The following is a 57,347-nucleotide window of genomic DNA, read 5'->3' as shown; positions in this document are numbered from 1 at the left end:
TTGAAAGTAAGTTTCTGATCGCCCATGGTCAGGGTCATATCAGACGGAAAAGGGTCCTGCTGCAGGGTTTTGTACATGTCTTTAAGGTTACTCATTGTAATTCTCCGATAAGAGGTTTGCTGGTAAGGTTGCCCGCTCATAGCACAGGCTTTTCCGACGGGCAATTTTGAATTGCGGTACCCGCAACCTTTTTGCTAGGATCACTCCGCCGGAATGGTTAGAAAATTTTTTGTTCTTAACTGTTCCCTGTTAGCATCACGCCAGGAGAAAATATGTCAGAAGGTTATATGGAAAAGGCCCTGTTGAAACTTGCTAAGCAGCTCAACGCCTATGACGAGGCCTCGCTTGTAGAGCTCTGGAACAAATACGAAGCCGAGGTTTCCGATTTCCAACCCACCCGTAAATGGGAGGAAGCCGCAGTTGTTTTCGGAATGATACAGGCTGTGCGGCTCAAAAACCAGCTTTTTAACTATCACTGGGCTGAATCGTGCGGTCCTGAAGCAATGTCCCCGCGTCCTGATTTTGTTCCGATCAAAGGAGGCAACTCCGGTTCCGGCAAGGAATCATCCGGAGACAAGCGGAGCAAGGTAATTCCTCTCCTCCCCCGGAAGGACTGATAATCCTTTCAGAATATAGTAGTAGTAGCGGACGCTGTCCACGTAATCGACTGCTTCATATCCCCGAGTATATCCGTGGCGTGTTTTGGAATGGTATTTTCTGCGCGTAAGCAGGGGAAAGACCTGTTTCAGAGATCGCCACGTGCCGGGGTGCTTGTTTATATAACTGGCGATGTCCATGGCATCGTATACATGCCCCAACCCCTGATTGTAGGCCGCAAGGGTAAACAACCAGCGGTTCCAGCCTGTAACATTGCGGTACTCCATTTTTTCCCAGAGAAATTTCAGATAGCGCGCTCCACCGTTGATTGACTGCTGCGGATCGAGACGGCTGGTCAACCCGAGCAGGTCGGCGGTGTCTCTGGTCAGCTGCATGAGTCCGCGCACTCCTGTGCGGCTCTGGGCAAGGGGGTCGAAGCGGGATTCCTGATACATCACGGCAGCGAGCAGAAAGGGATCTATTTCATATCTTTTCGCAGCCTTAGTGATATATTTGCTGTAAAGCGGCAGTTTTTCGCGTACATCCTTGCGCAATGTATAGAGATCGTAAAAATCGGTTTCCTCGGGAATGAATCCGAAATACATTTCTCGTTTGTCGGCCAGTGTCCCATTGGTACGCACATGGTTCCAGTAGTCGTCAACAGCCTGTTTCAGGCCGTGGATATCGTTTCTCAGGTACCACCGGTATTCAAGTTCCTCTCCGAAATTTTCGGTTACTCGCAGACGGTGCAGAAAAGGTTTGATGGGCTTGAAGGCTCCGGCCTCAACCAATTGGAAGCGGACACTCTTGTCGTTGTTTAGCTGCAGCAGCGGCTTCAGATGGGCAGCGCTGTCTGTGCTCATCAATACAGGCGTACAGTCCAGGTGCTCTTTAAGGTTTTCAAATGTCTGAATCAGATCGGCATTTCCGGGAACGAACACTTCCAGCCCGCACAGCTCGTAAGGTGTGCGCAGTTCGAATCTTCCTATGTTGTGCAGCATTTCCGGCTGTTCTTTTTCATAAACCGGTCCCCTGGCCAGAGGAATTGATGTCGGAAGTGTGCCGGGATTGTACCCGCTGGCGAGCATGATGTCCGCTTTGCCGGAAGTCAAAGCCTCGAAAGCCTCAGCATGGGTGGGGTAGGGGGTAACGGTCATGCTTGCATTACAGAACTTCCCGAATTCATTGAGCAGCTCCCTGTCGAATCCCGGTCCCCAGGGAGAAAGTCTGGGAAAAACTCTTTCGGTATTGACCGCAGCGACGCGCAGTTTTTTGGGCAGGGGAATTTCGTGCCGGACAAGGTATAACTGTGTTAAAAAAATAAAAAAAGATAAGTACACAACAATATTAAATAAATGTTGTGAAAAAAGTATCAGAATACCTGTTGTCGGGCGATTTAATTCACTTTGATGTATTGACATTTCCCCTAAAGATTTTTTACGCATAAAAACCCGTCTGCCGTGCTTTATGCTAGCATACCCCGGGTAAGTGGGGTAACAAAATGACCGGCCAAAGGGAAAGTATTTTTAGCGATGATTTCTGTGCGGGTTATACGTCAGACGCTGCACCTCTAGCAAGTAATCAAATTTAGCAAAAGAATCCCGGCCTTGGCTAAGGCTTGTGGAAATACTGTATAAGGAGCGCATTAGCTATGTCTAATACCGTTATTGTTGGAACCCAGTGGGGGGACGAAGGCAAGGGTAAGGTCGTGGATATGCTCGCTGAAAAAGCGGGTGCGATTGTACGTTTTCAGGGCGGAAACAACGCAGGGCATACCCTTGTTGTAAAAGGTGAGCAGTGTATCCTGCATCTCATTCCTTCCGGAGTGCTCCATCCCGGTAAAAAGTGTCTCATCGGCAACGGTGTTGTGCTTGATCCGGAAGTATTTCTCAAGGAAATTGACGGTCTTGCCGCCAAAGGGGTGGATGTTTCTCCGGAAAGGCTGATGATCAGCAAGAAAACCCAGATCATCATGCCCTACCACAAAATGATGGATAACTGCCGCGAGACCATGAAGTCCGCGGACAACAAGATAGGTACCACCGGTCGTGGAATCGGTCCCTGCTACGAAGATAAAATGGGCCGTATCGGCGTCCGTGCCGCGGACCTCGCCGATCCGGAACTGCTTCGTTCCAAGATCGTTGCCGCTCTTGTTGAAAAGAATGTGCTTTTCGAAAAACTTTTCAAGGTTGAACCGCTTGACGCGGAAAAGGTTTATCAGGACATGCTGCCCATTGCAGAGCGCGTAGCTCCGTATCTCGGCGACGTCTCCTCCGTGATTCAGGATGTGAACAAGGGCGGCGGCACGGTTCTTTTTGAAGGAGCCCAGGGCGTGCACCTTGATATCGATCACGGAACATATCCTTTTGTCACCTCTTCCAATGTTGTTGCAGGTAACGCCGCCGCCGGTGCAGGATGCGGTCCCCGTCAGTTCGAGCATATCATCGGTATCTGCAAGGCCTACACCACCAGAGTCGGAGCCGGTCCTTTCCCTACTGAACTTTTTGATGAGGTCGGCAATGCTCTTCAGAGCGTAGGCCACGAATTCGGAGCCACCACCGGGCGTAAACGTCGTTGCGGCTGGCTGGATATGGTTGTTCTGCGTGAAACCGCGCGTTTGTGCGACCTCACTGAGTTTGCGCTTACCAAGCTTGATGTTCTTTCCGGACTGGATGAAATCAAAATCTGCGTAGCCTACGAGTATCGCGGAACCAAGGTTGATTATCCTCCGCAGGAACAGAACGCCATGGCTTACGTGGAACCTGTTTACGAAACACTGCCCGGCTGGAAGGAAGATATCACCAAGGCCGGTGCATACGAAGATCTGCCTGAAGCGGCCCGTAACTACATTTCCCGTATTGAGGAACTGTCCGGCGTCAAGGTAGGTATCGTTTCTGTCGGTCCCGATCGCGACCAGACAATCGTCCGCTAGGCAAGTAACCCGGTAAGGATCATGTTTTCAGGCATAAGGGAGACCGCAGCACGGCAGGCACTTGTTCTGCCCCGGCTGGCAAAACTTGCCTCCAGGCCTCCGCAGTGTCTGTTGATCGAAGGCGGCAGCGCTCAGGAAAGGCTTGATATGGCCCGTTACTGGGCCTGCGTGCTCAATTGCGAGAACGGTCATGATCCATGCGGGAGTTGTCAGTCCTGCCTGCAGATTGCAGATAACGCATTTAATGATTTCCTGCTCATAGACCGCGAAGAAGACGAAAAGAGCGGTAAGAAGAAGCAGGACATCTCCATTGAATCAATTCGCGAATTACTCCCGGTCTGGGGCCAGCCGCCCCATGGCCGGGGGACTCGCGTTACCGTTGTGGTGGAAGCACAGCATCTGAACGGAAACTCCGCCAACGCCCTGCTGAAAACACTTGAAGAACCCCGTCCCGGCAATGTCTTTGTTTTGACCGCTCCTCAACGGGAACGACTGCTTGAAACCCTTGTTTCCCGCAGTTGGGTTATTACACTGTCCTGGCCGACGCAACTTTCCAATTCCCCCGAAGTCTCCGGGTGGGTCGATTCCATGTTGTCCTTCTGGCGTTCCGGGCAGGGCTGGTTTGAAAAATCCTCCGCCAAGGGTGCTCTGGACAAGGAACTGGCTTTCATGATCGTAAACGGATGCCAGCGTGAACTGATAAACGCGCTGCGTGATCCGCAGTCTTCCAGACCAGCCGATGCCATGGCCGGCCTTTTTGATGCCAAGGGCCTCCGCCGCCTTGATCTGGTGCTGTCAAAGGCCCAGGAATCCCTTAACTACAACGTTAACCCGGCACTGGTCCTTGATTGGGTCTGTACTGCCGCCATGCCTCGACGCCGCTAGTTTTTCTAACGCGGTTATTTATCCCACTTTTTTTCAAGCTTTCCCGTTACACATTCAAGAAGTTGTGTTTATTTAAGACTCTTTCACTAAGGATTCATTGCTGTTGTGCGAGATCTGATCTTTGAGCTGCTTTGCAAGCGGGGTATAGCAAACTTTCCGAACGGAAAAAAGAAACCCCGGTCGGGACAAGAGCGTCCTGACCGGGGGCTTTGGAGATTTGTTTAAAGTTTACTCAGTTACGCGTTTCAACCAAAGTTGGCGGTTATTTCCAAATTGCCTTTGTACTTGCGCGTTTCAACCATGATTAGCGGTTGTTATCAGGTTAGTTATCTACGCGCCCTAACCGTCTTTAGTGGTTTGTTGCAAGATGAACTGAATACACATTTTTACCGTTTATGAGGGGTTCCGTCTTACGCATTTGCCGGAATAACCGGCCTTTTCCGATCTCTCCGTGGGCCCTTAGGAGGTCTCAACAGAACTCTCGCGGTAGGTTCCCCTCAAGTTGAGCCTCTGCATCAGGCTCTGTGCTGGAAAGTGATATCAAGGTTGATTTCACTCCCGTTGAGGGTTGATGAAGAGTTGGTTCTAAAGAATCTATTCTAAAGAGCAACTACCTCAGCCTTTGATTCAAAACTAACTCCGCTTCCAGTGTTCGTCAATACAAAAAAGATAAAATAGTCATGTTCGGAATAAATATTTTTCTAAGCGGAAATCCTTGTCAGTTTATTAGTGTAATTCATTGATTTTTAATACAAAACATATCATGCCGTGTTTGCATGATATTGTCTGTCTTGTCGAACTCTATTTCTTGGAATTGGTACACGATCTCGATATCCAAGTTGAATCTCTCATGCCGATTCTAATCAAGGAATTCTGCTGGGCTTGCACACATCTGCCCGAACAAGTCGTAAAACCCGGCCAGATGCTGCCCATCGGCCAGACTGTGGAGCAGTTCGATGGAAACGGGCAGCATTTTTTTTCCTGAATCGTTTTCGTGAATCTGCCCGAAGAGTATGCGGGGCACTGAATCACATGAACAATCCCCCCACGGATTGCTGGCGGAAGTAAATGGAACTCCGGCAACTATGCTGAAATAAATAAGATTCTGCCTGTCTCCGCCTCTGGGTGTAAGGGTCGGGGAAATGTCTGATTCGTGTCGGGCATTATCAAAGTTTGCGGCCTGTTCGCGGAAGTCCGGGGAATAGCGGCAGAGCACATTTGCATGCAGTTTCCGGTCCTTTGGAATATAGGTGAAGGCTGGATGTATGATGTCGTAGATAACCGGATTTCCGTCCACTACACGGGTGCGCAGTTCGGGAATGCTGTTAACTGCCTTCATGGCGAAAAAGTAGATGATGTCCGAGAGACGCAGTTCCCGTCCCGAATCTTTTGCCTGCCTGCGGTATGCGCAGAGGGCGGTTACATCCTGTTGTACAGTTGTATCGTAGTTGCACTTCTTCATGGACTGAAAAAAGTTGAAATGTTCAGTCCTTTCCCAGGTCTGAAGATCAATTTTCTCCATTATACTTTCTGTGTTCTGCATGGAATTGCCTTGGTGATATTAAATATGTTTATGCTGATTTCGGAGTCTATTCTGTCTGTGTGGATTAACCGGTCAATATTTCGGGATACTTCTTTTACGGGAGCAAGCTTGTGCTGATCTGCTTACCCCGTACTGAGGCAGGCTTACTATATTCTCTTGTAAAAGGGGAGCCCCGCAAGTGGGCGCGGCCATATGTACTTCCCATATCCCTAACCAGACGCTTTCGCGCGGATGTTTTGAAAAAATATATAAATGCCATTGTCACATCATGGCGGAATGTCATACATATTCTGTATGCGGAAACGAACTTATATTGTTGAACCCGTTATGGACGGGGATGTCGTGGCGGACCTGCGGGTTATTGTCGACGGCAGGAAGTGGCACCTTTGGGGCCGTGCGGGAGCGGAACGGGAGCTTTCCCTTGCCGGATTGGCGGACAAGGGGCGGTTGCCTGTGCTTATAGGTGCCGGGCTTGGAATTTGCCTGCAGAGTCTGGCCGAAAGGGGGCCTGTGGCCGTACTGGATATTGATCCAGATATGGCCGGGGTTTCCGGTGCGGACCGGTTCCGGGACCATCCGCAGGTGTGCTGGATAGACGGGACACCGGTTGAGGCTCTGGAAAAAGTCCGCCAGTGGCGCACAGAAAACGGCGGCGGACCTTTGGAAATAATTCGGATTCCACTTTATCTCCGGCTGGATCGGGACTGGTATGCTGCTCTGGCGGCAACGCTTGAATCGGAGAAGGACACATCTTCGGCTGATTTCTGGTCCGAGGTGGATTATCCGAAATTCAGAAACGCCCAGCCCCGGATACTTTTTTTCAACCGCCCGTATTTTCTGAACAATGAGATCAGGTCTGCAATGGAACGGCTGGGGCTGAGCTATTGCAGCATTGATATCGGCACCGGGGATACCGTTCGCGAGGGCTTTGTTGAGGACCTGCTGAAGGCGGTTGTAGATTTCAAGCCGGATTTTGCCCTTACAGTGAATCATTTCGGAGTGGACAGGCAGGGCAGACTGACCGATCTGCTGCTTAAACTTAAGCTGCCGCTGGCATCATGGTTTGTGGATAATCCGCATTTGATTCTTTATCGATACTCTGATGTATCTCCGGAGTTGACCAGCATATTCACCTACGATGCGGGAAATCTGGACATTATGCGTGAAAAGGGATTCCGCAATGTTTTCTATCTCCCGCTGGCAACCGACCCACACCGCTTTGTTCCGGGACTCAAGGGCCGTAAGGAATGGCGTTCCGAAGTTTCATTCGTGGGTAATTCCATGGTCGATGCGGTTCGCAAGACTCTGCACGAATCGGGAATTTCGGGGGAATTGAAAAAAAAGTATCCCGGTGTCGCGGCTGAATTCGGAACTGCGGAAGAACTTTCCGTGGAAAAATTTCTTGCCGGGGCATATCCTGAAATTCTGAAAGCCATGGAACGGTTCAAGTCGGATGAACAGCGGCTTTCTTTCGAGGCTTTGCTGACCTGGGAGGCCACAAGACAGTACCGCCTTTCCTGTTTGAAGGGCACCATCGGATTCAACCCGCTTGTGGTCGGAGATGCCGGATGGAAAAATCTGTTGGGCGTGTCCGGATGGCGATATCTGCCTTCGCTTGATTATTATGACGATCTGCCTGCATTTTACCCCATGTCAAAGGTCAGCTTCAACTGCACCAGCCGTCAGATGAAGGGAGCCGTCAACCAGCGTATCTTTGATGTTCCGGCCTGCGGAGGGTTTGTACTGACGGATTACCGGGAACAGATGGAAAATCTTTTTGAACCCGGAAGCGAGATAATAGCCTACAGGAATGTGGATGAAATCCCGCAGCTTCTGGAAAAATGGCTTGCGGATGCTGAGGGGCGCAGCAGGATCAGCGCTGCTGCACGCAGGAGGATTTTTGCCTTCCATACGTATGAACACCGCATGCAGGATATCATATCCAAAATGAGGATAACTTTCTGATAGGGAGAACAAATGACCGGTTCATTCTGGACACTTCTGGATACAGCTTCGCGTTACAGGCTTTTAGTTTCCGGGCACGGCAAACCGCATCTGATGGAAACGGCCAACCGGATAATCAACAGTGCCGAAGGAAGCAGTGATAAAGGCGCGCTTATCGATGTCGGTGTGGATATGTTTCTGGCCGCCTGGGAATCCAGCCCGCTGGACGGACAACTGGCCTCAAATCTTCTGGCTATTGATCGGCAACTGGGTTTTCTGCCCGAAAAATTGACGGTGGTTCTTTCTCAGGTTGCCGCAAGTTGCTCTGTCCCGGAGAATCTAGGCTACCTGCAACGGCTGGCCGCTCGCAACGACAAGGAAAAGCTGCTGGATTATCTTTCCGGCCAGACGAGAAGACAGCCGGAGAATCTTTTCTGGCTCGGCCATTTGCTTGATCTGGCTTTTTTTCTTGGCCGTCATGATGTTGCCCGTTCCGCTCTTGAGCGTGACTGGCCTTCGGCCATGAACCCTGTTCTGAATAAGTATGCAGGTGATCTGGCCTTTTGTTCGGGAGATTATGAACGTGCCGAAGCCGCTTATTCCGATACTTCCGGTGGATCGATTATCCTGGGCGGAAGTCTGCTGCGGCTGGGCGAGGCTGTAGACCGGATGGGTCGCCGGGAGGAAGCAATGATACTCTGGCGTGACCGGATGACCGCCCGGCCCTGGCAGGTCAATACCTGGCTGACGGTCTATGAAAAGCTGATGGGCGGCGCCGGATCAAGGCTGGCCGGAAAGGTCGCTGTATGCCTGTACACTTACGGCAAGGGTGATGAATTTGACGAGACCATGTCTCATCTGGCCGGATCGCCGCTCGATAATGTGCACATATTCGCTCTTGATAACGGCAGCAGCGACAGTACGCCGCAGGTGATGAATAACTGGAAGGATAAGTTGGGTGATAAATTCACTGCTGTCCGTCTTCCGGTAAACATCGGCGCTCCGGCTGCCAGAAACTGGCTCAAGAATATGCCGGAAACTCAGGCGTTTGATTATGTCGCCTATCTGGATGATGATGCCATCCTTCCTTGGGACTGGCAGGCACGTATCTCTGCGGCGGTGGAGCAGTATCCCGATGCCGGCGTCTGGGGTTGCAAGGTGGTCAATCGAGGGCAGGAAGAGGTCATACAGCACGCGGACCTGCATCTTCGTGAGACTCCCGGTGATTTTGATGACCCGTTACGCTGTTTTGAATTTTCCTACATCGATCCTTATAATCAGGACCTTGACTACGGGCAGTACGATTTCAGCCGTCCGTGCCTGTCGGTGACCGGCTGTTTTCATCTGTTCCGCCGGTCTGTTCTTGATGAAGTTGGTGATTTCGATCTGCGGTTCGCTCCTACGCAGTATGACGATGTGGATCATGATTTTATGCTTGCTTCCGCCGGACGCACCGCTGTGTATCAGGGGAATCTGAAGGTGCTGCACAAACGCAAGTCCGGTTTGGAAAGCACTGCCGACAGGGCTGCGCGCGGCAGCGGGGCCGGTAATGTGCTCAAGCTGGAGTCCAAATATTCGGCCGAAGATGTCCGTGGAATAATTGAGCGCGATATTAAACGGCTGGAGGATGATTTCTGCGAGAAATCTCTCAAGTTGGGATCGATAATGAAGGATATTCAGTAATTGTTATAACACCTGTACTTTGCTATGGTTTGAACAAACCAGAAAAGGAGTTTGATATGAAAAGACTTTTTTTTGTTGCAGTACTTTGTTGCCTGCTGTTTGTTTTTGCCGGATGCGGAAGCAAGCATTACACCGTGACCAAAGCGGACGGGTCGACTGTTGTGAGTGTTGGAGAGCCGGAATTTTCCAAGGATTCCAATACGTATAAACTGGAAAATCTCGACGGACAGGAAGTCGTAATCAAACGTGAAGACGTAAAGGAAATCGTTCGCAACAACGAGTAGTTTTTTATTTAATTTTTTCCAGCGTGATTGGACTCGTTTTCGGGTTTGATTCTGCAGGAATGAATCAGAGTTTTTTACGTTTTCAGCATCTGAAAGCGTGACGGCCGCAATATCAACTGATATTGCGGCCTTGATTTTTGGGAATATTGGTTTGGTTCTGGTTCTCCGGACCGGATTTGTCTCTACAAGTGGCGTTCTGAATTTTTAATGTTTCGCTAAATTTGTTGCAAGTTTCTGCATGGCTGTATTTACTAAATAAGCATAAAATGATTTATTTAAGCTTGCGTGGCTGTTCAAGAAAGTATATAAATCCTTCTCCTCAGGTTCGGAAGCGTCAGCTCCGCCTGATTTTATGCGGAAAGGTAGCGAAGTCCGGCCGTAACGCGCTCGACTCGAAATCGAGTTACGGGTTAATAGCCCGTACGTGGGTTCGAATCCCACCCTTTCCGCCACGCCAATAATCCAGCAAGCCCCATAAGGTTCCAACTGCCTTGTGGGGCTTCTGTTTTGTAGGGATTTTTTTAACGCAACAATATTAGAAATAAATAGTCTACGGCCACAAGAAAATATGTTCGGAGGACGAACCTACATATGGAGTTTGCTTTGCGTGCATATTTGCCGGTTTAAGAAAAAATATTCGTGTATGGCCTCCAGGCTAAAAAATAGGACAAGCCGGGTTCAGTTTTTTAGCTTGTTCGAAAATCTCCTTTTTATAACTGGACATAATAAATATTGGGAGAGGTTCCATCTCTTGTAAGTGGCAGGGATTAAGCACTGGAATGCCGTCTAAAAGGAGTTTTTCATCTTTTTTAATACTGTTGTCAAAAGCGCAAATAATTTCAACATTTTTGAGTAGATGTTTTCTTTTCTGATAAACTCCTCCGGTTCCCCAGATATATATTTTTTTCCCGTTTAAATAATTAATAGCATAATCAAGAAAACTTTTGGGCGGATTGTTTAGCGAATTGCCCTTAAGGGTCTCTTCTCCCAATACTTGCCCTTTTAGAATCAGATTTAAAAGAATCTTATATGTCTCCATACGTAATTCATCATAGGAAAGGGACTTTATTCTGAAGAATTGCTCATCGTTAAGTAATAATCTTAAATAAACCAGAACGCCCTGGCGGAGCCATTTGTCAACATCTCTTGTTTGGAACACTTCCTTTCCAAAATTATCAAGCATTGGTGATTTTGGAAATACTGCTAAATAAAAATACCAAATAGTATCTTTAAATACATCGAAAGGAAGTTTCTTTATAAGTTGTAGCGATTCTTCAAAGTCTTCATCGGTTTCAAGTGGGTTTGCGCCTATAAAGTGGTATTTAAGACTGACACCGGCAGACGATAATGCATTGGCAAGAGCCATTATGGTTTCAGCAGAATATTTCCTATTATATACATTTTTGGAAAAGTTTTTTGATCCGCTTTGTATTCCCACGGTGCTGTGATGGAGTCCTGCTTCAACCATTAAATTAAATATATCCGGATGATTTTTTACAATATGAGGATGAACGTATGCAGAAAAAGGTAATCCGATTTTTTCCTTATATTTAGTGAAAAAATCGTGCAGTAAATGTTCGGGGGCAATTAGAAATTCATCAATCAACCCCATAAGTTTAAAGCCTGCGTTCTTTGCTTTTAGGAATTCTTCCATGACATCGTCAATGTCTCGCAATCGTCTGACAGGCATAGTCTTACCGTTTTCTTTATAAAAAGTACGCCAATATCCTCCGGAACAATAGCTGCATGTGCCAACGCACCCTCTGCCCCACAAAAGATTATATCTGGTTGTGTAAGATGAAAATTCTGAGGCTTCAAAAGTTTCAACTTTAAATTTTGTACCTGACATGTGTAAAATTTTTGGTGTTCCGAACATGGGGTGTGGGTATTTGGATAGCTGTAGTTCAGGTGCTTTCATAGGGTTGCAAACGGCAGAACCGTTTTCCATGTAGGCGAGGTTACCAATGTCTTTCCATGATGTTCCAGCGTCCAGAGCATCTGCAATTTCAAGAGATGCTTCTTCTCCTTCTCCGCGCACAACAACATCTACGGTTTCAAGGTATTTTTCATAGGATAATGTTGGACCAAAACCTCCGGCCATTATCAGGACATCGGGCAGTCGTTTTTTGATTTTAGCCGCAAAAGCAATACAAAAATCATCTAGATAACTACGGGTACTTATTCCTACGGAGTCAGGAGAAAATTTTTCTATTTGGTCCAGAATGGCTTGCTGTTCGTCTTCAGAAATTGGGTTAAAGTCAATTTCACTGCCGTAAAAGGTTCCATTGATCATAGTTTGGTAGCCGATTGGGTGTTCAAGCGGATAGAGATCAATTTCTTTTTTTTCAGATTCATGAAGTAAAAGCATACAATCATGACCATGCTCTTCAAGATACGAGGCAATTATCCGAATTCCTACACAATAAAAGTCATGAAAAGTAATAAATAATATTTTTGCCATAACATTGGGTCCTTGTTAAGCTGGTCTAATTCAAGGATTTATATTACTAATCCTATTCAGTCCTTACAGCAATGTATTCATCAAAATGTGCATATTGGCGATTTTATGCCTCAGTCGCTATGTTTTGGGGAAGGGGTATAGCTTTGGTTAAAAACTTAACCCCGCCAAGATCAGCCCAGAGCCAGCGCAATCCGTTCTCCGACTTTGACGGTTGTTTCATAGCCGGAAATCGTATTCCTGATTATGTCCTCGTCAACTCGGATTTTGTCTTTTTCAAACAGCAGGATGACCGTTGAGCCGCCGAATTTGAACCAACCCTTCAGCTGCCCTTTGCCTGTTATGGTGTCCGGTATATATTTCTGCACGATGGACCCGACCATGGTGGCCCCGACTTCACACATGAGGATGTCTCCGGCTGTTTCTGTGCGGAGTTCGCTGTATTCCCGCTTGTTTTCCCAATATATTCTCATCCTGTCCTTCACCGCATACGGTGAGACAGAACAGTAATCCCCGTCAATCTGTCTGGTGAGTGTGGTTCTGCCTTCAGCCGGGAAGTGGAAGCGGTGATAATCTGCAGGAGCCAGCCTGATGATCATCATTGCTCCACCTGCGTACTTTTTACTCAGCATCCGGTCCTGCAGAAATGAATCAAGAGAGAATTCCTGCCCTTTCACGAAAAAAGTGTGCAGGGCGTCCATGTCTGCGAAAGCCGTTATCTTGCCATCGGCTGGTGAAACAATTGATTCACTATTGAGGTCGACAGAGCGGCAGCCCGGTTTCAATTCCCGCGTAAAAAAGTCATTGAAGCTGCTGAATTGGTCAAGCGGCTTGAGTATTTCATTCATGTCTATATCAAGGTCGCGGACAAATTCGGTGATGCGGTTCCTGGATGAAGGGGTATCCATCAGCCAGCCATACCAGCGGGAAATGAATTTTCTTTTTACCAGCATATCCAGAGCCAGCTTACCGGCGGGATTGTGATAAAGCCATTTAAGCCATCCTGCACCGGGAACTTTTTCTTTTAACACATTTCCGGTTTTGCGATCCATGTATTTAATTTCTTTCATTATTTACCGTTCCAGTTTGGTTGGTAGTAAGGTCTGTAAAAATTCCGGTATTCAGCAGTCCAGTCGCGGTATTCCGGAATTACGTTAAATAATACCGTGCAATGGTCCGCCAGGGCCGGCCAGTGCGTCAACCCGTTTTTCCACTTCCGGATCATCTTCCAATGCCGGGGCATGGTGAGGCTTGATCCTTGCGTCGATGATGACGGCCTTGTCAGCCCCCCAGTGCTTGGCATTATTCCTGAGTCCGACTCCGTATATGTCTTTTGCCGGGTCTGAACGGGTGAATGTCACCCACAGGAAGTTTTCCCATGTTCTTGCCGTAAAGTTGGCGTCATCCGCAACCACGATCAAGGGAAATCCCTCGATTCCCGGAACATGGTGCAGGTATTCGCCAAGTTTTTCCAGTCTGCTGTCCTGTTCCAGACGTCCGGAACTGTTTTGGGGACCGCGTATGACCATTATCCCTGCAGCGGGAATACGTATGTCGCCGAAACCGTCAGGTAGATTCAGTCCGGAAGGTGGACGCCCGGACAGCGTCCTTTTCGGTCTTCCGGCTGCGGCCAGTATCAGCTTTGAACCTTCATTCAGGTTGTTGCCGGAGTAATCCAGTGTGTCGATGGTTGTTCTGGTTATGAAATGGAGATCTCTGGTCAGGTCGACACGTTCAAGTAAGTGATTGAAGAATGCCGGTACGTTATGGCAGTTTACGGAATCGGGAAGGTCTTCCTGTGCCCCTATCAGCACGTATTTGGCCAGAGCAGTCTGGGTGTTCCCAAGCAGGGCCATGGCGTTGGTCAGGAGTTCCTGCGGCTGCCTTTCTTCTGCATACGGCACGTAGCGTTCGCTGCCCACAGCAAGCAGAAGGGGGTGTACACCCGCAGCATCGACTGCATGGACTTCCCGTACCCCCGTGAATACCGACGGCACCAGTTCGGCGGTCAGTTCATGGATAAAATCACCGAACATCGTATCCTCCTGCGGAGGACGGCCGACAGTGGTAAACGGCCAGACGGCATCGTTACGATGATAGACCGCGTCCACCTTCATTACCGGAAAATCGTGGGCCAGACTGTAGTATCCGATATGATCCCCGAAAGGTCCCTCTTTTTTCTGCTCGCCGCCGATGGTTCCGCAGATGCAGAAATCGGCCTCAGCAGGTATCGGCAGGCCGTTAGGGGCTGTGACAACAGGAATGCGATGCCCGCCTAGTGCTCCGGCGAAAAATATTTCGGCAAGTCCTTCCGGCAGGGGCATTACAGCCGCTACAGACATGGAAGGGGGGCCGCCGACGAAAATATTAACCTTGAGTTCCTGCCCGTTTTTCATGGCAAGAGCATGGTGTGCTCCTATGCCGCGATGAATCTGATAGTGCAGCCCGATTTCTTTATTCTGAGTGTAATCGTTCCCTGATATCTGCACACGGTACATACCCATATTCGATCCGGCAAAGCCCGGCTGTTCCGGATTTTCCGAATACACCTGCGGCAGAGTGATAAAAGCCCCGCCGTCATTGGGCCAGGAGATTACCTGCGGAAGCTCCGAAATAGTAGTGTTGTTTTCCATGACCGGTCCGGAACCGGTTTTCCGGGGCATGGTGTGGTAGGCGGTAACGGGAGCTTTTATGTATTTCCATGGCCGTTTCAATGCTTCCATGGGGCTCAGTTTTAATTTCATGAGCCGTTCCACGGTCTCTACGGTATCGCGGAACAGGAAGTGCAATCTGTCCTTTGTTCCGAACAGGTTGGCAAGCATCGGGAATCGGCAGCCCTTGATATTGGTGAACAGAAGGGCAGGGCCGCCGGCCTGGAAAACTCTGCGCTGGATTGCTCCAGCTTCCAGGTACGGGTCTATTTCCTGATTGATGCGGAGCAGCTCTCCGCGGCTTTCCAGTGCGGCAATGCACTCCTGCGTATTTTTGTATCCCATGTATTATCCCTTTGAATTTCTGGTATGCGCAGGCAGTTTAGGTGCAGAGGACGATTGAATCAAGGGTTTAGGGTACAAAAAAGCCTGTCGAGACGGACAGGCGGCTGGAATTATGCGGTTCTTGTCCGGTCCGGACAGAATTGCCGGACCGGACGAGCCGTACTGAATGAAATTTATTTAAACATCTTGTTTGCAAGCAGCTTCTGTATGCCTACAACATCGGTCCCTTTCTTGAGTTCTTTCTTGAGCGGTTCATGCCGTCCGGAAATCCAGAGGGTCAGTTCCGAGTCCATGTCGAAATGACCTGCGGTTTCAACTGAAAATGTAGTAATCGATTTGTATGGAATAGAAAGGTATTCGACTTTCTTTCCGGTGAGTCCCTGCTTGTCTATGAGTATCAGTCTTGCGCCGGTGAATACGAACATGTCGCGAATGACTTTGAAAGCTCTTTCTACCTGTTCGCTGTCGCCGAGAATGGGAGCGAGTTCTTCCTGAACTTCTCCGACTTCCACTTCGCTGGCGTTGCCCATCAGGCCGTTCAAAATTCCCATATTGAACTCCATCTTGTTTAAGGTGTACGGCATCTTGCCGATATTACGGCAGGATACATGATCAGGATGGTGGTGTCGAGATAGATAGAAGTTTTGTTGCAGGAAAAATAGTTTTGCGAAGTTGGCTGGCGATGTGCCGGAAGGCGCAGATTCGCCACTGCGGTTTTATTCTTTCAATCGGTTTCAATGAGTGGTAAAAAAACCGCTGTTTGACACAGTGGAATCAAAATATCCCGATTTTGCAGGGTAATTGGTAACCCCTTAATGCCGAAGGTGAAAGCGTTGTCTCAGCCTACAGAAAAGAGCCTGGCTCTTATAACCAACTATGTTAAGAAGAATTGTGCCCGTACCGGGCTTCAACTCCACCCCATGGAAGATGTTTCCGAAGCAGTCATAACCGGCCTCGCCATGCATCTTGATCAGCTTAAAAGGCCGCTTTGTCCTTGCCGTTTTTATCCGGACAAGCAGGTTGCGGTGGATGAACGTGAATGGCTCTGCCCCTGTGCGGACATGAAGCATTACAAGTATTGCCACTGTATGCTTTTTGTTACCGAGAGCGGAATGCCGGTTACGGAACACCTTCCCGAGGATCACGAAGGAAGGCTTACTTACGGGCTGATCGCAGACCCTGCCCCTGATAAGTGGCGCAGGATCAAAAAAGAATCCGAATAGCAAAACAGCCCTGAACTTTCAGAGTAAGGCGCGGCCGCATAAGGTCTGCGCCTTTTCTTATGTCATTTAAGGTGATGGCTGCGCAGGGAGTTAGTGCCTATGTATCTTCACCGGAATCAATAATTGTTGTTTACCCTGTTGCAAGGCTTAGTGGAATCGTTAAGTGAATTGCCTGTGCTCATTTATTTTCGGGACAGCTTGTTTGATGGTTCGGAACTGCAAAGAGGCCCCGCTGTGAACAGCGGGGCCTCTTTTATGTCGGTGGTATATCAATGATGTACCGTATTATTTGATGAAGAGCATTTCAGAGTAGCTGGGCAGGCACCAGAGGTCGTCTGCAACAACTTCTTCAAGCTGATCAGCGTATTTGCGAACTTCAAGCATGGCAGGAAGGGTGATGTCGCAGAGGTATTTTGCTTCTTCAGCAACTTCGCCTTCGGGTTTTTCTGCCATGATTTTGTCGAGAGCGATGGTGGCTGCCTGCAGGCCGCGGAGTTTAGCGGTAACATCTTCAAGAGTACCGGTGGTGAATTCCACGCCGATTGCTTTCATTGCAGCGCAGGTTTCAGCCAGTTCTTTCTGGTAGCGAACTGCACCGGGAAGAATATGGGTTTTGGAGAGTTTGCTGACCAGAGCTGCTTCGGTAACGATAGCCTGGTTGTACTGTTCCAGATAGATTTCTTCGCGGCTTTCGAGTTCTTCCTTGGTGAAGACGCTGTACTTGGTGAACAGGTCAACAACTTCGGAGGAAGAAATTACGGGCAGAGCGTCAACGGAGGTACGCAGGTTGGGAAGACCACGTTCTTCAACTGCTTCCTTGTGCCATGCGTCAGAGTATCCGTCGCCATTGAAGATGACTGGGGAGTGAGCATCCATGATGTCTTTGATGACTTTGTTGACAGCATCGTTGAGCTTGGATTCGTCTCCGCCCATGAATGCTTCGAGTTCATCAGCGATGTAGTCGAGAGATTCCGCAAGCATGGTGTTCAGGGCAACCTGAGGACCTGCGATAGAGAGGTGGGAACCTACTGCACGGAATTCAAAGCGGTTGCCGGTGAAGGCGAACGGGCTGGTGCGGTTACGGTCGCCGGCATCTCTGGGCAGCGGGGGCAGGGTGTCGACACCTGCTTTGAGGAAGCCGCTGGAGGTGGGGGTGGGGGAGCCGCCTTCCTGGATTTTGTTCATGATTTCGGAAAGCTGGTCGCCCAGATATACGGACATGATAGCCGGAGGAGCTTCGTTTGCACCGAGGCGGTGATCGTTGGAAGCGGTGGCTACAACTGCACGCAGGAGCTTGCTGTACTTGTGTACGGAGCGGATAACTGCGGCGCAGAAGATGAGGAACTGTGCGTTTTCATGCGGATTGTCGCCCGGATCGAAGAGGGAACCGTGGCCGGAGCAGCTCAGGGAGTAGTTGAGGTGCTTACCGGATCCGTTGATGCCTGCGAAGGGTTTTTCATGCAGCAGGCAGGCCATGCCGTGCCTTTTGGCCACGCTTTTGAGAGTGGTCATGACCATCTGGTTGTGGTCGGTGGCAATGTTGGACTGTTCGTAAACCGGTGCGATTTCGAACTGGCCGGGGGCAACTTCGTTGTGACGGGTTTTTACCGGAACACCGAGTTTGTAGAGTTCGTGTTCAACGTCCATCATGAAGGAAAGAACGCGGCGGGGAACTGCACCGAAGTAGTGGTCGTCAAGTTCCTGTCCTTTTGCTGGCTTGGCGCCGAAAAGGGTTCTGCCGGACATCATGAGGTCGGGACGTGCGAAGAAAAAGTTTCTGTCAACGAGGAAGTATTCCTGTTCGGGACCGGCGTTGGAAACTACGCGGTTGCCGGATTTGTCACCGAAGATTTTCAGGATGCGCTGAGCGGAGGTGTTTACGGCCTGACCTGCTCTGAGCAGAGGGGTCTTCTTGTCGAGTGCTTCACCTTTCCAGGAAATGAAGGCGGTGGGAATGCACAGGAAAGTTCCGTTGGGGTTTTCAAGGATATAAGCAGGGCTGGTAACGTCCCATGCAGTGTAGCCGCGAGCTTCAAAGGTGGCACGCAGGCCGCCGTTGGGGAAGCTGGAAGCATCGGGTTCACCCTGGATGAGCAGTTTACCTTCGAATTCGGCGATAGCGTTGCCTTTACCGTCGGGGGAAAGGAAGCTGTCGTGTTTTTCAGCGGTGAGACCGGTCAGGGGATAGAAAACATGAGTATAATGGGTTGCACCTTTTTCCATGGCCCATTCTTTCATTGCGGTGGCAACGGTGTCGGCGATGGAAGGGTCGATTGCAGCACCCTTTTCAATGGTCTTTTTCAGGGACTTGTAGACACTCTTGGGAAGTCTGTCCTTCATCACTTTGTCGTTGAAGACGTTGCAGCCGAAGAGTTCGGTGGGTTTGGTGTCGGCAAAGCTGAAGGAAGCTTCAGGTGCAGCATATTGGGTTACTGCGGAGATTGCGCCCTGACGGGAGAGGTTTGAACTCATGTGAAAAAACTCCTTGGATCTATTTAATGGTGGCCTCCGCTACCGGCGGAGAGTAATGGGCTCAACAAAACTGCAAAGATCTTTAGCAGTCGATGTGCCAAAAAATAAATATATTGTAATTTAAATTACTTGTTTAGGTGTAAGCAGGTGCTTGTTTGTTAGTAGGTTACAAAAATGTAGAATGATTGTTCGTCGGCTTTGCCGGGTATTACAATTTTGTGATCACGCAGGTAGATGTGTTCTCGGCTCTTTATTTGGTTACAAATTTGTGTGCAGAGTTGTTTATCTCTGCGTTGTTGAACTGTTACGTGTTTACTAAATTGTAAAAAACGGATTTTAATCTGTTGCCCGCGTAAAAATATGCCTGCCTTATTACATGATAACGGGCTGCTTGTCATGGATAAAAATTTCTGAAGCTGAAATTTTTATCCGAAAGTTCCGATTCTGCCTTTTTCCGCGTTCCTGTTTTAGTCTTTGATACAAACTTGAAAATTTATAACATTTTTTGAAGGAGTTTTTGGCAAGATAGTAATTTTTCAGGCGTTATTGTGCAGAGAGTTAAATCGGTGATAAAGGTACTCGGATGTAAGTGCTGGATTTGAAAAAAGTGCGTTTGTAAAAAGCGCGTATATTGAAATTTGGTGAAAAAAATGCTAATTTTATCTGCTTTTGTAAATAATATGACGGTTTTTTGCCGGTTTGGCAGCCAATCTTCATGTCTGTGTTTTGAAGATTAACATTATTAATGATGACAGTCTTGGAGGACTCATGAAAAAATTGCTGATACTTGTTGTCGCCGCACTTCTCTCTGCGGTTATGGTCGGATCTGCTTTTGCCGGTAAACTTACCGTTGCCTGCGACACCAGCTTCCCTCCCTTTGAGTTCAAGGACCCTGCAACTGGTAAACATACCGGGTTTGATGTTGAACTGTGGCAGGCTATCGCCGGTAAAATAGGTCTTGAGTACGACCTGCAGCCCATGGATTTCAACGGAATCATCCCCGGCCTGCAGTCGAATCAGGTTGATGTGGGTATCGCCGGTATCACCATCAAACCCGAACGTGCAAAAGTTGTTGATTTTTCCGATGGCTACTACAATTCCGGTCTGCTCATTCTGGTCAAATCCGATAACGATTCCGTTAATGGTATCGAGGATCTGAAGGGCAAGGTTATTGCCACCAAGCTGAATACCACTTCCGCTGAATTCGCCAAGAAGGCCGGTGCAAGTGATGTAAAGCTCTATCCCAACAGCGATGCCATGTTCATGGAACTGATGACCGGCGGTGCCGATGCCGTTATCTTTGATTCTCCGGTAATCGGTGATTTCATGCGTAAGGCAGGTAAAGGACAGGTCAAGGTTGTAGGTCCTCTCTACAACGGTCAGCAGTACGGCATTGCCTTCCCCAAAGGCAGCCAGCTTGTTTCCAAGGTTAACAAGGCACTCAAGGAATTGCGTGACGAAGGCAAATATCGCGAACTCTACATCAAGTGGTTTGGTAGCGAACCTAAATAGCTTTTATTAAAGAAGTTGATCTAAGTTGACAACAGGGCGGCCTCAAGGTCGCCCTGACTATTTTTCAAAACAGGGGTCGTGATGGCTTTTGAATTCGACTACACGGTTTTCTGGGATACTTTTCCCATGCTCATGCGTGGGCTTAAGCTTACCATAGAAATTACAATCGGCGGATTGTTTCTGGGGTTTCTGCTCGGCAGTGCTGCGGGGTTGATGAAGCTTGCCCGTTCTTTTCTGATCCGCAAGGTTGCAGGCGTATATGTGGAAGCCATCAGGGGGACTCCCATGCTGGTTCAGGCCATGTTTTTATATTACGGGGTACCCATGGCCATAGGTATGCGCATCCCGCCGATAACGGCCGGTATCATTATCATAGCCGTGAATTCAGGTGCCTACATTGCGGAGATTGTCCGTGGGGCTGTGCAGTCGATTAATCCGGGGCAGGTTGAGGCCGGAAGGTCCATCGGACTGACCAGAATGCAGACCATGCGATACATTATCTGGCCTCAGGCGCTCAAGCGGATGATACCGCCTCTCGGCAACCAGTTTATCATCAGCCTCAAGGATACTTCACTTCTCATGGTCATAGGGGTCGGGGAACTCATGCGTACGGGGCAGGAAATCACCTCTGTCAATTTTCGTGCATTTGAAGTCTATCTGTCCGTGGCCTGTGTTTACCTTGTTATGACCCTTTCCATTTCCTACGCCATGCGCTTGATCGAAAACAGGCTTAATACCGGACGGAGATAATCAGATGATACATATTAAAGATCTGCATAAAAGTTTCGGAGACCTTGAAGTCATCAAAGGTATTGACCTGCACGTAAAGCCCGGAGAGGTCGTCTGTATCATCGGTCCTTCCGGTTCGGGAAAATCCACTGTTCTGCGTTGTATCAACAAGCTTGAAGTTCCTACTTCCGGCACCATTGTCGTGGACGGAAAGGACATAATGGCTTCCGGTACCGACATTAACAGTGTGCGTGCCGAGGCCGGGATGGTTTTCCAGCAGTTCAACCTGTTTCCGCACATGACCATTCTTGAAAATGTGACCCTGGGGCCGGTCAAGGTCCGCAAGATGTCCAAAAATGATGCCGATGAACTCGGGCTTTCCCTTCTGGACAAAGTCGACCTCAAGAGCAAGGCCAGGAATTATCCCGACCAGCTTTCCGGTGGACAGAAGCAGCGCGTGGCTATCGCCCGTTCTTTGGCGCTGCAGCCCAAAGTGATTCTTTTCGATGAACCTACTTCCGCTCTTGACCCTGAACTGGTTGGAGAAGTTCTTGAAGTTATGCAGCAACTCGCCCGCGAAGGCATGACGATGGTTGTGGTCACTCACGAGATGGGTTTCGCGAAGGAAGTTGCAGACCGGTTGATCTTTATCGACCAGGGGATCATTCAGGAAGAGGGCGATCCGACTGCTGTTTTTGCCAATCCGAAGAATCCTCGTCTGAAGGATTTTCTGAGCAAAGTGGTCTCTCACATCTGATAATTAATGGTAGATAATTCCTGTGCTGAGGGGGACTATACTGAGTTTAAACACTTGTTTGATTACGGAATGATTAGTGCATGGTTTTCTCTAACGGAAGTAAATATGACTTCCCGCAGGAGTGACCATGAAAGAACATTCCAGAGACAAGCCCCTTACCAATTGTAATTTAAGTGCAATCGGGCAAAACATTCGTGATGGGGACAGGATTGAAAAAAAGAAGGGCGTGGCCGGTGACAATAAATTGTCAATTTTACGTGATCAGGTAATGGTCCGCCCGGTATCTATCAGGAAGAAAACGCAGCATCCGCCGCCGGAAATCCATCGTAAAGTCCTTAACCGTCCTCCCGTTATATGCGATAGGGATATGCTGAGTATTGTTGAGGTTCTGCGCAAGACCGGTAATCTCTTCGAGAAGAGTCCCGGTGTATTCAATCTTCATAGTGCCGAAGAACTGCGGAACATCGTCACATCCAATCTGAATGTTAATTTTGCCGGAAAAGGGTCGGAAGAACTTTTTCATAACAGGGGTAAGAGCAGATTTTATCTGGAAACCGAGGGTAAGGATGTTTTTGTTGGCAAGTGCGCTGTATGGAAGTGCCCGGAAGGAATAGGTTATATGGTCGATTCGATGTTGCGCTCCGCCTCCTGCCCGGAATGCAAGGCCGTACTGATTGTTTTCAACAAGACTGAAAGCTGTTTCCGCAGTGTTGTTGTTCAGACCAGAAAAGCTTTGATGCTGCACCCCAACCTGAAGAGTATGGATGAAGCCCCGGATGAATGTGAATGGCGTATGACCATGCACAGACCGGATGATAATGAGCGCCGTATAAGCTTTCATGCCATGGTGTACAATCTGTATAAGACCGCGCCCCGGCCTTGTCCGTGCCTCAGTGAGCTTGAACGTGAATTTTTTTCTCTCGGCAGTTGATGTAAAATCTGCATTTTGACACCCGAAAGGCTGCATGTGTCATTTTTATGTCAGAAATGACCTATTAGAATTGGTTGATGTTCATTATTTTGATCTGACCTGTTTCTCATTCCCGTGTTCGTGACGCGTTTTTTTCTTTGGTTCCCCCTTTGGAGGTTGACGCGGCCTCATATTTACCCAATAAAATAGTAATATCTTAAATCTGCAACCTTATGGAGTGTATGGAATGAAAAAAGGATTCAGCTGCATCCTGGCTTTTATTGTACTCATGATGATGAGTTCGGCCGTTTTTGCCGCGGATTATCCCGAAATTCGCGGTTCCTGGGTCGGTACAGTGAAGATGATGAAGAAAGACGGAACAACAATAACATCCAAGGCGCTATTTGTAATAAATAAACAGGATGGGTCTCTTTTTGCCGGCTACAAGGCCTGGTTCGGCGCTAAATCCGATTATGCGATAACTGAAGGTTTTTCCGGTGTGATCGGGGCGGATAAAGTCAGTCTTTATCTGGCCGAACATGAGGATGGATATACTCAGGGAACCCTGACTTCACCCCAGACCATGAGTCTTTATTATCTGGAAAACGGACGGAAGGCCAAGGCCATATATTACCAGATGGAAAGAATTCGTTTTTCCCGTGCATTTGTGGACATAGACAAAGACGGAAGCAAGACGATCATCCGCTCGGAAATTGTCAACGTTTACCCCCTCAACGCCGAGCGGATTATGCGTGAAGCTGATGTGAACAAGGATGGAAAGCTCAGCAAGGAAGAATGGGACAACTGGAAAAAAGACAAATAGTTTGTCTGCCCGAACTAACCGGCATGGCCTTGCCTGTTAAAATTTCGGTCCAGCAGGCCCATTAATTGCTCTGACCACATTTTTTCTAGGTCAGCAGAAGTGGAAAATTTATCAGGCGCGTTCCGCACGGAGCGCGCTTTTTTGTTCTGTTTAGTGGATGGCAGATTGGAAAATATACCGGAAGAAGGATGAGGGGAGGGAGTGTACTGACTGTTTCGTAAAAATTTAATGGAAAAGTTTTGGTGGAAGGGAAGCCCCGGAATGACCGTTAGCGGGCCTCCCTTCCTGAGGAAGGAAATCTAGTTGGTCTGCATTTTGTTCATAAGCTGGTCCAGTTCCGTGGCCAGGGAGGCCAACTCTGTTATGGATGTGGCTACCATACTCATGGAACCGGAAGTGTGCGTGGCAATTTCGTTTACCGCGTCTATGGCTCCGGTTATCTCTTCACTTGCTGCGGACTGTTCTTCAGCGGCAGCGGCGATGCCTTCAACCTGAGCGGCGGTCTGCTGTGAAATGTTAAGTATCTGCTGCAGGGCTTCTCCTGCCTCGCTACACATTTCCGTGGCGTTTTGTATGCTTTGCAGGGTGTCTTCGGTTGCGCTTGTGCTTTTCTTGGAGCTTGTCTGGATGGCCTGTATGTATTCGCTGACTTCTTTGGTCGCGTGCATTGTCTTTTCGGCCAGTTTGCGTATTTCATCGGCAACCACGGAAAATCCGCGTCCGGCTTCTCCCGCGCGGGCCGCTTCAATGGCCGCATTGAGTGCCAGCAGGTTGGTCTGGTCCGCGATATCGGAAATGACCTGCATAATGGTGGTGATGCCGTTGCTCTGGTTTTCCAGGGTTCCCATTTCGTCCTTGAGATTACCTGCCTTCATATTCACTTCCGTCATCATGCCGATAACGTTTTCCACCAGCCCGGAACCGCTTTTAGCGGTATTCTGGGTTTCGCGTGCCATTTGGGCCGCATCGCTGGAACTTCTTGAAACTTCAAGTATGGTGGAGTTCATCTGTTCCATGGCCGTGGCCACTTCTTCTGTTCTGGTTCTCTGTTCCTGTATTCCGGAACTGGAGTTTTTCACTTCGGAATTGATTTCTTCCGATGTTTCGGCCAATTGTTCGGAAATTTTGCTGGCCTCATTGACTCCCTTGGCTATCCGCTGGTTCTGCGCGGTTATGAGGTCTTCTTTTGTCTTTATGTTTGTGAAATCCATTATGGTGGTAAAAGCGCCGAGCATGTTGCCACGGAAATCAAAAATCGGCGAGGCTGCGGCGGAAATATACTTGGTATTTCCCTTGCGGCCGTCAAACTGTGTTTTCACAAACTTTTTTTTCTTTTCCTTCAGGCAGGTCTCCGAAACCGTTTCCATCTTTTCTCCATAAAAGAATATGGAAAAATCCATGCCTATGAACTTATCCGGCTCTCCTTCCTCTTCAACCAGCCGGATAACGCTTTCATTCAACCATTTAATTGTTCCGTCAGGGTTTACGACAATCATGGGGGTCATAATGTTCGAGATCATCGATTCGCTCATTCCGACCCGGCTGTTGAGGATGTTGTTGAGATCCTCGATTTTGGAGGCGAGTATGCCTTGTTCGGACATGAAATTGTGATGCGGAATGGGGCTGTAGTCTCCGTCGGCAATGCGCTGAACCTCTTTTGTCAGCACGTTTACCGGAGTGATCAGTTTACGTTGAACAGTTACGCCAAGCGCGATTAATGCGATGATCGAAACAGATACAATGGCAAGGGCAGCCGGATCGTGGATGAAACAGAGACTGGCACCGAGCAGAACAGCAATTGCGGCGATGCTGGCGTAAAGACGATTTGTCATAACATAACCCCCTCTCGGTTAACATAATAACAGGTTGAACAGGTATCGAGCATTATTGGTGCCAGATATGTTTGGTCCATTAATTCAATGTGTTAGTAACGGCGAGTCGGGCCTCAGTCTTTAAGAAATGTGCCAAATGGACACATCTTTTGAATCAAAAATGTATTATTTAAAAAAAATACTATTATATTATACTGTTACAAGTGCGTCAAAACGATACGTGTTAATTTGATGGGCAGGGATTTTTTGCATCCCCGCTGTTCAATTATTGTTCGTTGGCATATTTTTCAAAATACGGCCGAACAGCTTTGACGTCCTCTTCCGGCGCTTTCATCATTGTGTTGACAGTGCTCATTGCGGATTGGAGGTGATGCTTCATGGCGGCTTTCTGCTCAGCAGACATGTTGGGGTCAGCCTCGATCTGAGCAAGAGCCTCTTTCATTTCTTCCATCCCGGATTCTCCTTCCGACTGCATTGCCAGATAGGCCATGGCCTTCATCACGCGTCCGGCAGTTTCAGGCCAGGTTTTGTATGTGAATCCATGATCTTCGATTATTTTTCTGGTTTCGGTGTTATAGCCGAACATGAGAGAGCATTCGCGGCTGAACATTTCCGGATCGAAGGGGTCCGCATCCATTTCACCGGACTGTTCCCGTTCCTGATCCATCTGGTCCGTATATGTTTCGAGAGCTTCAAACGCAGAAAAAACTCTCTCCACCTGGTCTGAAGTAAGCGGTGACTCGGCATATGCGGAAACGGCAAGAGCAATTACCAGACACAGTGCCATAAGTGTTTTTTTAAACATGACAATCTCCCTTGTGATAAATTTTTTGTGGCTTTCATGGTGCATACATTGAAAAAAAATAATTTGTCACGTGAAAATTATAACCGCCTTTAAATCTGTCCGATTTTATGTGACAGCGGACGTTGATTTATGCCGTTTGCGGAGAAGGTCCGTACCGCAGTCTCCGTATCAGTCCTTCCTGCGCTTCTGAAGAAAGAAACTCTGCAGTATTTCCTTGCATTCCTGGCCGGACACACCTCCGATAGCCCAAAACCTGTGGTTGGCGAACGGAAGTTCCGTTCCGTCCATATTGGACACAACAGCCCCGGCTTTGGGGTCCGGAGCGCCGAATATCACTCCTCCGACACGGGCATGGATGATAGCTCCAAGGCACATTATGCATGGTTCAAGGGTGACTGCGAGGATCGTGTCCGGCGGAAGTCGGTAATTGCCCGTTTTGCGGCAGGCCGCCCGAATACAGTTCATTTCAGCATGTCCGCTGGGATCGTTGGTGGTCAGGGGATTGTTGCTGCCGCACGCCAGCAGGTTACCGTCAGCATCGAACAGGGCTGCTCCGATCGGCACCTCGTCATCCCGGCGGGCCTTGAATGCCTCACGGATTGCCACGTCCATCATCGAACGCCAGCTCTGACCGGCAGGCGGTTTTGACGGGGCATTGCCTTTGATAATGATATTGGTCATTTATTCTCTTTTTATCCGGCTTTCCGGTTTCGGAATAAGCATAAGTCTTCGTCCTGCTATGACATCCGCAGGGCGATCTACTCCTGCCATAATAGCATCAAAAACAAAAAAAGGGGAGAGTCTGAACTCTCCCCTCGGAATTAATCACTTACGGTCCGATAAAACAGGGCTTACCGCCTCAGAGCACTACAGGGATTTGATGTAGTTTACGCCACCTTCGAGCAGAGACAGCCCCAGAGTGGGGAGGTTTCCGCGGGTCCATTTGGGGTGGTTGGTGGGGTGGTTATATGCTTCCGGGTGCGGCATGAGGCCGAGAATGCGACCGCTCGGGTCGGTCAGTCCCGCTATGCCGAGCGGAGAGCCGTTGGGGTTGGCTGGGTATTCCATGGTTACTTCCCCGGTTTCCGGATCGATGTACTGCAGGGCATGAAGGTTGTTTTCAACAATTTTTTCAAGCATTGCATCGTCTGCGGGAATAATCTTGCCTTCACCGTGACGGACGGGAACGTTGAGGGTATCAATCTTTTTGGTGAATACACAGGGTGAATCCGGGTTCGCCTTGAGGTGAATCCAGCGGTCTTCGTATTTTGCTGAATCGTTGTAGCTCAGCGAAACCTGACGGGTGAAGTATTCTCCGCCGACCGCAGGAAGAAGACCGAGCTTGACCAGAAGCTGGAATCCGTTGCAGATACCGAGAATAACTCCGCCGTCTTCGAAGAATTTTTTGATCTGGTCAACCAGAGGGCTGCCGTCTTCTGTCTGGGCGTGTTTCCAGCGCAGGGCTGCAGCCTGGGCTGCTCCAAGGTCGTCTCCGTCCAGAAATCCTCCCGGGAAAATGAGAAAATTATATCCTTCAAGAGTTGTCTTGCCTGCCGCGAGGTCGGAAAAATAAGCTATATCCACTTCGTCTGCGCCGGCCTTGCGGGCGGCGTGTGCCGATTCCTGTTCACAGTTGGTTCCGTAACCGGTAATGACCAAAACTTTTACGCGGGCCATATATTTTTGTCCTCCAGATGTTGACAATAGAAATGCTCAAAGACTATCTAGTCCATGTTTAGAAGAGAGGAACATAATTGCGGGTCAGCTTCCCGTCAACAATCTAAATTCCTCAGGACGTACCGCTAACACATTTTTTTGTAGTCGGATACGCCTGAATTAAGATTGTTCGGGGAGACGGTCCTTTTTTGTGTTTTTTCCCTGATGCGACTTTATTCGCTGTCCTTTTTGTTTTATGAAACAGCGAGAATTCAAAATAAATTGTCCGCTCGGGACGGGAGCATTCATGAAAACCAAATTCATATTCATCACAGGGGGCGTGCTGTCCTCGCTGGGTAAAGGTCTTGCCGCAGCATCTATCGGAGCACTTCTGAAAGCCAGAGGGCTTACCGCAACCATCCAAAAACTGGATCCTTATATTAATGTTGATCCCGGCACCATGAATCCTTTTCAGCATGGTGAAGTCTATGTGACCGATGACGGCGCGGAAACTGACCTTGATCTCGGACACTATGAGCGTTATCTGGACGTCCCGCTCAGCCAGAACAACAACTTTACTTCCGGCCGTATCTACCACACCGTAATTTCCAAGGAACGCCGCGGCGATTACCTCGGCGGAACCGTGCAGGTTATTCCGCATATCACCGATGAGATCAAGAATGCTGTTCTCGGCGTGGCCAAGAATGAAGACGTAGCCCTTGTCGAAATCGGCGGGACCGTAGGTGACATCGAAGGTCTTCCGTTCCTTGAAGCCATTCGCCAGTTGCGTTCCGAGCTCGGCAGCGAAAATGTACTTTATATCCATCTGACCCTGGTTCCGTACCTTGCTGCGGCCGGAGAGGTCAAAACCAAGCCCACTCAGCATTCCGTTAAGGAACTGCGCGGAATCGGTATTCATCCCGATATCATACTCTGCCGCAGTGAAGTTGATCTTGACGATGATATCAAAAGGAAGATTTCCCTTTTCTGCGATGTTGATCTCGATGCTGTTTTCACAGCAGTTGATGTCAAGTCCATTTATGAAGTTCCGCTCAAGTTCTATCAGGAAGGTCTGGACCAGAAGATCGCTATTCTGCTCAAACTTCCGGCCAAAAATTGCAACCTCGAACCCTGGAAGCAGTTGAACTACAAGCTCAAGCATCCGCAGGGTCAGACCACAATCGCTATTGTCGGCAAATACGTGGATCTCAAGGAAGCCTACAAATCTCTGCATGAAGCATTGATTCACGGCGGGGTGGCAAATGACGTGGAAGTCAAGCTGCGTTACGTCAACTCCGAGGAGATTACCCGCGACAACGTGAAGGAAAAGCTGGCCGGATGCGACGGCGTGCTTGTACCCGGAGGTTTCGGTACCCGTGGTGTTGAAGGCAAGATTACCGCCATCGAATACGCCCGTGTCAACAAGGTGCCTTTCTTCGGAATCTGCCTTGGTATGCAGTGTGCGGTGATTGAATTCGCCCGTAACGTTCTGGGTATCGAAGACGCCAACTCCGAGGAATTCGACAAGGACGGCAAGAACAACGTCATCTACCTGATGACCGAATGGTTTGATTACCGTACCAGAAAGACTGAAAACCGTTGCGAGGAAAGCGACAAGGGCGGAACCATGCGTCTTGGCTCGTATCCCTGCAAGGTTGTTGAAGGCACCAAGGCCATGGAAGCCTATGGACAGGTCGAAATTCAGGAACGTCACCGCCATCGTTATGAATTCAACAAGGAAAAATTCGCTGACAGACTGGTGGAAGCCGGGCTTGTCCTGAGCGGACTTTCCCCGGATGAAACTCTGGTGGAAATGGTTGAAGTTCCCGACCACCCCTGGTTTCTGGGATGCCAGTTCCACCCCGAATTCAAGTCGAATCCCATGCATGCACATCCCCTGTTCAGGGAATTTATCAAGGCTGCATGCAAAAACAGGTAGGCGGGACTCTTTAAGCTAATTAAAGTCCGGCCGAAAGCGGGCGTGTCCGCTTTCGGCCGGATTCATATATGGAGGGCGGACCTTTTGACTCCCGATGAATTATATCAGAAAAGTCTGGAAGGACCTTTTATTCTGGCCGGACCATGTGCGCTTGAGACGCTGGATGTGGCATTGCGTGCTGCGGAAGAACTGGCCGGTATCGCTGAACGTCTGGGTATGACCGTTGTTTTCAAGAGTTCTTTCGATAAGGCCAACCGTACTTCCATCACATCTTTTCGTGGTCCGGGAATGGACGAGGGGCTCAAGTGGCTGCAGCGTGTCAAGGATGAAATCGGTCTCCCTGTAGTTACTGATATCCATACCCCGGATCAGGCCGCACCTGTCGGCGAAGTTGCCGATGTGGTTCAGATTCCGGCTTTTCTGTGTCGCCAGACCGATCTGCTGGTCGCCGCCGCCGATACCGGGCGGGTTGTAAACGTGAAAAAAGGCCAGTTTCTGGCTCCCAATGATATGCGTCATGTTGTAGGTAAGCTGAAAGAGGCCGGAAACAGCCGCATCTGGCTGACCGAGCGCGGTTCATCGTTCGGTTACAACAATCTTGTAGTGGATATGCGTTCCATTCTTCTGATGCGGCAACTGGGTTGCCCGGTCGTATTCGATGCCACTCATTCCGTGCAGCTTCCCGGAGGACTGGACGGAAAATCCGGAGGACAGCGGGAGTTTGTTCCCGTGCTGTCGAGGGCTGCCGTTGCAGCCGGTGCGTCCGGTGTGTTCATGGAAGTTCACCCCGATCCTGACTGTGCCCTTTGCGACGGACCCAACAGCTGGCCGCTTGACCGGACCGAGGATCTTATCCGCGATCTGATGGCCGGATGGAGCGTTGATTATGTCTGCTAAGGACCGTGCTTCAAAAATTCGGCTGCTTATACTGGATGTGGATGGCGTGCTCACAGACGGCGGTCTTTATTATGACCACGAAGGTAACGTCATGAAGCGTTTCAACGTGCAGGACGGCCTTGGAATAAAATTCGCACAGCAGGCTGGAATAGAGGTTGCCGTTATAACCGGTCTTGATCACGGTGCGGTAAAGGAGCGGGTTTCCGAACTGGGTATAACCGATTATTATCCCGGCCAGAGGGAAAAGCTGCCTTTCTATGAAAAGCTGTTGCGTGAAAAAGGTCTTACTGATGAAGAAGTCGCCTACGTTGGTGATGACTGGATAGACGTTCCGGTAATGCTCCGGGTCGGGCTGCCCATGGCCGTCAAGAACGCTCAGCCTGAGATTTTCGGTCTTGCCCGGTGGATATCTTCAAGGAGCGGAGGACACGGGGCCGTGCGCGAGGCTATCTCCTTCATTCTTGACGCACAGGGAAAACTCGGTTCCATCTGGCAGGAGTGGGCAGGCTAAATGGGCCGAAGCCGTTACGTATTTTTTTTAGTCCTGGCCCTGCTGCTGGGGGTTATTTCCGGGACCTTGCTGGGTAAAAAGTACGGATCGTATCCTCACATGGTCCGTTCGGCCGTTAAACGTCCGGTCTTGGCTGACCAGAACAAGTCTGATGTTTCTGCCGAGGAAATTGAATTGATTCAGGGGACCGGTGGGGATGTGGAGTGGATTCTGCGGGCAGGCAGCGCTGATTATGACCAGGAAAAGGGGCTTGTTATAGCGGATAAGCCTCGGGTTACATATTATCTGGGAAGAGACCGCAAGGAAGTTTTTGTTCGTGCTCAGCACGGAGAGGTCAGCCAGAAAGGCGAGGGGTTGAGGCTCTGGGATAACGTTGAAGGGCATTACGGCGATATGAAACTCAAGTCCGAGCGGCTGAATTTCGTGCCCAAGGAAAATGTCCTTTTTCTGGAAGGAAATGTAAGGGTGTTCAGCCCTGCAACTTTTATCAGCGCCAAGAAAGTTAAAGTTGACCTTGTCACCCGCGAAATAATGATTGAAGACGGTATGGAAGCCCTGATATCACCTGCTATGGTGGTTATGCCCGAATAATGGGGACCAATTTCAGAAGCGAGCATGCATTTGACTAGCAATTTTAAAAATTTATGTTTTAAAGGGAGTAGCCCGGCAAACTGTTTTCCGGCCTTGCTCTGTCTTTTGTTCCTGTTGAGCCTTGCTTTCAGCTTTCCTGCACACGCTGCAGCTCCTGAAGGGCTCAGGGTTGCGAAATCAATTGCCAACGTCCGGTCTGAACCGGGATTGAAGGCTCCGGTTGTCTGGATTCTTTCTCCCGATCAGAGTTTCAGGGTAGGGGCCTTGGATGGCGGTTGGTATCCTGTTTTTCCCGCATCGGCCGGGAAGAACGAATTGCCTGTGGGCTATGTTTCTTCCAAGGTTGTTGTTGCCGCCGCCCCTCAAAGTCCGCAGGCGGACTGGGGGGATGTCCGTTATCTGGGCAGGGACATCAAGTACCATCTCGAAAGAACCGTCAAATCTTCAACCGGTGGAGTTTTCAAGACCGGAGACTGCATCAAGGTAGGCTTTTTGCGTGACGGCTGGTACGCCGCATTCAAGGGTGACACCGCAGTTGTCTCGGAATCCGAGGCCTTGGGGTTTGTAAAAAAGGAAGATGTGGATATTGATGTTGCCGACGCCCGTATCCGTTACGCAGTAAGACGTATAAATGTTATTGAAAAACCGGTGGCCGGATCAGCCGAGGTAGGGATTCTTAGTCCGGGGCACAGAGCTCAGGTCGGAGCAGAGAAAGGCGGAATGTATGCCCTTTACCGCATTGATACTATTGTGAACAAGGATACTCCCGTATGGGGGTATGCCTGGGGCCTTTCCTGGCTGCCTATCCGAAAAATCTCGAAAAAGTTCAGATGGCCGGTATCGATGCCCGCAAGGCTGAAATTGCTTCTGAAAAAAAGAAGAAAGAACAGGCCGCAGTAAAACGTCAGAACAATCTTGACGCTATGGAGCAGGCCATGCAGGAGATTCTGGAAACTCCTGTGTCCACAAAGACCATGTACTCCTCGGCCGTGTTGAATGTGCGTTCCGAACCAGATCCCAAGTCGCTTATCGTGGGTAAACTTGAAGTCGGGGAATCCGTTACTGTCGGTGCGATTGAGAATAAATGGTATCCTGTTTTCCGCCTTGCCGAAGGCAAGGAGGCCGAGAAGATCGGTTATGTCTACGGCACTTATCTTCAGGCCGATCCTCCTGCCGAGAAAAAGGCAGAGAAGCCTGCACAGAAAAGAAAATCCGGCACTGCCGATGAAGTTCCCATCAAGATCACTTCCGAGAAGATGACCTTCAGCGAGAACCGCAACCGGATTACCTTTTCCGGCAATGTAAAGGTTGTCCGCCTTGATGTAACCCTTACCTCCGAAAAACTGACCGCATTTCTGAGGCCGGAAGGAGATTCTCTTTCCGATACTCAGGATAAGATTCGGGAGATTGTCGCTTCCGGCAACGTCAGGGTGGTGATGAATAATCGCAAGGGTAATTGTAAAAAGCTGACATACAAAGTCGCCGATTCGATTATACTCATGGAAGGCGATGCGAGGCTTCAGGACGGAGCCAATCTGGTGCAGGGCAATGTTATCCGGTTTTATCTCAAGGAAAATCGCTCTGAAGTTGTCGGCGGAAACAAGCCCATTGAAGCAATTTTTTACACACCGAAGAAGCTGACCGACTAGTCTACGGCTCTCTCTGCCGTTGATAATGTCGTTCCGGATCAACAGACAGGAGTCACATGTCTTCAATTGTCGCCAGAAAACTGGTCAAGTGCTACGGCCCCAAGGAGGTCGTCCGGGGCATTAATCTGACCGTGCGCGAAGGCGAGGTTGTCGGTTTGCTCGGTCCTAACGGCGCCGGGAAAACCACTACTTTTTACATGCTCGTAGGGGTTGTAAAGCCTACTTCCGGTGAAGTTTATTTCGACAAGAAACTGATCACCAGGCTTCCGTTGCACGAGCGGGCCCGTATGGGGGTCAGCTATCTTCCGCAGGAAAGTTCCATCTTCAAAAAACTTTCGGTGCGCAAGAATCTGGAAATCATCATCGAGCATACCGGAATTTCCGGTAAAGCCGTGGGGCGGCGCGCAGATGAACTTCTCGACCAGCTTAATATTCTGCGTCTTGCCGACCAGAAAGCCATGTATCTTTCAGGAGGTGAACGCCGCCGTCTGGAAATTGCCAGAGCCATGATCAACAATCCCAGTTTTATCCTGCTCGATGAGCCGTTTGCGGGCATAGATCCGATAGCTGTAATTGATATTCAGGACATTATCTCGTCTCTCAAGGATATGGGGCTGGGAATTCTTATTTCCGACCATAACGTGCGCGAAACACTATCCATATGTGACAGGGCCTATCTGGTCTATGAAGGGCGCGTTATTCTGAACGGTTCCCCGGAAAGTATTGTCAAGAACACCAAGGCCAGAAGGCTTTATCTCGGTGACTCCTTCAGTTTGTAATCTTTTTCATAAGCGATTATTTCAAAGTCGGAAGATGAGGTAGGATTCTCGCCAATTTCGAAAAATCAAGATATCGCGCTGCTAATAAAATCCCGGGATAAAAGGCTGCTGACATGCCGTTGTTTCGGGATTTTTTGCGTTTTTTTGCTAAGAGCTATTGTTTTTGTTTTGTCCTGTATCTGTTTGCGTACGATAATTCTTCCTTTTGTCCATTTCAGGATATTTAGCCTAAGTTTAATTAATTTGGCCCGTGTGGATTTACAGTCTGCAAGAACATTGGTACACTTTTTTCATAAGCCTCCATACTCCCTAAAACATATTGAAATTTCAGATTAATTTTAGATGCGTGTTGCAAAATATAGTGGAGTATGGCATTGTTTAATCACGCTGGGAGCAGAATGGGAAAAAATGTTTCTGTTTCTTGCGAAATGCCGAAAACAATTCAGATTGGTTATTCTTGTATGATCACGAAGGTGGCGTAAGTCTATGGGGTTGGAACTTAGACAGCAATTAAAGCTTACGCAGCAACTGGTGATGACTCCCCAGTTGCAGCAGGCAATTAAATTATTGCAGCTCTCGCGTTTGGAGCTGGTGGATTCAGTACATCAGGAGCTGATGGAAAATCCTATTCTTGAGGAAGCCGATTCTCAGGAAAGGACCGATTCTCCTGATTCTGACGCCGGTACCGCATCTGCCGAAGAGGTCCAGATGTCCAGGGAAGCGGAGTGGGAAAATTACCTTGGTGAATTTTCCAGCACTTCCAAGCAGTCAGCCTCCCGCGAGGCTGAGTCTCTTGAAGACGGTATGTCCTTCGAGGCACGGCTTACAAAGTCAACCTCGCTTGAAGGGCACCTGCACTGGCAACTGTCTCTTTCCGATTTCAGTGAAAAGGAAATCGAAATCGGAGAGTGCATTATCGGGAACCTTAGCTCCGGAGGTTTTTTACGGATTGACTTGGAAGAGGTCGCCGAAACATGCTATACTGAAATCGCAGACGTGGAAAGAGTGCTGTACAGGATACAGAGGTTCGACCCTGTAGGGGTTGCAGCCCGCACTCCACAGGAATGTTTGATGATTCAGTTGGAGACATTGAAGCTGGACGATGATCCGATTCTTGTCTCGCTTGTAAGGGATCATCTGGATGATCTGGAAAAAAAGCGGTATAAGCCGCTGGCCAGAAAATTCAAGCTCAGCATGGAGGACCTGAAGAGTTATCTGGACCTGATGCAGACGCTCGACCCTTTGCCGGGAGCAAGTTTTTCAAGCGGAGACTCTTTCTATATAAGCCCGGATGCTTATGTTTATGAATATGACGGAGATTTTGTCATTGTTCTGAATGAGGACGGGTTGCCCAAGCTGCAGATGAACGCTTTTTATGTCGAAACTCTGGCTTCTACCAAGGGGGAAGACAAGGAATATTTTCAGGACAAGATGCGCTCCGCCCAATGGCTGATGAAAAGCCTGTATCAGCGGCAGCGGACTCTTTACAAGGTTCTTGAATCAATCGTGAGGTTTCAGCGTGACTTTTTCGCCCACGGGGTTACCAAGTTGAAACCGCTTATTCTGAAGGAGGTCGCTGAAGATATTGAAATGCATGAATCCACAGTGAGCAGGATAACGACCAACAAGTATGTATCCACTCCGCATGGGATTTATGAATTGAAATTTTTCTTTAACAGTGCTCTCGGGTTGGATGATGGATCTCAGGTCGGTTCCGAATCCGTAAAGGCAATGATCAAGAAGCTTGTCGGCGAGGAGGATGGCAAGAAGCCGCTGAGCGATGAAAAAATAGCCGAAATACTGAAGGAAAGTCTTGAGGTCAACATTGCGAGAAGGACTGTAGCCAAGTATAGGACTGCATTGGGAATTCCTTCCTCGTCAAAACGCAAGAAGGTATTTTAAAATGTAAGTCCGGAGAAAAAAGCATATTCACCTATTACGAAGGAGGCTCTATGAACGTAGCATTCACCTTTAAGAATTTTGATGCATCTGAACATCTGAAGGAATATGCAAATAGCCGTTTCTCCAAGCTTGAGAAGTATGTGACCAATCCTGAAAACACCGAAATGCAGGTAAACCTGTCGGTGGACAAGTTCAGGCATGTGGCTGAGGTGGTTTTAAGCTCCGATTATATGCACATAAGCGCATATGAAGTGTCAGAAGACATGTATTCCACTGTGGACATGGTTCTTGACAAGCTCGAAGCACAGCTGCGCCGTGCCCGCGAAAAGGTGATAAGCCGTCGGCGCAAGGATGCGGGTGCCGGTTCAGCACATATGGATATAATCAGCTATGCTGACGAGGAAACCTATAGGGAACCTGTGATCGTAGAGTCCGATTCCTTTGTTCCCAAGCCCATGAGTGTGGATGAGGCCGCAGAGCAGCTTCAGACCATGGGGCACGAATTCCTCGTATTCCGCAATGCTGATAATGAAGCAATCAACGTGATTTACCGCCGCAACAACGGCGACTTCGGTTTGATTGACCCGGGATACTAACTGATGAATATAAGTGATAATCTGGCGAAGAACCTTGTTATATATGAATTGGAAAGCTCCGACAAAAGCGGGGTTTTGAGGGAAATGGTCTCCACCCTTCCTGCCGCAGGGCTGGATGTGGATGTGGACAACGCCATCAAGGTTCTTAATGATCGTGAAAAACTCGGAACAACCGGTATAGGGGATGGCATAGCCATCCCCCACGGTAAACTTGATTGCCTGGAAGAAATCGTGGTTATCGTCGGCAGGTCCGGCGAGGGCGTGGATTTTGAAGCGCTTGATATGCAGCCGTGCCGAATCTTTTTTATGGTCCTGGCCCCTGAAAAAGGGGCCGGTGCCCATCTCAAGGTTCTGGCGCAGATTTCCCGGCAACTGAAAGACCCCGCCTACCGGCAGGCCTTCATAGATACTGAGGATGAGCAGGAACTGTTTAAGCTCCTCGGTGTAGGCTGATCAATCAGAATATTTAAAATTGAATTTGCAACGAGATTAGCAATGAGTCCAGGCCATTGCTAATTTTTGTTTATGTGGCTATTTCTTTTGTGCGGCAAAAGAAAACTGCCGCCAGCGGAAGAAAATCCATGCAAAAGCTCTCAGGGCATTCCTGATTCAAGGGCGTACAGCACAAATAATATCCGGTTTACGCGATGGCGGATTCTTGCGCCCGGCCTGTCCGATGCGGTCTGGTGAATGACTATCCTCCTCGCAAAGTATGCATACTGCGGTCCGGTTGGTTACCAGGACAAAAGTAAAGGGGGGAAGTCGGAATGGAAGGGTCTGAATCATTCCCGGTTATTGTGGTAAGCGGACTGTCCGGGGCCGGCAAGTCTACGGTGCTCAAGGTCTTTGAAGACCTTAGGTTTTTCTGTGTGGACGGAATGCCGGCCGGCATGCTGCCGAGAATGGTCAAGCTGTTTACAGGACAGGACCGGATGTACCGCGGGCTGGTGCTGGGAATGGACCTTAGGCAGCATGATTTTATTGACGAGTGGGAGAATACCCGCGCTGAACTGGCGGGTGAAGGGTTTCGCCCAAGCCTGCTCTTTCTGGAAGCGCGCCTGCCTGAACTTGTCCGCCGGTACGCCACAACCCGCCGTCCTCACCCCCTTGAGGCCTGTAACATAGGCCTGGAGCAGGCTCTTGAAGAGGAAAAGGAGATTCTTTCCCCCCTTCGAGAACAGGCTGATCTTGTTATCGATACAACTACTTATTCCATTCACGACCTGCGTCGCAGCATTCAGGAAAAATGGTCGGAACTGACCGAAAAGTCATCCGGACTGCGGGTGCATGTCATGTCTTTCGGGTTCAAGCATGATGTCCCGACTGCTGCAGATATGGTCATGGACCTGCGCTTTCTGCCCAATCCGTATTTTGATTTGAATCTCAGGCCTCTTTCAGGGAAGGACAAGGCCATTTCGGATTACGTCCTCGGCACGGAGCCGGGGTCGGTTTTTATTGAGAAATATCTCGATTTCCTTCAATATGTGCTTCCTCTTTACGAGGCTGAAGGGCGGTACCGGCTGACCATAGCCGTGGGGTGCACCGGCGGCAGGCACAGGTCCGTGGCAACCGCCGAAAGGATATTTGCAACTCTCAAAGATAAAGGGTATCTTGTTTCTTTGGAACATAAGCATATCCACCTGAAATAACAGGAGACGGTCTGTCCGTCTGTTCTAATCGGGAATTTTAATGGGCACTGAATCAAGCAAAATAGGAATTGTCCTTGTTACTCATGGTAACTTCGGAAAGTCGCTGGTTGATGCGGCTGAACTTATTGTCGGTCCGCAGGATTACGTCAGCTCGGTAAGCGTTGACGTTTCTCAGGGGATTGACGCTGCCATGGATTTTCTCAAGAAAACGGTTGCGGAAGTTTCTAACGGTGTCGGAGTGCTGGTCCTTACAGACATGTTCGGCGGTACTCCTACCAACCTGAGTCTTTCCATGCTGCAGGGTGAAAAGATCGAGGTTGTTACCGGTGTCAGCCTGCCCATGCTGCTCAAGGCATTGCAGAAACGGAATGAATCATTGCAGACGCTGGCCGATGAGGTCAGCAAGGCCGGAGTAAAAGGGATTGTCATTGCCGGTGAAATGCTGCGAAAACGAACTTCGAAGGGGTAGTCATGCAGTGGGTGCGAATTGATAACAGGCTTGTTCACGGGCAGATTATTGAAACATGGTTACCGTACACCCACGCCAGACACATTATCGTGGTGGATGATTCCGTGGCCGATGACAGCCTGCAGCAACAGATAATGTCCCTTGCCATTCCACAATCAGTGACCTGTTCGTTCTCCAGAGTCGAGGATCTCAACGCCAGACTCATGGCTGTTCCCTGTGAACAGCGCGGGAGCATGATCATTCTTTTTTCATCCTGTGCCGACGTGCGTCGCGCACTTGAAGCCGGTTTCAGTTTCAATTCCGTCAATATAGGAAATATTCATTACGGCCCCGGCAAAAAGCAGATTTCTCCCAGTGTTGCGCTCAGTTCCGATGATGAGTCCTGTCTGCATTATTTCAAAGGCCGTGGGATAGAGTTGGATTTCCGCTGTGTACCAAATGATCCTGTTCAGGTGAGGTTCGCATGAGTTTTCTGCAAGGACTTGCTCTGCCTTTTCCCGCATGGGTTGCGGTAATCGGTTTTTTTTTGCGCTTTTTTCCCTTTTCCGTTTTACCATAAATCCAGGCCTGCTGGAGCGGCCTCTGGTTGTCGGTGCTCTTTGGGGCGCTGTGACCGGGGATGTCCTCACCAGTATGCGGATTGCAGTTTTTTTTGAGTTATTCTGGCTGGATAATATCCCGGCCGGAACTTACATTCCTCCTCACATTCTCGCCCCCACCTTCAGTGCTCTCACTCTGACAACCTCCTTTGCTTTTACCGAGGCCCGTCAGGTTATGATCATTATTCTTGCGTGCCTTCCCCTGGCCCGTTTCGGGTCCTGGCTGGATTATTCGCTTCGACGCTGGCACAACCGCGGTCATAACCGGCTCTTAAACTGGGCCAGAAGGGGAAAAGCAGGTGAAGAACTGCCCGGAAAACTGGTCTTTCAGTCTATTTTAAGAACATTTGTGACTTCTTGGCTTTTTTTCTGGACAAGTACCTTGATCCTTCATTACATACTTCGTATATTTTTTCACAAATGGGGACCGTTGGTCGCCGGAGTGGATATGAAGTGGTCTTTTTTGTGGATTGCCGCCAGTCTCGGAGGCCTTTTAGCCCTGAGATTGCGTAAAGCTTACGCCGCTTTTGTCTTCGGAGTGGTTTTGCTCGGCTTTATTGTCCTTGCCGGCATCGTATAGGCTTGGCAGGCAAAAAAGATTGTGATAGAAGACACAAGCTTGTTTAAGCTACCATATTTTGAGGAGGAATTTAATTATGGCTATTATTGCTGTTGGACACAAAAACCCCGATACCGATACCATTGCTTCCGCAATTGCTATCGCAGACCTGTGGTCCAAGGTCAAAGAAGAAACCAAAGCTGTTGCTCAGGGTGAAGTTGCTCCTGAAACCGCTTTCGTACTGGAAAAATTCGGTTGCGCTGCTCCCGAAATCGTAACTGACGCCACCGATCAGAAAGTGATCCTCGTTGACCACTCCGACCTGGCTCAGAGCATGGACAACCTCGGCAAGGGTGAAGTTGTTGCCGTTGTCGACCACCACAAACTCGGTGATGTAACCACCCCCAACCCCCTCGAAATGTGGGTATGGCCTGTTGGCTGCACCGGTACCGTAATCAACTCCATGTACAAGTTCTACAATGTTGAAATTCCCAAAAACATTGCCGGTATCCTGCTCTGTGCCATCCTCTCCGATACCGTAATGTTCAAGTCCGTAACCTGCACCGATGCTGACAAGGCTGCTGTTGAAGAACTGGCCAAGATTGCCGGCGTTGCAGACGTTATGGCTCTCGGAATGGAAATGTTCAACGTTAAGTCCGCTGTTGCCGGTGCAACCATGAGCGAACTGATTTTCCGTGACTACAAGGACTTCGACATGTCCGGCAATAAAGTCGGCATCGGCCAGCTCGAAGTTGTTGATCTGTCCGTATTCGACAACATTAAGGCTGATCTTTACGCTGAACTTGAAAAAGTTAAAGCTGACGGCCGTCACAGCTGCTTCCTGCTGCTTACCGACATCATGAAAGAAGGTTCCGAAATGCTCATCGTTTCCGATGATCCTTCCGTTGTCGAAAAAGCTTTCGGCGTTGCTCCCGAAGGTACCAAAGTATACCTTGAAGGCGTAATGTCCCGTAAAAAACAGGTTGTTCCTAACTTCGAGAAAGCTTTCTCCGCATAAGTTAAGTTCACACTGCATTAAAGGGTCCGGTAGAGTTAGCTCTGCCGGACTTTTTTTTTGCACCTTCTTTAGGCAACTTAGTTATTCTTATCTGGCTCCCGACAATGTCGTTTTGGTATGTATATAACATTTCATGACGCAATGGAGGGGAGTATGTTTAAGCGTTATCTTGCCTGTATATTTGTTTTGCTGATTTTATTTGTTTCAGGGGGAGCACAGGCTTCCACCATTTCAGCCAAGGGCTGGGGAACTGAGAGCAGTGGAGTGTACACCGTCCAGTTGTGGACAACTGATTCAGCCATCTCCATAACAAGTGTTGATTTCAGCAAGGATTCCTTATCCGGCTGGTCCTGGACTTACGCTGACGACTCCCATACCAGTGTAATCCTCAGCGGGTCCGAAACGTCTTCTGCAGGTGATCTGGTTGTGTCTTTGAAATTTGATTCACCCAATCCGTTTTATGATTTCAGTGTGGAATGGGCTGAAGTCAGTACAGATACGACCCTGACGGGGACAAATTATTACAGCAATAAGGAGTGGACCTATACTCAGGGGGAGATTTCCAATACTCCGACCCCCATTCCGGCGGCGGTCATTCTGTTTGGCGGAGGGATTTCTCTTCTTGCTGTTATTCGTAGAAAGTTAAGGACATAGCTGTTTGAATTTATGTCTATCCGGTTTAGTTTTTTTTAAGCTGTATCCCGGCAACAACATTCTAACGTAAAAAATTGTAAGGCTGTTTTTGTAAACAGCCTTTTTTGTTTGGTTAGCAGAATCTATGCTTTAAATAACGGCCGATGATTATCCGGCTTATTCCAGAGGGAATTGTTTCTTCCGGATGTTGCTGGCAAAAACGAATTATTTAATGAGCCAACTCCTTGAAATCAGGTTTTATTGAATCATTTCATTAATAATCAAGGAGAAGCTTGTTTTATTTTTTGGAAATAATTGTTGAGAAAGCTTGATTTTGTCCTTTTTGTTGCATAACTTTCTAAATGTTTGGTGTCGGTTATTGATTTTTTTAAATTTATACTTACTTACTGAATACAATGCCGTTCTTTCAGTATAAAGCTTTTAGCAGGATATATGAATATTACTTTACTCTGTTACGCAACTTTTTCTGAAAAAGCCCCTGAGAATTCTGAAAACTATCCGATAAATGATGGTGAAACTGTCAGCGATGTTCTTGAGAGAGTCGGCATTCCGATTGAAGAAGTAAAAATTGTGTTCATTAACGGCGTTTCTTCGGCGTTTGACAAAGTGCTTGCAGATGGGGACAGGGTCGGTGTTTTCCCCGCTGTCGGCGGTGGTTGATAATGGAGGTGGATAATGAGGTTCTTTTCAGGTGTATTTACACTGCTGATTGCATTGCTGGTTTTTACCGCTGCTTCGGCGTTTGCTTCTACCATTAATGCCAATGGCTGGTATAATGAAAATTCCAATGTTTATGCCATGCAGATATGGGTTAACGACCCCGGTGTTTCAATCAAGGACGTAAAGATTAATAGCGGTCAGTCCTCTTCCGGGTGGAGTTGGCGTTATACTGATGATACCAAGACAAGCGCTGTTTTCAGCGGTCCTGAAGCGGACTTCAAGACTCTGTATACACATATTCAGTTTGACAGCCCCAAGCCGGACAAGTTTACCAACTTCTCTGTTGATTGGGCTGAGGTCAGCGAGCAGACAACCTTGACCGGGACAAATTTCTACAAGAACAAGAAGTGGACTTTTACGTCTGGTGAGATAGACCGGACTCCGACTCCTATCCCCGGAGCTGTTCTACTCTTCGGCGGAGGATTGTCGCTGGTGGCGTTGTTTCGCCGCAAGTTTCGCAGAGCTTAATTACTTCATTACGAATTCACGGAAGGGCCGATTTTTCGGCCCTTTCTTTATATGGACGCAGCGGCTGGTTTATTCCTGATTTTATAATCAACCTATAGATGATTGCTAACTTGCAGATTGCATGATATCGGCATTGCTTCAGGAGAACAGGAATGCTCCTGAAGGAGGAAAGTATGGGCAATCGTTGCCTCTTGAATTCAAAAATTCATCGAGCCACCATAACCGATGCAAATATTGATTATGAAGGCTCAATTTCCATCGATGTTGATCTGTTGGAAAAAGCGGGAATTCTTCCCTACGAGCGAGTCGATGTTCTGAACGTCGACAACGGTGAAAGGCTTACCACATACGCCATTGAAGGCGGTCCGGGTGAGTTTTGTCTTAACGGTGCGGCCGCACACAAGGGTGAGGTCGGACAAAAAATCATTATCTGTTCTTATACCTGGCTGGATGAAGACGAACTGGCTCTGCACAGGCCCAAGGTCGTTTTGCTGGGGGACGGGAACAAGGTTAAAAAAGCTTGATAGCTGAAAGCCAAGAAGGCGCGGGTAACCGCGCCTTTTTTCTTTTTGTGGGTTGCTGTTGCTACTGCAGAATTATTTTAACGTTATCCAGCGCCCAGAATTCCGTTTTACGACCGGTCAGATATCCCCTGAACTCGATGGCCGTCTTGCCGTTCTTGATCCCGGACAGGGGAATGTTCATGGCCAGCGGCTGTATCCAATAGGCCCGCTCCCTTTCTCCGACCCTTACGAAACCGTTGTTGTCCAGCGGGCGTGATTCATCCCCATCAATGAGCGCGCACGGGAATTCGGTCATTTCCAGTAACTGGTTTCCATCAACTTCAGAAATAGTGAAACGATCGGCCAGCTTGCCTCCGCTGTCCCAGGTGCCGACGAAGATCAGGTCGAATTTTACTTCAACCTCTCTGCCTTCCGGTATCCCGTCTATGGTCAGAACTGTTGATTTCCGGTAACGTTTGTTGCGGTCATTGAAAAGTCCCAATGTCCGGTTTTCACCTATGACAAAGGTCTTTCCGGTTGACCATTGCGCCGGAACCTTTTTGGAATTGAAGGAATAAGTTGCGAGCACTTGTTGAGTGTCTGATGCGCTGGCAGATATCGGCAATGAGCAGACCAGCAATAAGATCATAACGTAAAAAAACTTTTTCATTTCTATCTATCCTTGCAGCCAGGTTTCAAGAAGGGGCGGGGTTCTGACGCAGGAGAACATCTGTTTCCATTCGCAATGTGCGGTCAGTTCCACTCCGTGCTGGATTATTGATACCGGTTTGTCGGAAGAAACAACAATCACGATGAGGTTGTCATACTTGGCGGTAAAGCGCAGAGCTGAATTGAATCTTGCTCCTCTGGCTCTGTTTTCGCCGGTGACCGCCTTGCCGTCCAGCAGGCAGGCAAAGCCGTGCAGTTTGAGATCCTTGCATATATGCACAGCGCCGTCCAGTTTGGTGAGGGACCTGGCCAGACCACGAATTTCGGGTTGATTCAGATCAAGCGGTTCTTCAAGGGTCTGCCCGGCGATTTCCACCGGGGTGTCATTAAAGTCCAGTACCAGCGTGCAGCCGTGTCTGCGGTGGTTGGCGCTGGCGATGATTCTGATGATCAGTTGAAAAAGTTTATGGCGGGCTTCAGCCGTCAGGTCTATTTCAAGCAGGAACTCTTCAAGCTGAACAAGGTTCGGCTTGTAATTGGTGGAGGAAAATTTGGCGTCCGCAAAACTGCATACAGGGTCTCCGCCAAGGTAGAGCAGGCCCCAGTCTCCTTTGAAAAATGCCGAGATGGAGTTGTTTGTCGGCCCGATGGAAGCTATGCCGACAACACATCTGCCGTCCGATACCAGTTTGCGGCTTGAGTTTTCCACTGACTGAAGAAGTTTGCGCACGTGTTTATGGTTTTTGAGAGAAGGGCGCTCATTTTCGGGGAATTTGGCCATGTATTTTATTGAATCCAGTTCCGAGGGTTCAATGAATATAAGGTCTCCTTTGGCCCAGGCTCCTTCTTCGCGGGTTTTGGAAATTCCAAGTACAGCATCAAGTATAGGGTAGACCCTCAACTGGGTGTCCCAGCCCATGATCCGGTTACGCTGGTCCACTATGAAATCACGTACCGCATGCGTGGAATATTCCCGCAGCAGATGTCCGGAACTGTCTATACGCAGTATGTTCTGGGTTGCAAAATCCTGTGAGAGGAGCATGGCTGCATATTCCATCCAGCTTTCTGTCGGGCCGGTCGAACACATGTCCGGGTGCTGTTCCGTGAACCAGCACTGGTAGAATATGCTGCTTGACCGGGCACTGCATGTTATCAACCCCGCCAGGGCCAGGTCCCGTGACGGAATTACTTCGATAAGACGGGTGCTGTCATCATGGGCAGAACCTGCCCGCCATTCGTTTGATTCGAAGTAGTACTCCTGAAGCTTAGGCTCGTGTTCCCTGAGGAGGTCCTGCGGATCGTATATGTGTAACGGGTCCTCGGGATTGACGGCATAAACAAGTGCCGCCCTGCTGGCTCCTGAAAAGTGTGAAAGCCCGTCCCGCAGCCCGTCCATTATGTGAAAAATACATAAATTGGCAAAAGATTCTGAACTCATATCATACCCGGATCTATTTTAGTAGGTGATGCAGTTCTGTTTTAGATTTATGAAAATACATACCAGAGCAGTAAACAGGTGTCCGTTATATGTACGGCTGCTATGCAGCCTCCTCTAATCCGTTTGCTGGGATAATGAAAAGAGCTTGCAGGTTTTATGTAATTTACGCATCGGTAATTTCTTTGGAACCTGCAAAAACGCCCTTGTTCATTTTTTTTAAATAATTACTTTATTTTTTTCTTCTTTGTGAAGCTTTTTTTTGTTTTGTTGCGGTTTAAATTTTTATTTCCGGCGGTCTGTTTTGAACCGCCTGTTTTGGGAGTCGATTTGTCTTCCTGATTTTTATGACTGCCCGCTTTTTTTGGGGATTTTTTGGCAGGCCTGTTCTTCCCTCCCGCCCTTGGGTCCTTTCCCGGATCAGGGATCAAGATACGATGCTGCTTGAGGCGCATGGCGTCTGTTTTGGCAACGAAGATACTGTTGCCGTCCGGATCTTTACCGCAGTGGAACATGGCCGTGGCTATTGTTCCGGGTGTAGGGATGAAGCATTGCACCTGGCGGGGTCTCCAGCCACGCGCAGCCAGCCAGGAGGAGAGCATGCGCATATCCTGATCCGTGCATCCGGGAAACGCGCTCATGAGATAAGGAATGACATACTGCTCCTTGCCTGCCTTACGCGATTCTTCCGCAAACATTTCCAGAAAGCTTTCGAAAATATGCAGTTGCGGCTTACGCATATGTTTAAGCACCGATGGAGAAATGTGCTCCGGAGCCACTTTGAGTTGACCGCCCACAAATTCTTTGAAAATGGCTTTTAAGCTTGCAGGGTCCTTCTGGCCGAGATCGTAGCGTACACCGCTTGCCACCCGGACGTGTTTTACCCCTTCCTGTCTGTCCGCTTCTCGCAGCAGGTCCAGATTTGCTTTCTGATTGTATTTGAAATTGGGACAGACTCCCGGAACCAGGCAGCTTTTGCGTTTGCATTTTCCGCGCTGCAGAGTGCACTGCGCATTCCACATGTTTGCGCTCGGTCCGCCGATATCTGAAATTGACCCTTTGAATTCAGGATGGTTATTCATGCGTTTAATTTCCGCAAGAATGGATTTTCTGCTCCTTGAGCGAATGTGCCGGCCCTGATGCATGGCGATAGAGCAGAAAGAGCATCCTCCACCGCAGCCCCGGTGGGATGTGATGCTGAATTCGATCATGTCTGCGGCCGGAATCCTATCCTTGTAGGAAGGGTGGGGCATGCGCGCGTAGGGCAGGGAGTACAGCCAGTCAAGTTCATCCGTTTCCAGATAATCCGCTGGCGGGGTGATTATGACCTGTCTGTTGTCAACCTGCTGTGTCGCCCAGGCCGTTCCGTGGTGGACCTGTTCTTCCAGAGCTATGGTCGCTTCCATCAATTGCCGCGGGTCTGCCAGAATGTCTGCATGCGAGGGGAGCTGCACTCTTTCAGCTGTCTCCGGAATATCTTCATCGGAACCCATGAACGCTGTTCCGCGAATTCCCTTCAGTGCCCGGTCTGCGGGATAATTCTCATCTGCCAGACGAACAGCCGCCTCCAGCATAGCGCGTTCTCCCATGCCGTAAACAAGCAGGTCCGCCTTGCTGTCCATGAGGATCGGTTTGCGTACTTTATCCGTCCAGAAATCATAATGGGAGATTCGGCGCAGGGATGCTTCAATGCCTCCGATTATTACGGGAACACCCTTGAAAGCCTGCCTGAGCATGTTTGTGTATACTATTACGGCTCTGTTCGGACGGGCTCCGGATTTCCCGCCGGGTGTGTAGGCGTCATCGCTTCTTTTTTTGCGAAAGGCTGTGTAGTGCGCCACCATGGAATCAAGCGCTCCGGCGGAAACTCCGGAGTAAAGTCTCGGCGGACCCATTGATTCGATTTTCTTGAGGTCGTCCTGAGAAGGCTGGCAGACAAGAGCCACCTTGAATCCATGGGCTGACAGTACCCTGCCTAGCAGCGGGATTCCGAAGCTGGGATGGTCTATGTAACTATCTCCCGAGATGAGTAATATGTCCGGCCTGTCCCAGCCCAGCTTGTCCATTTCCTGTCTGGACATGGGCAGAAATTTAGGTTGGGATCTTTTTTCGGCTATGATGCTTTGTTTCATGTGGCGGAGCATATAGCCGAACACAGAGGCTGGCAAGAATCTATCTTTGCCGCTCAAAAGGAAGTTTTATAGTGAACCTGGTGCCTTGCCCCGGTTCCGAATCAACATCAAGCTGTCCGTTGTGCTGGTCTGTTATTATGAAGTAGGAAATGGACAGCCCCAGTCCCGTCCCGTGGCCGACTTCCTTGGTGGTGAAAAAAGGTTCGAAGATACGTCTGCGTGTCGATTCGTCAATGCCGGGACCGTTGTCCATGATTTCCATAACCGCCATCTCTCCCTGCTCGTAAGTGCTGCAGGTAAAGGTCGGTTGCGAATCCGTATACTCTTTTTCCGCCATGGCTTGTGCACCGTTTTTGAATATATTCAGGAGTACCTGCTGTATTTCGTTTCCGGCACAGAAAACCGGTCTCATCCCCGGCTGATAATTTTTTTCTATTTTAATCTGTTTGAAGTCATGCTTGTTTTGCGGGTTGTAATCATTTCCCGCCAGTTCAACTGTCCGGTCCAGCAGCTCCCCAAGCTGCCAGGGAGAAAAAACACCCTCACTCTTACGGGCAAAACTAAGCATATTGCTGACAATTGATGCCGCCCGGGTCCCGGCGGTTTTTATGCCATCCAGCATTCTTGGAATTTCCCTTTCATTCAGATAGGCACGGATAGTTTCCAGCCGGGTTGAACATTTTTCCGCCGCCGCCTTATTGGCCGGAGTATCATCGTAAATTCTTTTATGAATATTGGCGGATGTACCTATTATTCCGGCCAGAGGGTTGTTTATTTCATGCGCCATTCCGGCAGCCAGACCGCCTATGGAGGTCATCTTTTCATTGTGCATTATCATCTGTTCGAAATTTTTGCGTTCGGTTACATCGTCAACCCGGATGACCGCCCCTGGTGTCTGTCCTGCAATGAGCGGATATATTGTAACTTCCCGATATACTTTGGAACAGGATTTGTCTGTGGTGATAATTTCGTATTTATGCTTTGTCTGGTTGACTATCGCATTGGTTATCCTGTGAAAATCATGAGTCATTTCAGGCAGAATCTTTTGCAGAGGGTGTCCTAAAGCATCGGAGGATTTAAGTCCGGTTGCTTCTTCGGCACCTTTATTCCACTGGGTGACCAATCCGTCAGGATCAACCCCTATAATTATGGATGGCATCGAATCTATTATGTTTACAAGGTAGTTGCGCAGGGTTGTTATTTCCTGTTCTGCCTCTTTGCGCTGTTCTATTTCAAACAGCAGGGTAGTGTTTTTAGTTGCCAGGTCCGAAAGAAATGCAACAATTGCAATGTTGTATTTAAGTGTTGCTTCAACTTTTTCCCTGCTGAATCGAGGGACTTCGGCAAGCGCAGATATATATTTGTCTTTGTCAAACCCGAATTCGGCAGCCTGCCTGATAAAGAATTCCTTTTCCGGCATTTCATCTTCATAAAAGAATTGTCCCAGAAAAAAGGTTGCAATGTGCCGTCCATGGCACATGATGGGAATGCCTATGTCCCAGAGTCCGTTGCCGCACTTGTACGCGTAGTGCGAGCCTTCTTTTATCTTGTTGGTAATTGCCGTGTCGCTTGCTATACAACGAGCATTTGTTTTCGGATGGATACGGTGGAAGTTCAGGCAGATCTTCTGCCAGCCTGCTCCGGCATATATTTCTCCGGAATTGGCATCAATTATACCCGAAGGCATCCCTGTGGCCGTATAACTTACCTCAAGCATACTTTGGAGTTCCTTTACTTCTATTACGTCCTTGAGCAGCAGGGTATCGAATTCGGAATTGAATGTTTGCGGTTTTTTAAGAGATGAAAGCATGGTTGTCTCCCGTATGCAGAGGTCGTATAGAGGGCTTCATTCTACTTCATTTCTGATTTTAAGGAATTATATAAAATAAGTATAGTTCAGAAAGCAGACCATTGCCATTACCTTTAATTGGTTTGACGTTCAGGTGCGGTTGACCGGTCCTTCATGCAAGGGTAGAATTGTGGGCGCTTATAAAAATGATATTCCAGTAATCAAAGAGATATAAGGAGACTTCATGAAGCCGCTTCCATGCGTTTTGACAATTGCCGGGTCCGATTCCGGCGGCGGAGCAGGTATTCAGGCCGATCTCAAGGCCATATCCATGGCCGGATGTTACGGTGCCAGCGCTATCACAGCGATTACCGCCCAGAATACTGTGGGGGTCGCCGGGATTGAAGCGGTTTCTTCTGAATTTGCAGCGTTGCAGATAGAAACGGTTTGCAGTGATATAAAGGTCAGTGCGGCCAAGACGGGAATGCTGTTTTCAGCACCCATCATCAGAGCTGTCGCAGCCGCATTACAGGGGAAGGATTTTCCGCTGGTGATCGATCCCGTCTGCGTTGCAACCAGCGGGGCAAAGCTTCTCAAGGACGATGCCGTGGAAGCCATGAAGGAGCTTTTTCCGCTGGCTGAGCTGCTTACTCCGAATATCCCGGAGGCTGAATTGTTCAGCGGCATGGAAATAAAATCCCGCGAAGATATTTTTGCAGCCATAGAAGTGCTGCTCGAAATGGGGCCGAAGGCGGTTCTGATCAAAGGCGGGCATCTTGATTCCGTGGCCTCGACGGACTGGCTGGGCATAAGCGGTCAGCAGCCGATCCCGCTTATGCAGCAGCGGGTAAAAACAAAAAACAGCCACGGGACCGGGTGTACCCTGTCTGCCTCGATCGCATCGTATCTGGCTCTTGGCTGCGACATGGTAACGGCTGTGCGCAAGGCTCAGGAGTACCTTAATCTGGCCTTGCGGGCCGGTTTTGATCTCGGAGAGGGAAGCGGGCCGCCGAATCATCTGGCTCCCATGCTGAGAGAAAGGAGCAAGCAGGGGGTAATAACCGATCTTCACGATTTCGGTCTTCTGCTTTCCGGCATGGATGGTTTTTCTAAACTGGTGCCGGAAGTACGCATGAATGTTGCCGCGTCTCTTCCGTATGCCGGAGATATAAATGATGTGGCGGCTTTTTCCGGCGGCATAGCCGCTGCCCGGAACGGCGAGATTCTACCCTGCGGTTATCCGGGTTTCGGAATGTCGAAGATGCTGGCTCGTGCACTTATCTGTGCAGGCAAGTCCAATCCGGAATTAAGCTGTGCGATCAACCTGCGCTATGATGCCGAAATCCTTGCTGCCATGGTTGCATGCGGATTTGTCGAAGCCTGGTTTGACCGCGAGGATGAAACCGCTGAATTCCGTATAAATGAAGAAACAACGGTTGAATGGGGCGTCTGCAAGGCAATGTCGGAGCATCCGGAACCGGAGATGGTGGATGTTGTCTGCGATTCCGGCGCGAAGGGAAAAGTCCCGCAGCTTCGTCTTTTTGCAAGGAATTTCACCGAACTTGAAGAGAAGTTGGTGAAAATAATTAATGCCTTGGAGAACGTATAAGTATCGCACTGTATTAATGGACAAAAACGTTAATTTCCTGTTGACAAGCAGTGGTACTGTCTATATTAACCCATCTTTGCTGTAGCTACTTGAGTCGGTTCATCTTGATTATTGAGCTCTGCTCGGGCTATAGCCTCGTTAACAGGTTGCGAGAGTGGCGGAATTGGTAGACGCACTGGATTTAGGATCCAGCGGCATAGCCGTGAGAGTTCGAGTCTCTCCTTTCGCACCAATGTAAATGAAAACACCCCCTTACAACGGTTTTTGAATGGCCGTGTAAGGGGGTGTTTTTGTGTTTTTGTGTTTTTTCGCCTTTATTTTGCCTTGTCGAAATGTGGCTCTACCTCAAAGAAAGGGGCGATGACTTAATCCGATAAAAAGAAAGGCATACCGAACCGACTCGATATGCCCTATAAATTGATCAAATTTCCGACCAAAGAAAGGAGATCAATTTATGGATCGAATCTTAATCGGCCTGCCCGATTTTGCAATCAAAAATGTGGTGTCGTATTTTCCGATAATTCTTGAGGTAGAGTGGACAGGCAAGCCAATTTGTCCTCGGTGCCGAAGTTCTTCATTTCGGATCAAGGATACGTTCAGGCGATTTATCAAGAGCATTCCGCATAACGGGCGCGCATCGATTTTGCGGGTAAAGTGCCACAAGTATCACTGCAAGGATTGTGGTCGATATTTCAACACCCGTATGGACGGGATTAAGAAGTGGAGCCGCTCTACCGAAATTTTAAAGCGCGAAGTTTTTCGGCAGTACAACAACGGATCATGTAACAAGACCATTGCCAGTGAAAACGGAATCGGAGTTTCCAGCGTGGAGCGATTTTATCATCAGGTCATCAATCTAAAAGTCCGACAGCGCAGCAACTGGAAGTGTCCTCGGTATCTCGGAATTGATGAGCATCGTTTCACACGCAAAGTGGGGTTTGCAACCACGTTTTGCGACCTTGCAAACAATAAAATTTTTGACATAGCCATGGGCCGCAGTGCCGCTGAATTACTTCCCTTTCTCAGGACTCTTAAAGGGCGGAGTAAGGTAAAAGTAGTTTGTATAGATATGAATTCTGCTTATAGGCATATGGTCAAAACCTGGTTTCCGAACGCCCGGATTGTTTCGGATCGCTTTCACGTAATTCGGCTGGTGAACCAGCATTTCAGCAAGACCTGCAAGCTGATCGATGAAGAAAATATTTCGTATGGTCGGGGTGGAATTTTGCGGGCCATGCTGTGTCGGCAGGACCGTTTGTCAGACAAAAGGAAAGAGCTTTTATCTAAATATTTTGAGGCGCAACCGGCAATCGAAAGTCTTTACCACTTCTGCCATGAACTGAACGATCTGCTCAGAGTTAGGGCACAAAATGGCCGTAGCTGCAAAAAATACATTTTCGAACTGCTTGATAAAATCAAGCAACTTCAGCAGAGTCCTTTTGCTCCGCTTCGAACGCTGGGCAGAACTCTGAATAGCTGGAAAGAGGAAGTGGCCCGGATGTTTCGTTACGGTAAAAGCAACGGAACAACCGAAGGATTTCATCGGAAGATGAAACTTATCCAGAGGCGGGCATACGGATTTAGAAATTTCGAAAACTATCGGCTGCGTGTACGGGTTTTGTGCGGGTAGTCGAGAAGAAAATCAACGGTTGGAAATTTGATCATTCGGGCTTGTGCCCCTTTCTTTGGTGTAGACCCCGAAATGTCTTCTTTACACAAAAAAACAAAATCCCCGCAAAAATGCGGGGATTTTGTTTTTTGCAAGAACCGGTCTGCCGGTCTTCAAATTTATGGGGTGAGTGAAGGGACTTGAACCCTCGGCCACTTGGGCCACAACCAAGTGCTCTACCAACTGAGCTACACCCACCTTAAAAAAGGGATCAGTTGAAACTGATCCCTTTGGACTGTCTGGGGTGAGTGAAGGGACTTGAACCCTCGGCCACTTGGGCCACAACCAAGTGCTCTACCAACTGAGCTACACCCACCGTGTGTGAGAAGGGTGTTTAACCAAGCCGGGGCATATGGTCAAGAGTTTTTTATAAAAATCTGAAATTCAGCGGCAACATTTTGTCTGATATCGGCAACAATACCGCGTCGTTCGGTATTTGCATTTGATGTTTCTCAAGGAATGACCTAAGCACCTTATTCACTAATCCGGTAAATTGTGCCATCTAACTTCAAGTTTCTGTATTTGGATTGAACAGTAAGGCAATCCGGCCACCGGCAGAGTCCAGGCCTGAGAGTGCCAAGGTATTAAGGACTGATAATGGATAAATTAGTAATTGAAGGCGGAGTCCCGCTCAATGGTCCCATCAGGGTCAGCGGCTCCAAAAATGCGGCCCTGCCCATTCTGCTTGCTTGTATTCTTCCGCAGGGCGAAGTCAATCTCGGTAATGTTCCCCGGTTGAGGGATATTCATACCACTCTGAAACTGCTGGATATTCTGGGGTGCGAAACATCTTTTGACGGAAATAATGTCAAGAGCCGGGTCTGTGATCTTAAAATTGAGGCCCCTTACGATCTGGTCAAAACCATGCGGGCTTCGGTGCTGTGTCTGGGACCGCTGCTGGCGTTGAAAGGAGAGGCCAAGGTTGCTCTTCCCGGAGGGTGTGCAATCGGAGCGCGTCCCGTGGACCTGCACCTGACCGCCTTTGAGCAGATGGGCGCTACTTTTGACCTTGAATCCGGTTATATTCATGGCCGTTGTGACGGTCTCAAGGGCACTGATATCCATTTTGATTTTCCTACTGTCGGCGGAACGGAAAACGTACTCATGGCCGCTTCCATTGCCGAAGGTGATACTATCATCGAGAATGCGGCCCGCGAACCTGAAGTTGTCGATCTTGCTGATTTTCTCAACGCCTGCGGGGCCAAAATCAGCGGGCAGGGCACGAGTATAATAAAGGTCGAGGGCGTTTCCTCTCTGCACGGCTGCGATTACCGTATCATGCCGGACCGCATAGAAGCCGGGACGTACATGGTTGCCGCCGCCATGACGGACGGTGAACTGATCATAGAAGATTGTCCTTTTCAGGAGCTTGATGCCGTGGTGTACAAGCTGCGCCGTATGGGCATCTGGCTGGAAGAGGATGATCAGGGAGTCCGCGTGCGCCGTGATAACGGGATAATTTCCGGTGTAGATATCACCACGCAGCCTTTCCCCGGATTCCCTACGGATATGCAGGCTCAGCTGATGACCCTGATGTCTTTGGCTCAGGGGGCCGGGACTATAGAGGAAAAGATTTTCGAAAACCGGTTTATGCACGTTTCCGAACTGGTGCGTATGGGAGCAAACATCAAGCTCAAAGGACGTACCGCAATGATTCGGGGGGTGGAAAAGTTAACCGGAGCCCCGGTAATGGCATCCGACCTGCGGGCCAGTGCTTCGCTTGTTGTGGCCGGTCTTGCCGCTTCCGGACGGACCGATATCCAGCGGATATACCATCTGGACCGTGGATACGAGCGACTGGAAGAAAAGCTTTCCGCCGTGGGGGCGCGCATCTGGCGTGAAAAAGAGTAGGCGCCGTTTCTGACCATGTCAGCGACCGATTCTGACTTTGATTTCAAAGGCAGGTCCGCACCTGCGGGCCTGCTTTCCTGGCAAAAACCGTTACCGGCACTTGTATTCGGTCTCCTTGCCATCAAGTGGTTCATTCCTTCCTGTACTGCTTTTCTTATCTATCTTTTTCTGCATATCTGCTTTCGTTCCGGCAAATGGACTGTTCCGGTCCTTTGCCTGTTTTTCGGTCTCGGCTTCTGGTACGGCAATTTTTCACTGCCGGTCAGACCTGCTGAAATGCCTGCCTGGATGGCTGCACGGGAAAAAGTGCTGGTCAGCGGCCGGGTCAGTTCAGTCCGGGCTGTCCCGGGCAATACCTTAAAAATTCTGCTGCAGGATGTTCATTGCAATTCAACCGAAGGTGTTACCCGGCTTGAAGGGTATCTCAACTGGACATGGGCCATGCCGGATAAATTTCCCCTGCCCGGCCAGCAGGTGGAATTCGTTGGCAGGGTGAAGCCGACCATAGGTTTTAGAAACAGCGGATTATGGGATTACGGATTCTACAATCAGAGCCGAAATATTTTTTACCGGGCATATTCTCGCGGCCACCTTGAAAACTGGGCACTGAAGCCGTTTCTTCCGAATCTGTTACAGCGGATACGGATTTCCCTGCGCAGACATATCATCGATAACGCTCCGGCTGATCAGGGTGGCGCGTTCTTTCCCGCGCTGCTGGCCGGTGAGCGTTTCTATCTGTCAAAAGATACAGTGGAGCTGGTCCGCCGGGCCGGAGTGTCTCATGTGTTGGCTCTTTCCGGGTTACATGTAGGTTTTGTCGCCTCCATCGGATTTGCGCTGGCCTGGCTGGCCGGATTTGTCTTTCCGCGATTGTTTTTGCTTATTTCAAGACTTAAGCTGGGAGTGATTCTGGCTGTCCCTTTTGTGCTTTTTTATCTCTGGCTTGGGCAGTTTACTCCATCGCTGTTGCGTGCAGCCTGCATGTTCGGTTTCTGGGGGCTGCTCCTGCTGCTTGATCGGGGCCGTATTCTGATGGACGGCCTGTTTCTGGCTGTGTTCCTGATTCTGCTGTTTGCTCCGCTGAGCGTTTTCGATCTGGGGTTTCAGCTTTCCGTGCTTGCTGTGACCGGTATCGGTCTGCTCTTTCCCTTTTTCCGCAGACTGATGCCTCCGGGGGGCAATCCCGCATACAGGGTGTTACGTTTTGTTCTTGGTGTGATCTATGTCAGTCTCTGTGCAAATCTTGCTTTGCTGCCGGTTCTGCTCTGGAATTTCGGGACGGTCTCACCGAATTTCCTTTTCAATGTGATAGTTGTCCCGCTGCTGGGATTATTTGTTGTGCCGGTGTGCGGTTTCGGAGGACTTGCCGCAGCATACATCATGCCCGAGGCTGCTCAATGGTTTTTCAGTGCCGGGAGCACACTGCAAGAAAATCTATTGTCACTTATTCGTTCTGCGGCGCAAAACGGCTTTCTACCGGAGTACGCTTTCTACAGGCCGCTCTGGGAGGGAATGATAGGGTATTACCTTGTGCTCGGAGGCTTGCTTTTTGTTTTAAGCAGAAGATTCAGGCAGGCGGGGTATTTTGTTTTTCCATTGCTGGTGCTGCTGGTGTTGCGGTTATATCCATGCATGGATCATCCCGGTGTAAGGGTTGACCTGCTTGATACCGGGCAGTCCCAGTGTGTTGTCATAACCGGTCCTCGGGGAACACGCACTGTTGTGGATGGCGGCGGCGGTTTCGGCTCTTTCGATATGGGGCGGGCTGTGGTCGGCCCGTGGCTCTGTTCCGGTCGGCTTCCGGAAGTTGATAATGTACTGATGACTCATGGAGACCGCGATCATGCCGGTGGTCTGGCCTTCCTGCTGGAAAAGTTTCGAGTGGGCCGGTTTTTTACCAATGGAGACATTCCGGTCGGTAAACTGGGGGAAAGGTTCAACCGTGTTTTTGAATCAGATGGAATAATTCCGTCTGTTATACACCGAGGGGACAGGATAGAACTGGAACCGGGACTGGTGCTTGAAGTTCTGCATCCTTCTGAAGGGTTCAAGGGCAGCACAAATGACCGTTCTCTTTGTTTGAGGCTGGTATGGAACGGACGTTCTCTGCTGGGTATCTCCGGTGATCTGGACCGTAAGGGAATCAAATCAGTGCTGGGCAGCGGGCTTGATCTGCGTTCGCAGGTATTGATTCTTCCGCATCACGGAAGTGCCGGCGGATTTTCCCCGCGTTTTTACGATCAGGTTGACCCTGAATTTGTGCTTGCAGCCTGCGGAATGCTCAACCGTTTCAATTTCGTTGCCGAAAAGGTGCGAAAAGAGCTGGAAGCAAGGGATATTCCTCTTTTTACCACTGCGGATTGCGGCATGATAACTGTTGTCTGGGGACCGGACGGGGAATTGAAGCGTAAGCCGTGAACAGTCGTTTTTTAATCTATAATCATATACACAGGTGAACTTGATTTTACGTGGTAAAAGTGACAATGTATCCCGCAGTGGAGTGTTTTATTGTGTAGTTAATTAGTACGGAGGTCTGACTGCATGCGAGTGCTGATTGTCGATGATGATTTTTACTGCCGCAACATGTTGCATGAAATCATGAAGCCCTACGCCCGGTGCGATATCGCAGTGAACGGGGAGGAGGCTGTT

Annotated in this window: 52 protein-coding genes, 4 tRNA genes and 1 pseudogene (2 of these 57 only partly in view); 39 read left to right on the top strand and 18 right to left on the bottom strand. The window is 49.1% G+C overall.

Annotated features, from left to right (window positions below):
* On the bottom strand, positions 1-95 hold the 5' end (the start) of the coding sequence (locus ACKU4E_RS05870) for an IMP cyclohydrolase (RefSeq protein WP_320170142.1). The gene continues 1,180 nt to the left of window position 1, outside the view; only the first 95 of its 1,275 coding nucleotides appear in the window; the start codon lies at positions 93-95; its stop codon lies beyond the left edge, outside the window.
* Between the two features lie 177 nt (positions 96-272).
* Between ACKU4E_RS05870 and ACKU4E_RS05865 the strand changes: the two genes are divergently transcribed.
* The gene (locus ACKU4E_RS05865) at positions 273-617 is read left to right on the top strand and encodes a hypothetical protein (protein WP_320170141.1); all 345 of its coding nucleotides are present in this window, start codon (positions 273-275) and stop codon (positions 615-617) included.
* Here ACKU4E_RS05865 and ACKU4E_RS05860 read toward each other — a convergent pair.
* Positions 564-1,937: a transglycosylase SLT domain-containing protein gene (locus ACKU4E_RS05860; RefSeq protein ID WP_320170140.1), complete on the bottom strand. Its 1,374-nt coding sequence runs from the start codon at positions 1,935-1,937 to the stop codon at positions 564-566. The two genes, ACKU4E_RS05865 and ACKU4E_RS05860, sit on opposite strands and share 54 nt — an antisense overlap.
* Positions 1,938-2,248: 311 nt before the next feature.
* Between ACKU4E_RS05860 and ACKU4E_RS05855 the strand changes: the two genes are divergently transcribed.
* On the top strand, positions 2,249-3,529 hold the full coding sequence (locus ACKU4E_RS05855) for an adenylosuccinate synthase (protein ID WP_320170139.1): 1,281 nt from the start codon (positions 2,249-2,251) through the stop codon (positions 3,527-3,529).
* Positions 3,530-3,550: 21 nt separating this feature from the next.
* Positions 3,551-4,414, top strand: coding sequence for a DNA polymerase III subunit delta' (locus tag ACKU4E_RS05850; protein ID WP_320170138.1), 864 nt, complete (start codon positions 3,551-3,553; stop codon positions 4,412-4,414).
* A gap of 859 nt (positions 4,415-5,273) precedes the next feature.
* Here the strand turns inward: ACKU4E_RS05850 and ACKU4E_RS05845 are convergent.
* Complete coding sequence (locus ACKU4E_RS05845; RefSeq protein ID WP_320170137.1) at positions 5,274-5,936, bottom strand: CatA-like O-acetyltransferase; 663 nt, start codon at positions 5,934-5,936, stop codon at positions 5,274-5,276.
* Positions 5,937-6,284: 348 nt separating this feature from the next.
* Here ACKU4E_RS05845 and ACKU4E_RS05840 point away from each other — a divergent pair, with 348 nt between their 5' ends.
* From ACKU4E_RS05840 to ACKU4E_RS05825, 4 genes are all read left to right on the top strand, one after another.
* Positions 6,285-7,922: a glycosyltransferase gene (locus tag ACKU4E_RS05840; protein ID WP_320170136.1), complete on the top strand. Its 1,638-nt coding sequence runs from the start codon at positions 6,285-6,287 to the stop codon at positions 7,920-7,922.
* 12 nt (positions 7,923-7,934) lie between these two features.
* Entirely contained in the window at positions 7,935-9,584 is a 1,650-nt protein-coding gene (locus tag ACKU4E_RS05835) for a glycosyltransferase (RefSeq protein ID WP_320170135.1), read from the top strand.
* Positions 9,585-9,640: 56 nt separating this feature from the next.
* The gene (locus ACKU4E_RS05830) at positions 9,641-9,868 is read left to right on the top strand and encodes a YgdI/YgdR family lipoprotein (protein ID WP_320170134.1); all 228 of its coding nucleotides are present in this window, start codon (positions 9,641-9,643) and stop codon (positions 9,866-9,868) included.
* Between the two features lie 356 nt (positions 9,869-10,224).
* Positions 10,225-10,320 (top strand) — tRNA-Ser (locus ACKU4E_RS05825).
* 203 nt (positions 10,321-10,523) lie between these two features.
* On the opposite strand, the gene ACKU4E_RS05820 is transcribed toward ACKU4E_RS05825, so the two are convergent.
* The 4 genes from ACKU4E_RS05820 to ACKU4E_RS05805 form a co-directional block, all read right to left on the bottom strand.
* The gene (locus ACKU4E_RS05820) at positions 10,524-12,329 is read right to left on the bottom strand and encodes a B12-binding domain-containing radical SAM protein (RefSeq protein ID WP_320170133.1); all 1,806 of its coding nucleotides are present in this window, start codon (positions 12,327-12,329) and stop codon (positions 10,524-10,526) included.
* Between the two features lie 170 nt (positions 12,330-12,499).
* Positions 12,500-13,396 (bottom strand): phosphatidylserine decarboxylase, encoded by an 897-nt coding sequence (locus ACKU4E_RS05815; RefSeq protein ID WP_320170132.1) that lies wholly within the window; start codon positions 13,394-13,396, stop codon positions 12,500-12,502.
* Positions 13,397-13,480: 84 nt separating this feature from the next.
* A complete protein-coding gene (locus ACKU4E_RS05810) occupies positions 13,481-15,322 on the bottom strand; it encodes a UbiD family decarboxylase (protein ID WP_320170131.1) in 1,842 nt (613 codons plus the stop codon).
* A gap of 173 nt (positions 15,323-15,495) precedes the next feature.
* Positions 15,496-15,873 (bottom strand): PH domain-containing protein, encoded by a 378-nt coding sequence (locus ACKU4E_RS05805; RefSeq protein WP_320170130.1) that lies wholly within the window; start codon positions 15,871-15,873, stop codon positions 15,496-15,498.
* Between the two features lie 282 nt (positions 15,874-16,155).
* On the opposite strand from ACKU4E_RS05805, the gene ACKU4E_RS05800 reads away from it, so the two are divergent.
* Positions 16,156-16,545 (top strand): ferredoxin-thioredoxin reductase catalytic domain-containing protein, encoded by a 390-nt coding sequence (locus ACKU4E_RS05800; RefSeq protein WP_320170129.1) that lies wholly within the window; start codon positions 16,156-16,158, stop codon positions 16,543-16,545.
* A gap of 285 nt (positions 16,546-16,830) precedes the next feature.
* On the opposite strand, the gene ACKU4E_RS05795 is transcribed toward ACKU4E_RS05800, so the two are convergent.
* Positions 16,831-19,017, bottom strand: coding sequence for a glutamine synthetase III (locus ACKU4E_RS05795; protein WP_320170128.1), 2,187 nt, complete (start codon positions 19,015-19,017; stop codon positions 16,831-16,833).
* 768 nt (positions 19,018-19,785) lie between these two features.
* Here ACKU4E_RS05795 and glnH point away from each other — a divergent pair.
* From glnH to ACKU4E_RS05770, 5 genes are all read left to right on the top strand, one after another.
* Positions 19,786-20,529 carry a glutamine ABC transporter substrate-binding protein GlnH gene (glnH, locus tag ACKU4E_RS05790; protein WP_320170127.1) on the top strand — a complete coding sequence of 248 codons (744 nt, stop codon included), beginning with the start codon at positions 19,786-19,788 and terminating at the stop codon, positions 20,527-20,529.
* A gap of 81 nt (positions 20,530-20,610) precedes the next feature.
* Complete coding sequence (locus ACKU4E_RS05785) at positions 20,611-21,279, top strand: amino acid ABC transporter permease (protein ID WP_320170126.1); 669 nt, start codon at positions 20,611-20,613, stop codon at positions 21,277-21,279.
* A 4-nt stretch (positions 21,280-21,283) separates the two neighbouring features.
* Entirely contained in the window at positions 21,284-22,015 is a 732-nt protein-coding gene (locus ACKU4E_RS05780) for an amino acid ABC transporter ATP-binding protein (protein WP_320170125.1), read from the top strand.
* Positions 22,016-22,142: 127 nt separating this feature from the next.
* Positions 22,143-22,946 carry a hypothetical protein gene (locus tag ACKU4E_RS05775; RefSeq protein ID WP_320170124.1) on the top strand — a complete coding sequence of 268 codons (804 nt, stop codon included), beginning with the start codon at positions 22,143-22,145 and terminating at the stop codon, positions 22,944-22,946.
* 226 nt (positions 22,947-23,172) lie between these two features.
* Entirely contained in the window at positions 23,173-23,748 is a 576-nt protein-coding gene (locus ACKU4E_RS05770) for a calcium-binding protein (protein WP_320170123.1), read from the top strand.
* 299 nt (positions 23,749-24,047) lie between these two features.
* Here ACKU4E_RS05770 and ACKU4E_RS05765 read toward each other — a convergent pair whose 3' ends face one another.
* The 4 genes from ACKU4E_RS05765 to ACKU4E_RS05750 all read right to left on the bottom strand — a co-directional run bounded on the left by ACKU4E_RS05765 (position 24,048) and on the right by ACKU4E_RS05750 (position 28,062).
* Positions 24,048-25,580, bottom strand: a complete 1,533-nt coding sequence (locus ACKU4E_RS05765; RefSeq protein ID WP_320170122.1) for a methyl-accepting chemotaxis protein — start codon at positions 25,578-25,580, stop codon at positions 24,048-24,050.
* 265 nt (positions 25,581-25,845) lie between these two features.
* Positions 25,846-26,385, bottom strand: coding sequence for a hypothetical protein (locus ACKU4E_RS05760; protein WP_320170121.1), 540 nt, complete (start codon positions 26,383-26,385; stop codon positions 25,846-25,848).
* A 168-nt stretch (positions 26,386-26,553) separates the two neighbouring features.
* On the bottom strand, positions 26,554-27,066 hold the full coding sequence (locus tag ACKU4E_RS05755) for a nucleoside deaminase (protein ID WP_320170120.1): 513 nt from the start codon (positions 27,064-27,066) through the stop codon (positions 26,554-26,556).
* A gap of 186 nt (positions 27,067-27,252) precedes the next feature.
* Positions 27,253-28,062 (bottom strand): phosphoribosylformylglycinamidine synthase subunit PurQ, encoded by an 810-nt coding sequence (locus ACKU4E_RS05750; protein WP_320170119.1) that lies wholly within the window; start codon positions 28,060-28,062, stop codon positions 27,253-27,255.
* A 286-nt stretch (positions 28,063-28,348) separates the two neighbouring features.
* Between ACKU4E_RS05750 and ACKU4E_RS05745 the strand changes: the two genes are divergently transcribed.
* From ACKU4E_RS05745 to panD, 20 genes and pseudogenes are all read left to right on the top strand, one after another.
* A complete protein-coding gene (locus tag ACKU4E_RS05745; protein ID WP_320170118.1) occupies positions 28,349-29,980 on the top strand; it encodes a CTP synthase in 1,632 nt (543 codons plus the stop codon).
* Between the two features lie 84 nt (positions 29,981-30,064).
* The gene (gene kdsA, locus ACKU4E_RS05740) at positions 30,065-30,877 is read left to right on the top strand and encodes a 3-deoxy-8-phosphooctulonate synthase (RefSeq protein ID WP_320170117.1); all 813 of its coding nucleotides are present in this window, start codon (positions 30,065-30,067) and stop codon (positions 30,875-30,877) included.
* A complete protein-coding gene (locus tag ACKU4E_RS05735; RefSeq protein ID WP_320170116.1) occupies positions 30,867-31,388 on the top strand; it encodes an HAD-IIIA family hydrolase in 522 nt (173 codons plus the stop codon). Before kdsA ends, ACKU4E_RS05735 begins: the two co-directional genes overlap by 11 nt.
* Positions 31,389-31,979 (top strand): LPS export ABC transporter periplasmic protein LptC, encoded by a 591-nt coding sequence (lptC, locus tag ACKU4E_RS05730; protein WP_320170115.1) that lies wholly within the window; start codon positions 31,389-31,391, stop codon positions 31,977-31,979. It abuts the gene before it with no gap.
* A gap of 93 nt (positions 31,980-32,072) precedes the next feature.
* On the top strand, positions 32,073-32,879 hold the full coding sequence (locus tag ACKU4E_RS05725; protein WP_320170114.1) for a hypothetical protein: 807 nt from the start codon (positions 32,073-32,075) through the stop codon (positions 32,877-32,879).
* A complete protein-coding gene (locus ACKU4E_RS05720) occupies positions 32,810-33,628 on the top strand; it encodes an LptA/OstA family protein (RefSeq protein WP_320172620.1) in 819 nt (272 codons plus the stop codon). Before ACKU4E_RS05725 ends, ACKU4E_RS05720 begins: the two co-directional genes overlap by 70 nt.
* A 56-nt stretch (positions 33,629-33,684) precedes the next feature.
* On the top strand, positions 33,685-34,407 hold the full coding sequence (gene lptB, locus ACKU4E_RS05715) for an LPS export ABC transporter ATP-binding protein (RefSeq protein WP_320170113.1): 723 nt from the start codon (positions 33,685-33,687) through the stop codon (positions 34,405-34,407).
* Between the two features lie 486 nt (positions 34,408-34,893).
* Positions 34,894-36,309 carry an RNA polymerase factor sigma-54 gene (rpoN, locus tag ACKU4E_RS05710; protein ID WP_320170112.1) on the top strand — a complete coding sequence of 472 codons (1,416 nt, stop codon included), beginning with the start codon at positions 34,894-34,896 and terminating at the stop codon, positions 36,307-36,309.
* A 50-nt stretch (positions 36,310-36,359) separates the two neighbouring features.
* A complete protein-coding gene (gene hpf / locus ACKU4E_RS05705) occupies positions 36,360-36,905 on the top strand; it encodes a ribosome hibernation-promoting factor, HPF/YfiA family (RefSeq protein WP_320170111.1) in 546 nt (181 codons plus the stop codon).
* 3 nt (positions 36,906-36,908) lie between these two features.
* Positions 36,909-37,358 (top strand): PTS sugar transporter subunit IIA, encoded by a 450-nt coding sequence (locus ACKU4E_RS05700; protein ID WP_320170110.1) that lies wholly within the window; start codon positions 36,909-36,911, stop codon positions 37,356-37,358.
* 314 nt (positions 37,359-37,672) lie between these two features.
* Positions 37,673-38,554, top strand: coding sequence for an RNase adapter RapZ (rapZ, locus tag ACKU4E_RS05695; RefSeq protein WP_320170109.1), 882 nt, complete (start codon positions 37,673-37,675; stop codon positions 38,552-38,554).
* Between the two features lie 40 nt (positions 38,555-38,594).
* A complete protein-coding gene (locus ACKU4E_RS05690) occupies positions 38,595-39,023 on the top strand; it encodes a PTS sugar transporter subunit IIA (RefSeq protein ID WP_320170108.1) in 429 nt (142 codons plus the stop codon).
* Positions 39,024-39,025: 2 nt separating this feature from the next.
* Positions 39,026-39,490, top strand: coding sequence for a PTS sugar transporter subunit IIB (locus ACKU4E_RS05685; protein WP_320170107.1), 465 nt, complete (start codon positions 39,026-39,028; stop codon positions 39,488-39,490).
* 34 nt (positions 39,491-39,524) lie between these two features.
* Positions 39,525-39,854: pseudogene (locus ACKU4E_RS05680) on the top strand (PTS sugar transporter subunit IIC); the annotation flags it as partial.
* A 216-nt stretch (positions 39,855-40,070) separates the two neighbouring features.
* Complete coding sequence (locus ACKU4E_RS05675; protein WP_320172661.1) at positions 40,071-40,202, top strand: hypothetical protein; 132 nt, start codon at positions 40,071-40,073, stop codon at positions 40,200-40,202.
* A gap of 76 nt (positions 40,203-40,278) precedes the next feature.
* Positions 40,279-41,199, top strand: coding sequence for a manganese-dependent inorganic pyrophosphatase (locus ACKU4E_RS05670; protein WP_320170106.1), 921 nt, complete (start codon positions 40,279-40,281; stop codon positions 41,197-41,199).
* Positions 41,200-41,352: 153 nt separating this feature from the next.
* Entirely contained in the window at positions 41,353-41,853 is a 501-nt protein-coding gene (locus ACKU4E_RS05665; RefSeq protein WP_320170105.1) for a hypothetical protein, read from the top strand.
* A gap of 432 nt (positions 41,854-42,285) precedes the next feature.
* Entirely contained in the window at positions 42,286-42,513 is a 228-nt protein-coding gene (locus tag ACKU4E_RS05660; RefSeq protein ID WP_320170104.1) for a MoaD/ThiS family protein, read from the top strand.
* A 15-nt stretch (positions 42,514-42,528) separates the two neighbouring features.
* A complete protein-coding gene (locus ACKU4E_RS05655) occupies positions 42,529-43,041 on the top strand; it encodes a hypothetical protein (RefSeq protein WP_320170103.1) in 513 nt (170 codons plus the stop codon).
* A 173-nt stretch (positions 43,042-43,214) separates the two neighbouring features.
* A complete protein-coding gene (panD, locus tag ACKU4E_RS05650; protein ID WP_320170102.1) occupies positions 43,215-43,565 on the top strand; it encodes an aspartate 1-decarboxylase in 351 nt (116 codons plus the stop codon).
* 61 nt (positions 43,566-43,626) lie between these two features.
* Here the strand turns inward: panD and ACKU4E_RS05645 are convergent, their stop codons facing one another.
* The 4 genes from ACKU4E_RS05645 to ACKU4E_RS05630 all read right to left on the bottom strand — a co-directional run bounded on the left by ACKU4E_RS05645 (position 43,627) and on the right by ACKU4E_RS05630 (position 49,590).
* Positions 43,627-44,214: a hypothetical protein gene (locus ACKU4E_RS05645; RefSeq protein ID WP_320170101.1), complete on the bottom strand. Its 588-nt coding sequence runs from the start codon at positions 44,212-44,214 to the stop codon at positions 43,627-43,629.
* Between the two features lie 6 nt (positions 44,215-44,220).
* Positions 44,221-45,651: a DNA integrity scanning protein DisA nucleotide-binding domain protein gene (locus ACKU4E_RS05640; protein WP_320170100.1), complete on the bottom strand. Its 1,431-nt coding sequence runs from the start codon at positions 45,649-45,651 to the stop codon at positions 44,221-44,223.
* Positions 45,652-45,875: 224 nt separating this feature from the next.
* Positions 45,876-47,780 carry a YgiQ family radical SAM protein gene (locus ACKU4E_RS05635; protein WP_320170099.1) on the bottom strand — a complete coding sequence of 635 codons (1,905 nt, stop codon included), beginning with the start codon at positions 47,778-47,780 and terminating at the stop codon, positions 45,876-45,878.
* Positions 47,781-47,820: 40 nt separating this feature from the next.
* Positions 47,821-49,590: a PocR ligand-binding domain-containing protein gene (locus tag ACKU4E_RS05630; RefSeq protein WP_320170098.1), complete on the bottom strand. Its 1,770-nt coding sequence runs from the start codon at positions 49,588-49,590 to the stop codon at positions 47,821-47,823.
* Positions 49,591-49,813: 223 nt separating this feature from the next.
* Between ACKU4E_RS05630 and thiD the strand changes: the two genes are divergently transcribed.
* The 3 genes from thiD to ACKU4E_RS05615 all read left to right on the top strand — a co-directional run bounded on the left by thiD (position 49,814) and on the right by ACKU4E_RS05615 (position 52,808).
* Positions 49,814-51,178: a bifunctional hydroxymethylpyrimidine kinase/phosphomethylpyrimidine kinase gene (gene thiD / locus ACKU4E_RS05625; protein WP_320170097.1), complete on the top strand. Its 1,365-nt coding sequence runs from the start codon at positions 49,814-49,816 to the stop codon at positions 51,176-51,178.
* 148 nt (positions 51,179-51,326) lie between these two features.
* A tRNA-Leu gene (locus ACKU4E_RS05620) sits at positions 51,327-51,410 on the top strand.
* Between the two features lie 222 nt (positions 51,411-51,632).
* Positions 51,633-52,808, top strand: coding sequence for an ISL3 family transposase (locus tag ACKU4E_RS05615; RefSeq protein WP_320170096.1), 1,176 nt, complete (start codon positions 51,633-51,635; stop codon positions 52,806-52,808).
* Positions 52,809-52,969: 161 nt separating this feature from the next.
* Here the strand turns inward: ACKU4E_RS05615 and ACKU4E_RS05610 are convergent.
* Together ACKU4E_RS05610 and ACKU4E_RS05605 are read right to left on the bottom strand one after the other, a co-directional pair.
* Positions 52,970-53,045, bottom strand: a tRNA-His gene (locus tag ACKU4E_RS05610).
* Between the two features lie 42 nt (positions 53,046-53,087).
* A tRNA-His gene (locus ACKU4E_RS05605) sits at positions 53,088-53,163 on the bottom strand.
* Between the two features lie 281 nt (positions 53,164-53,444).
* Here ACKU4E_RS05605 and murA point away from each other — a divergent pair.
* From murA to ACKU4E_RS05590, 3 genes are all read left to right on the top strand, one after another.
* Positions 53,445-54,698 (top strand): UDP-N-acetylglucosamine 1-carboxyvinyltransferase, encoded by a 1,254-nt coding sequence (gene murA, locus ACKU4E_RS05600; RefSeq protein ID WP_320170095.1) that lies wholly within the window; start codon positions 53,445-53,447, stop codon positions 54,696-54,698.
* Between the two features lie 15 nt (positions 54,699-54,713).
* Positions 54,714-57,116, top strand: a complete 2,403-nt coding sequence (locus tag ACKU4E_RS05595; protein WP_320170094.1) for a DNA internalization-related competence protein ComEC/Rec2 — start codon at positions 54,714-54,716, stop codon at positions 57,114-57,116.
* 123 nt (positions 57,117-57,239) lie between these two features.
* Positions 57,240-57,347, top strand: partial view of a response regulator gene (locus ACKU4E_RS05590; RefSeq protein ID WP_320170093.1) — the start only. The gene runs 291 nt beyond the window's last position; 108 of the gene's 399 nt are visible here — the first part of the coding sequence; the start codon lies at positions 57,240-57,242; its stop codon lies off the right edge, out of view.

Origin of the sequence: Maridesulfovibrio sp. (genome assembly GCF_963677005.1) — a bacterium.
Classification (GTDB): Bacteria; Desulfobacterota; Desulfovibrionia; order Desulfovibrionales; family Desulfovibrionaceae; genus Maridesulfovibrio.
This window is presented reverse-complemented; position numbering and strand designations above follow the sequence as displayed.

What these genes read in the sequence shown, in the direction of transcription:
- ACKU4E_RS05785 (WP_320170126.1), top strand. Translation starts at nt 20,611, where the DNA reads ATGGCTTTTGAATTCGACTACACGGTTTTCTGGGATACTTTTCCCATG.
- ACKU4E_RS05655 (WP_320170103.1), top strand. Translation starts at nt 42,529, where the DNA reads ATGAGGTTCTTTTCAGGTGTATTTACACTGCTGATTGCATTGCTGGTT.
- rpoN (WP_320170112.1), top strand. Translation starts at nt 34,894, where the DNA reads ATGGGGTTGGAACTTAGACAGCAATTAAAGCTTACGCAGCAACTGGTG.
- ACKU4E_RS05660 (WP_320170104.1), top strand. Translation starts at nt 42,286, where the DNA reads ATGAATATTACTTTACTCTGTTACGCAACTTTTTCTGAAAAAGCCCCT.
- ACKU4E_RS05670 (WP_320170106.1), top strand. Translation starts at nt 40,279, where the DNA reads ATGGCTATTATTGCTGTTGGACACAAAAACCCCGATACCGATACCATT.
- rapZ (WP_320170109.1), top strand. Translation starts at nt 37,673, where the DNA reads ATGGAAGGGTCTGAATCATTCCCGGTTATTGTGGTAAGCGGACTGTCC.
- glnH (WP_320170127.1), top strand. Translation starts at nt 19,786, where the DNA reads ATGAAAAAATTGCTGATACTTGTTGTCGCCGCACTTCTCTCTGCGGTT.
- ACKU4E_RS05770 (WP_320170123.1), top strand. Translation starts at nt 23,173, where the DNA reads ATGAAAAAAGGATTCAGCTGCATCCTGGCTTTTATTGTACTCATGATG.
- ACKU4E_RS05850 (WP_320170138.1), top strand. Translation starts at nt 3,551, where the DNA reads ATGTTTTCAGGCATAAGGGAGACCGCAGCACGGCAGGCACTTGTTCTG.
- ACKU4E_RS05615 (WP_320170096.1), top strand. Translation starts at nt 51,633, where the DNA reads ATGGATCGAATCTTAATCGGCCTGCCCGATTTTGCAATCAAAAATGTG.
- murA (WP_320170095.1), top strand. Translation starts at nt 53,445, where the DNA reads ATGGATAAATTAGTAATTGAAGGCGGAGTCCCGCTCAATGGTCCCATC.
- ACKU4E_RS05865 (WP_320170141.1), top strand. Translation starts at nt 273, where the DNA reads ATGTCAGAAGGTTATATGGAAAAGGCCCTGTTGAAACTTGCTAAGCAG.
- ACKU4E_RS05665 (WP_320170105.1), top strand. Translation starts at nt 41,353, where the DNA reads ATGTTTAAGCGTTATCTTGCCTGTATATTTGTTTTGCTGATTTTATTT.
- ACKU4E_RS05735 (WP_320170116.1), top strand. Translation starts at nt 30,867, where the DNA reads ATGTCTGCTAAGGACCGTGCTTCAAAAATTCGGCTGCTTATACTGGAT.
- ACKU4E_RS05750 (WP_320170119.1), bottom strand. Translation starts at nt 28,062, where the DNA reads ATGGCCCGCGTAAAAGTTTTGGTCATTACCGGTTACGGAACCAACTGT.
- ACKU4E_RS05645 (WP_320170101.1), bottom strand. Translation starts at nt 44,214, where the DNA reads ATGAAAAAGTTTTTTTACGTTATGATCTTATTGCTGGTCTGCTCATTG.
- ACKU4E_RS05845 (WP_320170137.1), bottom strand. Translation starts at nt 5,936, where the DNA reads ATGGAGAAAATTGATCTTCAGACCTGGGAAAGGACTGAACATTTCAAC.
- ACKU4E_RS05805 (WP_320170130.1), bottom strand. Translation starts at nt 15,873, where the DNA reads ATGGGAATTTTGAACGGCCTGATGGGCAACGCCAGCGAAGTGGAAGTC.
- ACKU4E_RS05720 (WP_320172620.1), top strand. Translation starts at nt 32,810, where the DNA reads ATGGCCGGTATCGATGCCCGCAAGGCTGAAATTGCTTCTGAAAAAAAG.
- ACKU4E_RS05700 (WP_320170110.1), top strand. Translation starts at nt 36,909, where the DNA reads ATGAATATAAGTGATAATCTGGCGAAGAACCTTGTTATATATGAATTG.
- ACKU4E_RS05855 (WP_320170139.1), top strand. Translation starts at nt 2,249, where the DNA reads ATGTCTAATACCGTTATTGTTGGAACCCAGTGGGGGGACGAAGGCAAG.
- ACKU4E_RS05640 (WP_320170100.1), bottom strand. Translation starts at nt 45,651, where the DNA reads ATGAGTTCAGAATCTTTTGCCAATTTATGTATTTTTCACATAATGGAC.
- ACKU4E_RS05745 (WP_320170118.1), top strand. Translation starts at nt 28,349, where the DNA reads ATGAAAACCAAATTCATATTCATCACAGGGGGCGTGCTGTCCTCGCTG.
- hpf (WP_320170111.1), top strand. Translation starts at nt 36,360, where the DNA reads ATGAACGTAGCATTCACCTTTAAGAATTTTGATGCATCTGAACATCTG.
- ACKU4E_RS05765 (WP_320170122.1), bottom strand. Translation starts at nt 25,580, where the DNA reads ATGACAAATCGTCTTTACGCCAGCATCGCCGCAATTGCTGTTCTGCTC.
- ACKU4E_RS05775 (WP_320170124.1), top strand. Translation starts at nt 22,143, where the DNA reads ATGAAAGAACATTCCAGAGACAAGCCCCTTACCAATTGTAATTTAAGT.
- ACKU4E_RS05760 (WP_320170121.1), bottom strand. Translation starts at nt 26,385, where the DNA reads ATGTTTAAAAAAACACTTATGGCACTGTGTCTGGTAATTGCTCTTGCC.
- ACKU4E_RS05795 (WP_320170128.1), bottom strand. Translation starts at nt 19,017, where the DNA reads ATGAGTTCAAACCTCTCCCGTCAGGGCGCAATCTCCGCAGTAACCCAA.
- ACKU4E_RS05835 (WP_320170135.1), top strand. Translation starts at nt 7,935, where the DNA reads ATGACCGGTTCATTCTGGACACTTCTGGATACAGCTTCGCGTTACAGG.
- ACKU4E_RS05830 (WP_320170134.1), top strand. Translation starts at nt 9,641, where the DNA reads ATGAAAAGACTTTTTTTTGTTGCAGTACTTTGTTGCCTGCTGTTTGTT.
- ACKU4E_RS05685 (WP_320170107.1), top strand. Translation starts at nt 39,026, where the DNA reads ATGCAGTGGGTGCGAATTGATAACAGGCTTGTTCACGGGCAGATTATT.
- lptC (WP_320170115.1), top strand. Translation starts at nt 31,389, where the DNA reads ATGGGCCGAAGCCGTTACGTATTTTTTTTAGTCCTGGCCCTGCTGCTG.
- ACKU4E_RS05815 (WP_320170132.1), bottom strand. Translation starts at nt 13,396, where the DNA reads ATGAAAGAAATTAAATACATGGATCGCAAAACCGGAAATGTGTTAAAA.
- panD (WP_320170102.1), top strand. Translation starts at nt 43,215, where the DNA reads ATGGGCAATCGTTGCCTCTTGAATTCAAAAATTCATCGAGCCACCATA.
- ACKU4E_RS05840 (WP_320170136.1), top strand. Translation starts at nt 6,285, where the DNA reads ATGGACGGGGATGTCGTGGCGGACCTGCGGGTTATTGTCGACGGCAGG.
- ACKU4E_RS05810 (WP_320170131.1), bottom strand. Translation starts at nt 15,322, where the DNA reads ATGGGATACAAAAATACGCAGGAGTGCATTGCCGCACTGGAAAGCCGC.
- ACKU4E_RS05780 (WP_320170125.1), top strand. Translation starts at nt 21,284, where the DNA reads ATGATACATATTAAAGATCTGCATAAAAGTTTCGGAGACCTTGAAGTC.
- ACKU4E_RS05595 (WP_320170094.1), top strand. Translation starts at nt 54,714, where the DNA reads ATGTCAGCGACCGATTCTGACTTTGATTTCAAAGGCAGGTCCGCACCT.
- ACKU4E_RS05630 (WP_320170098.1), bottom strand. Translation starts at nt 49,590, where the DNA reads ATGCTTTCATCTCTTAAAAAACCGCAAACATTCAATTCCGAATTCGAT.
- lptB (WP_320170113.1), top strand. Translation starts at nt 33,685, where the DNA reads ATGTCTTCAATTGTCGCCAGAAAACTGGTCAAGTGCTACGGCCCCAAG.
- ACKU4E_RS05690 (WP_320170108.1), top strand. Translation starts at nt 38,595, where the DNA reads ATGGGCACTGAATCAAGCAAAATAGGAATTGTCCTTGTTACTCATGGT.
- ACKU4E_RS05820 (WP_320170133.1), bottom strand. Translation starts at nt 12,329, where the DNA reads ATGGCAAAAATATTATTTATTACTTTTCATGACTTTTATTGTGTAGGA.
- ACKU4E_RS05675 (WP_320172661.1), top strand. Translation starts at nt 40,071, where the DNA reads ATGAAGTGGTCTTTTTTGTGGATTGCCGCCAGTCTCGGAGGCCTTTTA.
- thiD (WP_320170097.1), top strand. Translation starts at nt 49,814, where the DNA reads ATGAAGCCGCTTCCATGCGTTTTGACAATTGCCGGGTCCGATTCCGGC.
- ACKU4E_RS05755 (WP_320170120.1), bottom strand. Translation starts at nt 27,066, where the DNA reads ATGACCAATATCATTATCAAAGGCAATGCCCCGTCAAAACCGCCTGCC.
- ACKU4E_RS05635 (WP_320170099.1), bottom strand. Translation starts at nt 47,780, where the DNA reads ATGAAACAAAGCATCATAGCCGAAAAAAGATCCCAACCTAAATTTCTG.